Source organism: Pacificoceanicola algae, assembly GCF_049341065.1.
In the GTDB taxonomy this organism is placed as follows: Bacteria; Pseudomonadota; Alphaproteobacteria; order Rhodobacterales; family Rhodobacteraceae; genus Pacificoceanicola.
Genome location: NZ_JBMPIX010000029.1, coordinates 1 through 50,749, shown reverse-complemented (window position 1 = coordinate 50,749; position 50,749 = coordinate 1). Strand labels below are relative to the sequence as shown.

At 61.1% G+C, this 50,749-nt stretch carries 37 protein-coding genes; 19 read left to right on the top strand and 18 right to left on the bottom strand.

The annotated features are described in order from the left end of the window. Positions 1–378: 378 nt before the first annotated feature. From ACOYQJ_RS23460 to ACOYQJ_RS23445, 4 genes are all read right to left on the bottom strand, one after another. Positions 379–1,527 carry a BREX system Lon protease-like protein BrxL gene (locus ACOYQJ_RS23460; RefSeq protein ID WP_422908335.1) on the bottom strand — a complete coding sequence of 383 codons (1,149 nt, stop codon included), beginning with the start codon at positions 1,525–1,527 and terminating at the stop codon, positions 379–381. Positions 1,528–1,547: 20 nt separating this feature from the next. Continuing rightward, on the bottom strand, positions 1,548–2,927 hold the full coding sequence (locus ACOYQJ_RS23455; protein ID WP_422908334.1) for an FUSC family protein: 1,380 nt from the start codon (positions 2,925–2,927) through the stop codon (positions 1,548–1,550). Next, positions 2,924–4,750 carry a site-specific integrase gene (locus ACOYQJ_RS23450; RefSeq protein ID WP_422908333.1) on the bottom strand — a complete coding sequence of 609 codons (1,827 nt, stop codon included), beginning with the start codon at positions 4,748–4,750 and terminating at the stop codon, positions 2,924–2,926. The genes ACOYQJ_RS23455 and ACOYQJ_RS23450 overlap by 4 nt, the downstream gene beginning before the upstream one ends. Positions 4,751–4,858: 108 nt before the next feature. After that, positions 4,859–5,662: a hypothetical protein gene (locus tag ACOYQJ_RS23445; protein ID WP_422908332.1), complete on the bottom strand. Its 804-nt coding sequence runs from the start codon at positions 5,660–5,662 to the stop codon at positions 4,859–4,861. 1,635 nt (positions 5,663–7,297) lie between these two features. On the opposite strand from ACOYQJ_RS23445, the gene ACOYQJ_RS23440 reads away from it, so the two are divergent. The 4 genes from ACOYQJ_RS23440 to ACOYQJ_RS23425 all read left to right on the top strand — a co-directional run bounded on the left by ACOYQJ_RS23440 (position 7,298) and on the right by ACOYQJ_RS23425 (position 14,590). Continuing rightward, on the top strand, positions 7,298–10,078 hold the full coding sequence (locus ACOYQJ_RS23440) for a DUF4011 domain-containing protein (protein ID WP_422908331.1): 2,781 nt from the start codon (positions 7,298–7,300) through the stop codon (positions 10,076–10,078). 111 nt (positions 10,079–10,189) lie between these two features. Then, positions 10,190–12,019 (top strand): DEAD/DEAH box helicase, encoded by a 1,830-nt coding sequence (locus ACOYQJ_RS23435; protein ID WP_422908330.1) that lies wholly within the window; start codon positions 10,190–10,192, stop codon positions 12,017–12,019. Positions 12,020–12,021: 2 nt separating this feature from the next. Next, the gene (locus ACOYQJ_RS23430; protein WP_422908329.1) at positions 12,022–13,308 is read left to right on the top strand and encodes a DUF3320 domain-containing protein; all 1,287 of its coding nucleotides are present in this window, start codon (positions 12,022–12,024) and stop codon (positions 13,306–13,308) included. 13 nt (positions 13,309–13,321) lie between these two features. After that, complete coding sequence (locus ACOYQJ_RS23425) at positions 13,322–14,590, top strand: peptidoglycan-binding domain-containing protein (RefSeq protein ID WP_422908336.1); 1,269 nt, start codon at positions 13,322–13,324, stop codon at positions 14,588–14,590. A 249-nt stretch (positions 14,591–14,839) separates the two neighbouring features. Here the strand turns inward: ACOYQJ_RS23425 and ACOYQJ_RS23420 are convergent, their stop codons facing one another. Beyond that, positions 14,840–15,592 carry a hypothetical protein gene (locus ACOYQJ_RS23420; RefSeq protein WP_422908328.1) on the bottom strand — a complete coding sequence of 251 codons (753 nt, stop codon included), beginning with the start codon at positions 15,590–15,592 and terminating at the stop codon, positions 14,840–14,842. Positions 15,593–15,731: 139 nt separating this feature from the next. Here ACOYQJ_RS23420 and ACOYQJ_RS23415 point away from each other — a divergent pair, with 139 nt between their 5' ends. The 6 genes from ACOYQJ_RS23415 to ACOYQJ_RS23390 all read left to right on the top strand — a co-directional run bounded on the left by ACOYQJ_RS23415 (position 15,732) and on the right by ACOYQJ_RS23390 (position 22,601). Continuing rightward, entirely contained in the window at positions 15,732–16,145 is a 414-nt protein-coding gene (locus ACOYQJ_RS23415; RefSeq protein ID WP_422908327.1) for a MarR family winged helix-turn-helix transcriptional regulator, read from the top strand. Further along, entirely contained in the window at positions 16,142–17,308 is a 1,167-nt protein-coding gene (locus ACOYQJ_RS23410; protein WP_422908326.1) for a YHYH protein, read from the top strand. The genes ACOYQJ_RS23415 and ACOYQJ_RS23410 overlap by 4 nt, the downstream gene beginning before the upstream one ends. 30 nt (positions 17,309–17,338) lie before the next feature. Further along, a complete protein-coding gene (locus tag ACOYQJ_RS23405; protein WP_422908325.1) occupies positions 17,339–18,322 on the top strand; it encodes a YHYH protein in 984 nt (327 codons plus the stop codon). A 17-nt stretch (positions 18,323–18,339) separates the two neighbouring features. Then, positions 18,340–18,981, top strand: a complete 642-nt coding sequence (locus tag ACOYQJ_RS23400; RefSeq protein WP_422908324.1) for a PEBP family protein — start codon at positions 18,340–18,342, stop codon at positions 18,979–18,981. 23 nt (positions 18,982–19,004) lie between these two features. After that, positions 19,005–19,967, top strand: a complete 963-nt coding sequence (locus ACOYQJ_RS23395; RefSeq protein WP_422908323.1) for a YHYH protein — start codon at positions 19,005–19,007, stop codon at positions 19,965–19,967. A 156-nt stretch (positions 19,968–20,123) separates the two neighbouring features. Next, positions 20,124–22,601 (top strand): beta-glucosidase, encoded by a 2,478-nt coding sequence (locus ACOYQJ_RS23390; RefSeq protein ID WP_422908322.1) that lies wholly within the window; start codon positions 20,124–20,126, stop codon positions 22,599–22,601. Between the two features lie 384 nt (positions 22,602–22,985). Here the strand turns inward: ACOYQJ_RS23390 and purU are convergent, their stop codons facing one another. From purU to ACOYQJ_RS23355, 7 genes are all read right to left on the bottom strand, one after another. After that, complete coding sequence (gene purU / locus ACOYQJ_RS23385; RefSeq protein WP_422908321.1) at positions 22,986–23,870, bottom strand: formyltetrahydrofolate deformylase; 885 nt, start codon at positions 23,868–23,870, stop codon at positions 22,986–22,988. Positions 23,871–23,889: 19 nt separating this feature from the next. Continuing rightward, positions 23,890–24,777, bottom strand: coding sequence for a bifunctional 5,10-methylenetetrahydrofolate dehydrogenase/5,10-methenyltetrahydrofolate cyclohydrolase (locus ACOYQJ_RS23380; RefSeq protein ID WP_422908320.1), 888 nt, complete (start codon positions 24,775–24,777; stop codon positions 23,890–23,892). Then, on the bottom strand, positions 24,774–25,700 hold the full coding sequence (locus ACOYQJ_RS23375) for an electron transfer flavoprotein subunit alpha/FixB family protein (protein ID WP_422908319.1): 927 nt from the start codon (positions 25,698–25,700) through the stop codon (positions 24,774–24,776). Before ACOYQJ_RS23375 ends, ACOYQJ_RS23380 begins: the two co-directional genes overlap by 4 nt. Positions 25,701–25,702: 2 nt before the next feature. Then, a complete protein-coding gene (locus tag ACOYQJ_RS23370) occupies positions 25,703–26,464 on the bottom strand; it encodes an electron transfer flavoprotein subunit beta/FixA family protein (RefSeq protein ID WP_422908318.1) in 762 nt (253 codons plus the stop codon). Between the two features lie 71 nt (positions 26,465–26,535). Beyond that, complete coding sequence (locus ACOYQJ_RS23365; protein ID WP_422908317.1) at positions 26,536–27,588, bottom strand: quaternary amine ABC transporter ATP-binding protein; 1,053 nt, start codon at positions 27,586–27,588, stop codon at positions 26,536–26,538. Between the two features lie 7 nt (positions 27,589–27,595). Continuing rightward, the gene (locus ACOYQJ_RS23360) at positions 27,596–28,630 is read right to left on the bottom strand and encodes an ABC transporter permease (protein WP_422908316.1); all 1,035 of its coding nucleotides are present in this window, start codon (positions 28,628–28,630) and stop codon (positions 27,596–27,598) included. 80 nt (positions 28,631–28,710) lie between these two features. Next, on the bottom strand, positions 28,711–29,673 hold the full coding sequence (locus ACOYQJ_RS23355; RefSeq protein WP_422908315.1) for an ABC transporter substrate-binding protein: 963 nt from the start codon (positions 29,671–29,673) through the stop codon (positions 28,711–28,713). A gap of 165 nt (positions 29,674–29,838) precedes the next feature. Between ACOYQJ_RS23355 and ACOYQJ_RS23350 the strand changes: the two genes are divergently transcribed. Continuing rightward, positions 29,839–30,816, top strand: a complete 978-nt coding sequence (locus tag ACOYQJ_RS23350) for a LysR family transcriptional regulator (protein WP_422908314.1) — start codon at positions 29,839–29,841, stop codon at positions 30,814–30,816. A gap of 9 nt (positions 30,817–30,825) precedes the next feature. On the opposite strand, the gene ACOYQJ_RS23345 is transcribed toward ACOYQJ_RS23350, so the two are convergent. Continuing rightward, positions 30,826–32,343, bottom strand: a complete 1,518-nt coding sequence (locus ACOYQJ_RS23345; RefSeq protein ID WP_422908313.1) for a trimethylamine methyltransferase family protein — start codon at positions 32,341–32,343, stop codon at positions 30,826–30,828. A gap of 178 nt (positions 32,344–32,521) precedes the next feature. Between ACOYQJ_RS23345 and ACOYQJ_RS23340 the strand changes: the two genes are divergently transcribed. The 6 genes from ACOYQJ_RS23340 to ACOYQJ_RS23315 all read left to right on the top strand — a co-directional run bounded on the left by ACOYQJ_RS23340 (position 32,522) and on the right by ACOYQJ_RS23315 (position 40,328). Next, positions 32,522–34,957, top strand: a complete 2,436-nt coding sequence (locus ACOYQJ_RS23340; protein ID WP_422908312.1) for a GcvT family protein — start codon at positions 32,522–32,524, stop codon at positions 34,955–34,957. Positions 34,958–35,020: 63 nt separating this feature from the next. Then, positions 35,021–36,034 (top strand): D-cysteate sulfo-lyase, encoded by a 1,014-nt coding sequence (cuyA, locus tag ACOYQJ_RS23335; RefSeq protein ID WP_422908311.1) that lies wholly within the window; start codon positions 35,021–35,023, stop codon positions 36,032–36,034. 14 nt (positions 36,035–36,048) lie between these two features. Beyond that, complete coding sequence (locus tag ACOYQJ_RS23330) at positions 36,049–37,242, top strand: DegT/DnrJ/EryC1/StrS family aminotransferase (RefSeq protein ID WP_422908310.1); 1,194 nt, start codon at positions 36,049–36,051, stop codon at positions 37,240–37,242. Continuing rightward, positions 37,239–37,940: a cysteate racemase gene (cuyB, locus tag ACOYQJ_RS23325; RefSeq protein WP_422908309.1), complete on the top strand. Its 702-nt coding sequence runs from the start codon at positions 37,239–37,241 to the stop codon at positions 37,938–37,940. Before ACOYQJ_RS23330 ends, cuyB begins: the two co-directional genes overlap by 4 nt. Before the next feature lie 4 nt (positions 37,941–37,944). Then, complete coding sequence (hisD, locus tag ACOYQJ_RS23320) at positions 37,945–39,222, top strand: histidinol dehydrogenase (protein ID WP_422908308.1); 1,278 nt, start codon at positions 37,945–37,947, stop codon at positions 39,220–39,222. Positions 39,223–39,341: 119 nt separating this feature from the next. Further along, the gene (locus ACOYQJ_RS23315; RefSeq protein ID WP_422908307.1) at positions 39,342–40,328 is read left to right on the top strand and encodes a YeiH family protein; all 987 of its coding nucleotides are present in this window, start codon (positions 39,342–39,344) and stop codon (positions 40,326–40,328) included. A 300-nt stretch (positions 40,329–40,628) separates the two neighbouring features. On the opposite strand, the gene ACOYQJ_RS23310 is transcribed toward ACOYQJ_RS23315, so the two are convergent. The 3 genes from ACOYQJ_RS23310 to ACOYQJ_RS23300 form a co-directional block, all read right to left on the bottom strand. Further along, positions 40,629–40,829, bottom strand: a complete 201-nt coding sequence (locus ACOYQJ_RS23310; protein WP_422908306.1) for a hypothetical protein — start codon at positions 40,827–40,829, stop codon at positions 40,629–40,631. A 542-nt stretch (positions 40,830–41,371) separates the two neighbouring features. Continuing rightward, positions 41,372–43,654 (bottom strand): hypothetical protein, encoded by a 2,283-nt coding sequence (locus ACOYQJ_RS23305; protein WP_422908305.1) that lies wholly within the window; start codon positions 43,652–43,654, stop codon positions 41,372–41,374. A 319-nt stretch (positions 43,655–43,973) separates the two neighbouring features. Then, complete coding sequence (locus ACOYQJ_RS23300; RefSeq protein ID WP_422908304.1) at positions 43,974–46,142, bottom strand: tyrosine-type recombinase/integrase; 2,169 nt, start codon at positions 46,140–46,142, stop codon at positions 43,974–43,976. A gap of 751 nt (positions 46,143–46,893) precedes the next feature. Between ACOYQJ_RS23300 and ACOYQJ_RS23295 the strand changes: the two genes are divergently transcribed. Then, entirely contained in the window at positions 46,894–47,844 is a 951-nt protein-coding gene (locus ACOYQJ_RS23295) for a Hint domain-containing protein (protein ID WP_422908303.1), read from the top strand. A gap of 323 nt (positions 47,845–48,167) precedes the next feature. On the opposite strand, the gene ACOYQJ_RS23290 is transcribed toward ACOYQJ_RS23295, so the two are convergent. Continuing rightward, complete coding sequence (locus tag ACOYQJ_RS23290; protein WP_422908302.1) at positions 48,168–48,545, bottom strand: HNH endonuclease; 378 nt, start codon at positions 48,543–48,545, stop codon at positions 48,168–48,170. A 76-nt stretch (positions 48,546–48,621) separates the two neighbouring features. Further along, positions 48,622–50,361, bottom strand: a complete 1,740-nt coding sequence (locus ACOYQJ_RS23285; protein WP_422908301.1) for a primase-helicase family protein — start codon at positions 50,359–50,361, stop codon at positions 48,622–48,624. A gap of 206 nt (positions 50,362–50,567) precedes the next feature. Between ACOYQJ_RS23285 and ACOYQJ_RS23280 the strand changes: the two genes are divergently transcribed. Continuing rightward, a partial coding sequence (locus tag ACOYQJ_RS23280) for a hypothetical protein (RefSeq protein ID WP_422908300.1) occupies positions 50,568–50,749 on the top strand: 182 nt, incomplete at its 3' end.

Here is a 50,749-nt window from a genome sequence, read left to right as displayed (position 1 = left end):
AAGATCAACAGGATTGATGAACTGCTCCCCTGGAACTGGGCACCCGCTTAAACCGCGGTATCAATCGGGCGGTTACGAAACATTTGAAGGATCCATCTCTGAAGGCACCGACCGAGGCCGTTGCCATACCCACGACTGCGACAGGCCAGACAGAAGGCCAGATCAACAGGCTGAAGATGTCGAAGCGGCAGATGTATGGTGCTGCCGGTATCGACCTTCTCCTGGCGCGTCTCCAGCATTCGGCATGACGGCGTCACAGAATTTGAGTCGGACCCAATATTCGGTGCCGATTGACAATCCGTGATACGCGTGCCCGAGATCGCGTTCAGTCACTCCCCAAGTTCCGCGAAATACGCATGCAAGTGAGCGATTTGTGCCTCAAAGACGAACGTACGTCACATAAAACCCCTTAACCATACGATGTTCCTGAAGTCGGTCACCAAGACTGAAGCCTTCTCTGCGCAGCGGCGCTTGGAAAATGTCCAGACCACGATCGAGGACCATCTTCCAGCCAGTGTCAGTCACGATGTCGCGGGCGTGTGCCGTTCCGGACGTGTCGAACGCCCAGGTGAACGCAACGCCCGTGCCAACGCAGGCTTCCGAGATGCTGTCGAGTAGCTCACGTTGCTTCTGGACTTCGCCTTCGTTGGGGCAGGTGACGAGATGGATCGCGACCTGATCTTCGGGTTGCTTGCGGCAAACAATCATCTCCACGAATTCCATCATGGTCCGAACCTGATAGGGCTTGCGAACGTAAGGGTCGGTCACGACGATCCTGCTGGCCCCGTCCGTGTAGGGACCGAAAAGCTTTTCGAAACTCAGGCCCTTACGGTTCTCAGCAAATACGATGTGTCCTTCCTCGAGTTGAGGTTTTTGCTGGGGTGCGGCTGTACCCGGCGCTTCGGGCGACGAACTTTCGATGACGTCGAAGTCTTCTGCCTCCGGAATCGTCGTAGAGGGCCCTTCTGCAGCAGCCTGGCGACGATGATAGAACTGCGGGAATTCCTGTTCTTCGACCGTCTGGACCCGAAGCTTTTCGCCGTCTGAGCCCGCGTAGTAAAAGTCGACCTCCGGATAAGTCGCATCAATGCGGAACAGCTGGTCCTTGACCCGCTTGCGGCTTTCCAAGGCCAGTTGCAGCAGTTCTTCGACGTCGTCGGCGCTCTCGCCGCCGGCTGGGAAGATCACCTTCAAAAGGCCCGACATCGTCTTGTAGACGGCATCCCTGTCACGGGTCGAGATCTGCGGACTGACCTGGAAATATTGGTCGGGACGGTTGGAGAAATCCTCTTGGCGGAGGTGGCGCAGAATCTCGGCGAGGTAGTCGACGATGAAGCCGTAGCCTGATGTGAACATCTCGCCGCGGATCACATCGACTTCCCAACCGGGCAGGTAGGCGTGCAGCCGGTCGATGAAGGCGCTGTCATGAAACTGCGGGGGAAGGGCTTCGAACAGGTCGGAATTCTTCAGCATGAAGGGCACATTATGATCTGTGTTTCCGACGAAGCCGTACCGAGCTTGAGCCATGCTGGAGGGGAGCTTCCTCGTCACTCAAGGAACATATCCGTTATGTCGTTCAGCTCCGCCGACGCTGCGGCGAGGGCTGCTGCGGCGGCTTGGTCGCTGGTGTATTTCTTGCGTGCTTGGCGGGAGGTGTGATCGTTCAGGACCATGCCGGCCAGTGTCGCGCCTTCGCTGATCGCGAACACGATGTCATAGACGATTGTCCGACAGATATGCGCGCCGGTTCCAAACTCTACTGACCAGACCTGCGATACGTAGTTTTCAGAAACGTCGCCGCTGTCAGGGTGTTGGAACAGCGGCCATCGCTCGGCCTCCGCCACCGCGCGGAATTCGTCAAGATAGGTCGCGTCGTCGTCCTGCAAAAGCCGGGCGTCGACATAGCTCTGCACACTCGGATGAATCGAACCCGGATATGCTTCTCGCCCGACTTGGTGCCGTGTCTTGCGCAGCTTGAAATCGCGCAAGCGGTAACGCCCGGCAGACCAGACAAGGTCCCGCCCAAAGCGAATGTCATGCCATTCTCGGCGCAAGGGAGTCATGGGCGGTACTGCGAGCGCCATGGCGCGGTTGCGTTGGATCACCCGCTGCGCGGGATTCCTATAATTTGGAACCCCAGCGGCGATCTCTGCAGCCCGCGGGATGATTCGAGAGACGTCCAGTCTGGCGAGAGCCGCGTATTTTTGAGGTTGCACAACATCTGCGCGGTCTCGCAATTTGACCAGAAGCTTGTCGATTTCACTGACCAACCCGGCGGGGTAGGCCTGCGACATGGCCGCGAAGTCGCGTAGGTCCGCGAACGTGGCCGTTATCGTCGCTGGTCGCAGCGGTGCGCCGCGCATGGAGATGCGTGTGGTTTCATACGTGTAGAATGCGCGCAATCCAGGGATGTCGAGCATTAAAGGCATGTCACTTTTGCGTAGAAACCAGCCGAACTGACAGAGTTTCCGGGTCATGCGGTCCAGCAAATCAGGGGCTTTCACCACCTCGCCGTCGAAGATGCGATCGTGGATCCGCGACAATTGCGTCTTCCAAGCCTCTGGCAAGTCGTCTTCAGACAGAGAGATGGAGCGGGTGTAGATCCTGGTTGTTTCTCGGCGAATGCCTCCGAATGATGCGCAGGCCGCCAATTCGCTTTCGGCAGCGTGCAGTGCAGCAAGCGGCGGCGCATCGTTACCATCGGTTTTTTGCAGGGCGGCGGCCGCGTGGCGCAATGCGGTCACGCCTTCGTTCATGCGGGCCCAAGCCCGGCAGTCAGAGATCTCCAACTGCCCGCAACCATGTTTGACGATGAACTCGACAAGGCTGTCGAGGGCGCGCAGCTCTTCAATGGGCATGGAAAGCAGCACTGGGGATGCCGCATCGTGCCGCCAGTGCGGCTTTGAGAGAATGGCATGTCGGGTCATTTTCCGGTCAGAGCCTCCGCGAGCATGTCCTGCACTTCTTCGAGCTTCTGACGCTTGTCGAGCCATGCGTAGTACGTGTCCAGAACACCGACGGAACAACCGAGATACGCTGCGGCGCGTCCGCGGTTTGACCAGGATCGCGCGAGCAGCAGTGTTGCAAACCCGTGCCGGTAATTGTGCGGATTCATCCGAAGGCCGATGGCGTGGCTGCACGATGTCAGCCACCTATAGAACAGCTTGCCGTCCAGCGCATCGGCTGACTTTTCGGCCACAAAAAGATACGGCGACATCGCGCAAACGTTCTGCTCACAGTATTCGGCGTTGCCAAAATTGGAGAGTGGCCGGATCGATTTCAGATACCAGTCCAGCACAGCGAAGCCCTCGTATTTGTCATCTCGGATGCGGATGGCTGGCAGTTCGACGTATTCGCCTTTCATGTCTTTTCGGGACACCCGTAATTCGTACCAGCGTTCCTGACCGTTATTGCGAAAGAACAGGTTCGGGTTCACACCGTGACTTTGCGTGGCAAGCGCGCTGCCCTTTCGAAGTCCCGCGCCGCGGATTTCCATGGCAGCGAAAGCGGCGCAGGTTCCGAACTGTCGGACCCGTCGTGTCTGGCTGAGGGTCAGCTTCTCGTCGGTTGCAAGGATGTCTTTCGCGCGTTCTTGATACAGAACATGCTGCCGCAAAAAAGTCCGGACGTTTTTTTGGTTGGCAATCAAACCCTCGCAGAAGCGCTGCACCTTCGGAGACATGGTTTCGTTGGTGGCACGGCCTTCTTTCAGCGCGGTATTTTTCTTGAGGCTTGCCTCCCAGGCACTTGTGTCCAAGCCGTTTTCTTTGCCGACCTGAGCGATGATGCGTGTGTATGACGCTGCCGTTCTAAGAGAGAATGGCCGAGTTGTATTTCCTGGGTCAGTCCACGCTCTCAGTACGGCAACCCGGGTCTCGCAACGGAAAAGGTTGTCAGGACGGTTCAACGTCTCCAGCTCCACACAGCCCAGATCCTGCGCGGTGCGCGCAAGGGCAATCAGCGCGGCTTCATATGTTGCGGAGGCTTCTTGGCCGAATTTAGGTTGGCTGCTTTCAGAAACATCTTCGTATGTGCTTTTGTCGAACCGGACGTTGTGCACCATTTCAGCGATCATCGCTCGTACGGTATCCGGAAGAGACGAGCGGTCCGCAGGAATGAGGTATGCCGGATCGAACCCCTCGGGCAGAAATTCCGCGACCTGATTCACAACTTGCGCACGGGCCAACGCGCGCAACGCTTTCGCGGCGCGCTCCCGTTCCATTAGCGGCAAGCTTTTAAGGAAATCAGGCACGACATCAGGCGTGAGATCAGCCGGGTTGAGACCTGCAGCGCGTGCCATATCAGAAAATGCGACGATGGCGCCAACGCTTGCCGAGTGTAATGGTCCAACGCCCTTCTTCAGTTCATCGAGCAGACCAAGAAGCGGCGTCCAGCCATCGATGCGGTTGCGCAGCTCCTTCTTTGCGTCCGTCACGCCGGTCGTATGGCAAATCCTGCGGCGCACGACTTCGCGCCATTTTTGGTATGAGCCCCTGGAGGTCCAAAACACGCGGTCATGTCCGGGCAAAGGAGCCGCGCCAAGCTTTTTGACTGGCGGGAAATGGGCGTCGAACCAAGTCAGCAAGTCGCCGCCGAATGTCGACAGTGGCGCGTCGAAGAAATCTGCGATCCGCGCGATGCGATTGCGCTCGGTTTGCTGCGTCGTGTCGTCGAACACGGTTTGCATCGTGACGACGCGGGTTGCCGTTTGGTCAATTGCGGTCGCAACCGCGGCTGAAAAAACGCCCATGGACTATCCTTTCATGTCTGTGCGTTTGAGGGGCGAGTTGGCCGGTTTCCGTGCAGACGAAGCGATTGTGTGCGCCGGAGTCGGGAAAAACGGATACTTAACGGTGCCTTATGTGTCCGAGAGTTTCGCCTCCGGCGGGACCCCGTGCGCGCGATCGCCTCTGCGGGCGTCCGGAGCGGACTGCGTGCGCCCTGCGGCTGTGGGCGCCCCGGCCGAGATCGCAGAAACCGCGCGTGAGAAAAGACCGCCAGCGGTCGGGGCGGGCGCCACGGGCGTGGCACCGGTGGTTTCCATGTCAGGAGAGGTGTTTTGCGGGGGCAGGGCAGGGCGGGTGGCCGATGTCCCTTCAGCCAGCCGCGCCGTCACGTCAGCGACAAGGTATCGGGTGCGTCCACCGGCAATGACATGCGCAGGTGGGCTGGCATTGCTTGCAAGAAGCGCGTCGATCCGCGCCTGCGACACGCCCAGGGCCCGCGCAAGACGGGATGCCGGCCGAGCATGCTCTGCCCGGATCTCCATCTCATGCCAAGCGTTACGCGGACTCGAGAGCATCTGCTCGACTTGGGCGCGCAGCATGAGGTGCCGCTTTGAGCCGAATACGAAAAGGGGCGGATAGGCGTTGGCCATTCGGCGCAACTCTGCGTGCAGCGCATCCACCGACATGCCAACCATCTCGGCGACGTGGGTCGTGCGGACCAGACCGGCGCCAAGCAACACTTCTTCCGCTTGATCGGCAGGCGTCATGCCGAGCATTCCGGAATAAACGCGGATCATCGGATAGCGTTTGCCAAACGGCGGAACACCGAGGCGTGATAGGCAAGGGCCGATGGTATTGCGCGAGAAGGTCGACCAACGCGCCAACTCGTCCTTGGTTGCCGGGTGGAATTTCTTGAAGGGTGTAAATTCTGTCATGGAGCATCTCCTGTTGAAGCGGAGATGGGTCCGGGCTTGTCAGTCTGGAAAACTTTTCAGGTAGGTGCATCGCGGGCAGAGCAATGCCGCAAACACCTCCCAATTTCGCATCATAGTCGCCAGACGGTCATGTTACGGTTCATGGCGACGAAACAGACATGAGCTCACAAAGCAAAGCGGTTCCGCCGGGTTTGCTGTGTCAGCCGGAGACCAATGCCAGACTGAGTCCAAGGATCCCCGTCGCAGCGCGACATTTTCAAAGGGTTCTCTTCTTTCTCTTTTTTCAGAACGGTATTAATTGCCTTTTTCCAGATGGTTATAGGTGGTCGGTCGCTTTCCCTCGGAGCTGGGTCGCTCTGTTTCGGACATTGGTCGCTTTGGTTCGGAGCTCGGTCGCTTTGGTTCGGGCATTGGACCCGCAGAACCAGAAGTTGCAATCGCATGCAGCAGTGTTTCTGTTGCGGCGCAGCAGCTTGGAAATTCGCGCGCGGTCCGTTGCCTTATCTTTAGTGGGAGGGCGAAAAATGCGACGGAGAACAACTTCCCGTCGTTCTCGGTGAAGGACGCCCCTTCCCAAGCACTTGGCGTTTTCGAGTTTCAGGAGTTGCGCTCATAGGATTCTTCATGCCGGCTGCATAACGACCATGAACTGCTTTGTATGGTTCAGGGGGCAGGGTATCGTCTTGGCCTCGACACTTTAGTCGGATCGTCTGCCAAACCAAGACGCATGCAGCCACGCGTGGCAAACTCTTGACTGATATTTTCGGCTTTCTACCGGGTTTTCGTTTCTGCCGGAACTGAGTTGTTCCATTTCATTCCCACGACGGACAGAAACGGAGATGCGGTCGAAGATCGCGTTGTGAGCAAACAGAAAGGAGGTAACTCGCCACACCGCATGTCGTGACGCACATGAAAGCCACCACTCACCACCAAAAGGCAGCGCGCTGCGGCGATTTGATCATTCTCCAGAAGTGGTGACATCTGTATCAGCTGTATCAGGCGAGGCAGAATGTGCTGTTTGGGCAAATCTCTATTGCCTCCGTCACAGGAGACCGTTTTGGCGGTCTTCGGGTTCCCGGCCACCGACGGGAGACTACCACGGGCGCGGTGGCGCTCGCTTCTAATTGCCTCTGCGATGACTTCGACGCCGCAAACAGCTCATGGATATTAAAACATTGCCTGGTTGACCTGTCGGATCGCCACGTTGGCAGTTGGCGCGCTCGTGTCCGAGTCCGCCGCTTCTGCAGAAGCATTCGCCAGCCTTGGTTGGCGTGTAAGACCGTACGATCCCGATAGTCAAATCTGCCTCTGCGTTTTCGCAGTGCAATTGGCCAACATTGCGACGGCAGACCGATGACCGACGCACATTAGCCTTGCCTGTCAAGTTCTTGCTACATCAGACACGGATACTGAAGCAGGCCGTATTTTGGGGCTGGATCGGCCCTGTACTGCCTGTCCCATCATAAATGCTGCGCTGCAGTTCAACTGCAACAGAACAGCCATTCGTCGACCACGCCTCATTTTCGCGTTTGGAAGAGCATAGAAACATGCAGCCATCATTCTTGCTGCTTGCAGGCAGGTTGTATGAAGATACTCTCCAAGTTGGAAAGAAGTTTGTTCGCGAGGGAATTTTTGATGTCGGATATAATTGCGGTCGAGGGATCGGTCGAAGAAGCGGCAACACCCCCGGAGCCAATCCTGAACGCTGAGTTCTCGCGCAAGATCACTTTCGCATCTCATCAGAACGACGTCCCCGTTCTGCTTGAGTTGAGCGTCGAGAACCCGTCTGAGGCACCACTTGAGAACCTGTGCCTGTCGGTCTCTGCCGACCCGGCGATTTTTGGCGCGCGGGATTGGACCATCGACCGTCTGGATGCAGGGGCCAGGCTGCGGATCACGGACCTGCGTCTGCCGCTGGCCGGGGGACTGCTGGACAAGCTCACGGACCGACTACGCGCCGACGTCCGAATTGTCCTTCGGCAGGGCGAGGAGATCCTTGCCGAGACGACCGACACGGTGGAGGCGCTGGCCCGCAATGAATGGGGTGGCGCGCGCTACATGCCGGAGCTTCTGGCAGCCTTCGTCACGCCGAACGACGGGTTCGTGCAGAAGGTGCTGAAGGATGCCTCGAAGATCCTGATCGAGGGCGGGCGCGATGGTTCGATCAACGGCTACCAGTCGAAATCGACGCAGCGGTCATGGGAGTTGATGTCAGCAATTTGGGCAGCCGTCAGTGCGCAGGGGCTGACCTATGCCGTGCCGCCCGCCAGCTTCGAGACGACCGGGCAGAAGGTCCGTCTGCCCTCCGATATCCGCCACACCGGCTTGTCGACCTGCCTTGATACCGCGCTGCTCTTTGCCGCGGCCTTCGAGCAGGCGGGGCTGCACCCCGTCGTGGTGTTCACCAAGGGACATGCCTTTGCAGGTGCTTGGCTGCAACCGGCGTGGTTTCCAACAATGACGGTCGATGATCCGCTGGTGGTTCGAAAGGCCAAGGATCTGCGGGAACTTGTCCTGTTCGAGACGACGATGGCCACGGCAGGGCATCCGCTGCCGTTCACCAAGGCGATCAACGAGGCCAACCGACAGATTGCCGAGGAGCACGACGGGGATTTTGTCTATGCGCTGGACATCCATCAGGCCCGAAAGCGGAGCATTCAGCCGTTGTCGTCGCTGTCCGAGGTGGGAACGGAGGATGCAACCGCCCCGACCGCGGTGCCGCCTCTGGACATCCCGCCCGACGACCTGCCTGCCTTCGAGCAGGCCGACGACCTCGACCTGTCCGAGAAGACGCCGGAGGAACGGCTGGCCACCTGGAAGCGCAGCCTGCTGGATCTGTCGCGCCGCAACCGCCTGCTGAATGTCAAACCCTCATCCACGGCGCTGCCGATCTTCTGCCCGGACCCCGGGCGGCTTGAAGACTTGCTGGCCGGTGGTGCCCGCCTGCGACTGACTCCGCCGCCGGAAAAGGGTCCCAAGGGCAGCGACAGTGACCGTGCCCAATTCACCCTGCGCACCGGAGACGACTGGGCGCGCAACCACGCGCTGGATTCGCTGGAACGCAAGGAAATCATCGCCAATACCGATCCCAAGACGGTGGAGAAGGCCGGGATCGACCTCTATCGCAAAGCGCGGGCGGATATCGAGGAAGGCGGCAGCAACACGCTGTTCCTGGCGCTTGGGATGCTGCGCTGGACGCCTACCGGCACGAGCAACGATAGCCGCGCGCCGATGATCCTTGTCCCCGTGCGTCTGGAACGGGCCAGTGCCCGGTCGAAGCCGGTGCTGGTGCGGCATGATGATGACACGGTGTTCAACCTGACCCTGTTGCAGATGCTGAAGCAGGATTTCGGCATCGACCTGCCGGACTTGGCGGGCGAGCTGCCGCGTGATGACAGCGGGGTTGACGTGGCCCGGATATGGGATCTGGTGCGGCATCGGGTGCGCAACGTGCCCGGGTTCGAAGTGACCGAAGACGTGATCCTCGGGACCTTCTCCTTTGCCAAGTATCTGATGTGGAAGGACCTCGCCGACCGTACCGAGCGCCTGAAGGAGGCGCCGCTGGTGCGCCACCTGATCGACACGCCGCGCGCGCCCTTTGCCACGCCGTCCTCCTTCATCGAGCCGCGCGAGATCGACCGCCGGATCGCGCCGTCGGATGTCTTTGCGCCGCTGAATGCCGACAGCGGCCAACTGGTTGCGGTGCATGCCTCGGGGCAGGAGGGGGATTTCGTGCTGGAGGGGCCGCCGGGGACTGGCAAGTCCGAGACCATCGGCAACATCATCGCGCACAATCTGGCACTGGGGAACCGGGTGCTGTTCGTTTCCGAGAAGATGGCCGCGCTGGACGTTGTCTATCGGCGGCTGAAAGAAGTGGGCCTCGGCGACTTCTGCCTTGAGTTGCACTCGAACAAGGCGAACAAGAAGGCGGTGCTGGACCAGCTCGACAGCGCCTGGTCCAGTCATGACACGCTCGATCAGGCCGAATGGGTCCGGGAGGCGGAGCGGCTTGCAGAGTTGCGGGATCGGTTGAACGGGTTGGTAGACGCCCTGCATTCGCCGGGACCGGCAGGGATCAGCGCGCGCGATGCCATGGGGCGGACCCTGCGCTACGGCGACTTGCACCGCGTCGCGCTCGATTGGCCGGCACGGCAGGGCCCTGTCGGCTTCGCGCCCACGCCGGAGGCATTCGACGGCCTTTGCACTGCGGCCCGCAGGCTTGGCCAGAGGTTCAGCGAAACGGAACCTGAGGATTTCGAGAGCTTTGCCGGGATCGGAACCGAGGAGTGGAACTTCGCGTGGCAGGGGCAGGTGGTCGAGGCCGCGCGGCGGTTGGGGCAGGCGGCGCAAGCGCTGCTTGATGCCCGAGATGCGCTGGCACAGCGACTGGACCTGACCGGGACGGCGTCGCGATAAGAAGCTACGGCGCTCGCTGACCTTTCCCTTTGTTTCCCGCAGTGCCTTGCGACCGACCTCGGATTTGCTCTGACGCCGGAAGGGCGGGGCGCGGTCGAAGGTCTCGCGGCATTGCTTTCGCTGCTCGAACGCTGGCAGGAGGTGCGCAGCGCACTGCCGAAAAGTTATCGCGATGAGGCTATCGCCACGGCCCCGATCGCGGCATGGACCGCCGAGCGCTCCGAAGCTCAGGGGCGTAGCTTCCTAACCCGGGGAGGAGCCCTGAAGAAACTGCGCGCGGCCATAACAAGCCAGATTGGTCAAGGTGGCGAGACCCCGGAGAACGATCTGGAAAAGCTGGCGGAACTGGCATCGCTGCACCGGCAGATGGCTGAAATCGCAGGCCGCTTGCCTGACGGAACGCCATGGAAGGGCCACGGCACCTCAGTTCAGTCCCTGCAAGCTGCGATCACGGGCGGGGAGGCATTGCGCGCCTCGATGTTGCGCCTTGGCGATGCCGGGCATGATATCGTGACCCTGCGCGCGGCGCTGCGGTTGCGCCTGTGTGAGGGGCGCGATCTGCTGGAACCGGGAGGAGCGACGGACCGTGCCAGTGCCGATCTGCGTGCTGGGCTGGACAGTTTCATTGCCGCTGAGGCGGATTGGCATGGTCTGACCGTGCCCGCTGGGCAGACGCCGGAACTCCAGCCGTTGGAGCAGGTCATTGCATCTACGGCGGCAGTTGCCGACCGGGTGCGGCGGCTCAATGCTTGGTGCGGCTGGGTTTCGGCCCGCCGCGATGCCGAGGAGAAGGGTCTCGGGGCGCTCGCCCGCGCGTTGGAAACCGGCACGCTGGAACACGAAGGGACAGTAGAGGTCTTCCGCACCGCCTATTGCCGCTGGGCCGCGCCAGAGTTGATCGACGCCAGTCCGCTTTTGCGCCGGTTTTCGGCAACGACCCATGCCGCCGACATCTCGGATTTTCGTAAGCTTGATGCGGCCTTTGCCGGGTTGACGGCCGCCTATGTGCGGGCGCGCTTGTCGGGCGAGATACCGGATCGCCAGACCACGGCGGATCCCGGGCTTGGCGTGCTGGCGCGGCAATTGCAGCGCGGTGCGCGGGCGGCACCGGTGCGTCAGTTGGTCAAGGAGATGGGCACCTCGCTCACCCGGTTGACGCCCTGCCTGATGATGAGCCCTCTGTCGGTGGCGCAGTTCCTGCCAGCAGAGTCAGAGCTTTTCGACCTGGTGGTCTTCGACGAGGCGAGTCAGATCACCGTGCCCGACGCGATCGGCGCCATCGCGCGCGGGCAGCGCAGCATCATCGTCGGCGACCCGAAACAGATGCCGCCCACCAATTTCTTTTCCAGAGACGCCGGGGATGATGACGGCGACGGCATGATCATGGCCGATCTCGAAAGCATCCTCGACGAGGCATTGGCCGCCCGCGTGCCGCTGCACCGGCTGACCGGGCATTATCGCAGCCGTCACGAAAGCCTGATCGCCTTCTCGAACTATGCTTATTATGAGGGGCAGCTGGTCACCTATCCCTCGGCCGACACGCGTGACACGGCGGTGCGTCTGGAACGGGTTGAGGGTGTCTATGCAAGGGGCAAGGGTTGCAACAACCCGCAGGAAGCACAGTCGGTCGTAGCCGAACTGGTTGCGCATCTGAAGGACCCGGCGCGGCGGCATCTGTCCATCGGGGTCGTGACGCTGAACACGGAACAGCAGCGTCTGGTGGAAAACCTGCTGGACGAGGCGCGGCGGTCCGATCCATCGCTCGAAAAGTATTTTGGTCCCAAGGTGTCCGAGCCGGTCTTCGTCAAGAACCTTGAGACGGTGCAGGGGGACCAGCGCGACGTCATACTGATTTCCATCTGCTACGGCCCGACCGAACCGGGCGCGCAGACAATCTCCATGAACTTCGGTCCCCTGAACCAGAAGGGGGGCGGCGGCTGAACGTGGCGATCACCCGCGCCACAAGCGAGGTGGCCATCTTCTGCAGCTTCGATCCCGCGATGATCGACCTGACGCGCACGCAATCCGAGGCGGTCCGGGATCTCAAGCGCTACCTCGAATTCGCAGCCCAAGGCCCGGCGGCGCTGGGGCGGGCGGTCAGGTCGCATGGTCACAGCGATTACGATTCCGATTTCGAGATGGCCGTCGCTGAACGCCTGCGGGCCAAGGGCTGGACCATCCGGACGCAGATCGGCGTCTCGAAATTCCGTATCGACCTTGGCGTGGTGCATCCCGACAAGCCCGGCGAGTTCTTGGCGGGGATTGAATGCGACGGGGCGGCCTATCACTCCTCGGCCTCGGCCCGTGACAGGGATCGCGTGCGCCACATCATCCTCGAACGATTGGGGTGGCGGCTGTTGAGGGTCTGGTCGACGGATTGGTTCATCGACCCTGAAACGCGGCTGGAGCAGCTGCATCGTGACCTCGAAGCCCTGCTGGAAACGGTCCGCGAAGCGGATAGGCTTGCCGAAGAGGCGGCTGTATCGGCTGTCGAGGAACCCGCAGAACCGGAGCACAGCGATGTGCAGGCGGAGCCTACGGAGCACGAGAACTACGTTTTGGCCGATGATGTCGCGTCCTCGGCCTTGCCCGGGCCGGATCGTGCGCCGGCCGCGCTCGACCATCCCGCCGAAGAATCGGATCGCCGATTGGCAGCGGGCATGGCAGCAGAGGACACCACGATCGCGCCGGAACTGGATTTCGCGGACACGAGACAGCCTGATCCCGACCTCGATCCTGACTCGTTCCACGCCCCAGACTATGCCGAAACACTGAGGCAGCTGGCTGCGAGGTATGTCCGCGAAGAGGCTCCGATCACTTTCAAACGGTTGAGTGATCTGATCGCAAGGGACCACGGGTTCCAGAAGACCGGTAAAAGGATTTCATCAACCATCTGGCATGCCGTCGAGCGGGTCGCCCCGCGAACCCGTTCCGCGGATGAACATTGGATCTTCTGGCCTGAAACGTTGGAGCCGACTGACGTCCTACCGTTCCGCGGCCTCGAAGTCGTCGGGCGTCTGCGGCAATGGAAAGAGGTTCCCTTGCCGGAAAAACTTGGCCTGATCCGCGAAACGCTGGACCGAGGGCCCGAAGATCTGGCGGAAACCGTGGCGCATGTGCTTGGTTACGGGCGTGTCACACAATCTTTCCGGTCGGACATTGCCAAGCTTGCGGCTCAACTGGGGCAGGGGACGGATAACCCTGCCTTGGGCGACCCCTATCCGGAATGAAGGAGTGAACCCCATGAAACGAGCAAATTTCATCGTGGCGGTTGTCGGACTGTTCATGACGGTTCCGGCCTGGGCGCAAGATGCGGATTTCCCGGCCGATATTGCCGAGATCACCCAACGTATTGCCGACGCAGAAAAGGTGGTGGCTCGTTACGATGGCGGGGTTGTGCAGGCGCTGGCACAATACCGTCTCGAAGTCCTGAAGATGAACCGCGCCTTGCTCGAAAATCGTCAGTTGAGCGCTGAGGCGGGTCTTTCGCCGGAACTCGTGGTGCCCTCGGTTGCCTCCGATGCAGCCCGTGCAGCGGAAATCCTGGCCGATATCCAAAAACAGACAGATGTTGTCGCCGCAGCAGAAGCCGAGGCGCGCTCCAGTGGCGGATTGGTTCAGGCCATGGCTCTGACCCGCGCCGAAACCGAGAAGCTGGCGCTCGCCCAGTTGAAACTGGCCTGGTATCAGGCGCAATACGGCATCGCCACGCCGCAACTTGCCGCCTCGCAGCCGCCGGCAGTCCAGGATGACAGTGCCGAGAAAGATCCGCTTGACACGGAGACCACTGCCCCGGCCTGGGCGGATCCAGACTATCCGGATATTGACTACACTTCGGGTCTGTTCAGTGGGCTTGCCAAGGAAGGCTTCGTCATTGCCGGATGGTACGGCATCCGGGAAACGCGGGCCGAGATCGACGACTCGCCCAAGGTGCTGGCCATCAATTTTTCCGACTACGATCCCGAGGCGTTCCAGGACAAGCGCCGTCTGCTGCTGCAATGTAATGAGGGCACGCCGTCTATCGTCTACGATGTCGACAGCTTCATGGCCTACAACTACCTAAGCGACACGGTCCGCGTCACCTACCGGATCGACGACGCGGACGCGGTCAACGCCTCATGGAGCAAGCTCACCTCGAACCAGGGCACGGGTGTCTTCGGGAGTGCGGGAAGCGCTCTGATGGTGGACCTGATGAAGAGCCGCAAACTGTTCCTGCGAACGTATGACAACAACGGCAAGACCTTCGATGCGTCCTTCGACATGAGAGGCACGGCCAAGGCCGTCGAAGCCGTGGCCGCCGCCTGCGGCTTCTCGACTTTGGACCTGTCGAAGGACGACCTGAAAGCCATCCAGGCGCTGCTGAACAATGTGGGGTTCGATGCCGGTAAGCCAGATGGCGCCTGGGGCAGTGGCAGCAAACGCGCCATGCGGGCTTTTCAGGAATCAAAGGGGCTCCGGGTCACTGGCGCTCCCGATAAGGCATCGCTGCGTGCGTTGGGGATTTCTTTCTGAAGCAGATCAATCCCTTGCATGTTAATCACGGCCCAAAGCCGCCTTCCAGCAACCACTCCGGATGCTGCGGTGCGGCCTGTCGAAGCGGCAGTCAGCGCTTGGTGCAGCATTTTTGTCAACGACACGTCGGTGTGCGGACAAAGCACCATTTCGCTGGGACTGCACCAATGTCTTCTTGTCTGGTGGATTGGCCGATACCGACCGCCTTGGCTGCGGGGATTGACCTTTAGGTCTTTCCGTCACATTCAACTATATCGCCCATTTCGGCACCGCCAGCACGAGATGCGTTACGGTCGCATCCAGCGCGTAAAAACCCCAGTGCAGTCCGTACGCCCAGCGGAATCCATGGTGTGTACGTAAATAGAGCCATGGGATCATCACCCCGAAGATCGAGGCAGCGATGGTGAATCTGGCCACATAGAGCGGCGAGAACCCTTCGAGGGCGAGCGTAAGATGGAAGCCGCCAAAGAGAACGGCCATCAAGAGCGAGATCGCCGAGAGCGGCACGCGTGCGCGGTGTGCGCGAAGGACCATGGCCGCGACGAGAACCTGCTGGAACAGGATGTCCGCTGACTTGGGAAGGTAGTACCAAGCGGTGGCGAACATGAATTCCGGCGGATTTGGCGGCGCACGAAAGACCGACACATCCGGCAGTAGCGGAAGGGCCACGGCGACGAAGACACCATAGGCAGCCAGAATTGGCGCAAGTGCGATCGCGTGTCCGAAAAGAACGGGGCGCGATAGCCGACCCCTAAAGACAGGCCGGAATGTCAGCAGAACGACGGCGGACCAGGTGAGATAGTAAATGGCGAAGAGGAGCGGCGCATCGTCATATCCGCTGTCCAGCGCCATTGCGTTGACGAGGGCGTAATATCCCCAGCTCGACACCGACCAGATCACGCCCACCAGCGCGAGAGTCGGCAGCATGGCGCGAACTGCATCGACGAAACGGCCCCGGGTCGCAGTGACCGGGTTTTGTAGAAGACTGATCATCGGCGTCATTTCGTTAGTCCCACTTTCGATTGCCGCACCGAAAGGCGGTTGTCATTCCACTGCAGTTAACATACTAACTGTTCGCATGGCAACCGACTCATTTTCCCTGCACTTCCTTCTTCATGCGGCCGCCCTTGTGGAGGAGCAGTTGCGTGACCGTCTCGCCGAAATCGGCGTCCGGCCCCGGCAGGCCCGCATCATTCAGGCTTTGTCCCGAATGGAACCCGCGTCACAGGTCAGTCTCGCGCGTGAATTTGGGATCACCCCCGCCAGCATGAGCACGATGACGGTCCGGCTGATCGAGGCGGGCTTTATCTCTCGCGAACCGCATCCCGACGAGGCGCGTAGCAATCATCTGCGCCTGACGGCTCGCGGGCGCGGGCTGTTGTCAGACATCCACGCCGCCTGGCACGACATCGACACCCTGATCGCGGAACGGATTGGAACGGAGAATGCAGCGACGCTCGCACGGGTGACCCTGGAACTGCGCGACAGCCTCGGCGGTCGCGTTCCTGGTGCGCCGAACGTTGAGGCCGCACACCCACGAAAGGAACTTTCATGACCCGGAGCACCGGCATACGACCGTTCGCCCTGCTGGTGGCGCTTGTCGTCGCGACCCCGGCCTTCGCGCATCCAGACACTGGCGATTTCGTACAATCCGCCTTCCTCTTGGCGCCTGAGATCGTGGGCTGCACGCTGGAGGACGGCACGCAAACGCAATGCCACAAGATCACGGTCGGCTATTTGCCAGGCGGGCTGAAGATCGGCCTTTTCTGCCCCGCAACGCTGGACGACGCGGGCGGCATCTGGGAATGGACCGGAGAGAATTCCGGGCTCTACCGGATCGACGGCGACTTTCTGAGGATGCTCGACGGGCTGGGCTATCGCTTCTTTGACGATGACGAAAACGTCTATTCCGTCGACAATGCGACCGAGCGACCCACGGTCGATCACGCCTGCATAAACGTGTCGGTCGATGAGAGCGTCGAGATCACGATGCTTCTGCCTGTCGATCCGATGATGGCAGTTACCCCTACCCAGCTTGGCACCGTGGGCAAGGTCGGCGTCGCGCTTGACGGCGTTCCGATCTTTTCGGATGCGCCCTCCATTCAAATGACGGGCCATATGCCCGCACTGGACACTTGCGGAGGCCATGTCGATCCGGGCGGCTGGTATCACTGGCATGCAACCTCGACAGACATGGCCACTGTGTTCGCGACCGAAGATGTCGATGCGGTCTGCGCGCTGGAGCAGAACGCCAGCGCACAGTTCGGCTATGCCTTCGACGGCTTCGCGCTTTATGGCAGCCGTGAGCCCGACGGGTCGGAACCCGCAGGTCTGGATCAATGCAACGGCCACGTCGCCCCGGTGGCGGACGGCGCCGAGGTCTATCATTACCACGCGCGAGAAACCTTCCCGAACCTGCCGCCCTGTCTTGTCGGCGTTCAGGCACAAGGTAACTTTACAACGACCGCGACAGCCGGGATCGGCGCGCAGAGGGCTGGTCAGGACGGCCGTAACGAGCCACCACGCCCCGAAGGTGGCGCCGGCGGCATGCCCCCAGACTTTGAAGATGCCGCAGTCGTACTTGGCGTCGCACCGCAGGCCCTGCTCGACGCGCTTGGAGGACCCGGTCAGCAACCTGACCTTGCGACTGCCGCAGAAAAGCTTGGCGTGACCGAAGAGGCGTTGCGCGACGCATTGCCACCGCCACCCAATCCATAATTTCCACCGTCTTTCAAATCGGAGTCCGACATGAAACCGACGATCCTCATCGCCATTCTTCTCGCAGGGGCCGCTGCCCCGGCGTTCGCCGAGACCGATCCACGCCTTGCCAGGGTCACGGATTTCTTCGCTGCTGCGGAAATCGTTGCCGGTCCCGAAGTCGTGGACTGCACGCTGTCACAAGGCGCACAGACGGAGTGTTTCTCAATCACACTGGCCGCCGATCCACAGACCTACACGCCCGGCCCTTGGTGCCCGAAGCATATTTCCGATGGACCGGAGGCAGGTGGCATCTGGTTCCTCGACGGGAAAACGGTGGATGTTGACGGCGACTTCATCACCCGACTTGCCGAAATCTACGGTGACACCAACTGGCAGCTTTACGACCCAGACACGGGCGATATCCGCTATACCGGCACGCTGGAGGAATGTCAGGCCGCTGCACGGCCCGACGTGGACCCGGCCTATCAGAACTACTGCGTGCAGTGCCTGCCCGAAACGCTGCCCGAAGCGATGGTCATGACGTACGTCATCCCCTTCGAGCCGGTCGCTGCATCGGATGCGGCGCGAACGAATGAGGCCGGCTCGGGTGTGGCCTATAACGGCGTCCGGCTGGACGGACCTGCGCCCGTCGACGCGATCCTCGGGGCCTATACGGTTGCCCCGTTCGATGATTGCGGCGGACATGTGAACCCACATGTGGGCTACCACTACCACGCGGTCACGGATTGCCTCGATGCTGCACCCGGCGCAGCGGAGACAGACGGTCACGGCGCGCAGATCGGCATCGCAATGGACGGTCAGGCGATCCTGCCGCACCTGATGGCGGACGGCTCGGAACCCGCCGGACTCGGTCAATGCAACGGCCATGCGGGCGAGGACGGCAGCTATCATTACCATGTGGGCGAGGCAGGCTCGAACGCGATCCTTGGCTGCCTCACCGCGCAGACCGGCTGCACGCTGGAGGACTCGGGCGGCATTTGTGACGCCTCGAGGCGTCGCCCGCGACCATGAACCCGAAGGGAAGTACCATGAACTATGCCATCCCCGCCCTGACCTTGTTCGCCCTACTGCCCTCGGCGCTGGCGTCTGAACCCTTCGCTGCCGATGTCTGGGCCGACAACTGGTTCGAGATGCGGATCAACGGCGCGCAGGTTGCCGAGGACTCTGTGCCGATCACGACAGAGCGGTCGTTCAACGCCGAAAGCTTCACGTTCGAGGCGGAAAGGCCTTTTGTGATCGGTCTGATTGCGAAGGACTTTAAGGAAAATGACACCGGGCTGGAATACATCGGCACGCGGCGGCAACAAATGGGCGATGGTGGTCTGATATTGCAGATCAAGGACGCGGCGGGCGAATTGGTCGCGGTCAGCAATGCGGATTGGTCTTGCCTTGTCATCCACAAGGCTCCGTTAGACAAATTCTGCGAAAGCGAGGCCAATCCGGTCGCTGGCGTTGGCGCATGCGGGTTTGAGGCATCAGAAGAGCCCGCGGGCTGGGACACGGCGGAATTCGATGCATCGAGCTGGCCTGCCGCTGATGTCTATTCCGCCCGCGAGGTGGGTCCGAAAGACGGATATGACGAGATCACTTGGAACAGGTCGGCCGAATTCATCTGGGGCCCCGACCTTGAGCAAAGCAACACGATGCTGTGCCGTCTGACCGTCAAATGATCCCGTTTGGAAAGACCAACGCCATGACACGCCTGTTTCCAATCGTGCCTCTGCTTTGCGTTATTGCCGCCCCTGCGTTTGCGCATGAAGATCATTGTGAGGCGGTAACGGCCTCTGTTGCTGATGCGGGTTTTGCAGATCGTGTGACTGTCACATGCGATGGCGATGTCGCCCTTGTCACGTCAGACACCTATCCTGATCATGAATTGATGACAGGGATTGTGGGCACGAACGAGCAGATTCCGGTTCCCGCCAAGGACTATTCCGCACCAATCCCGCTGACGCCCAGTCTTGGCACCACCCCTCAAACCCGCGACGCAGCCTTGGGTGTGGCGGTAAACGGCGTGCCGATTTATGACTATACCGGCGGTGGGGAGATGACGGTTGAAGACCTCTACCACACGCAGACCGAGCATGACACGCTGCAAACCGAGCAGCTTGACGTTTGCGGCGGGCATGCCGGGCGTGGCAACGATTACCACTATCACGTCAAACCAGTCTGCATGATCGAGCAGATGAAAAACGCAGGCGATGCTGCAATCATTGGCTGGGCCTATGACGGGTTTCCGATCTACGGCGACAACAACCCCGATGGCACCCACATCGCGCTGGATGTGCTTGATGTCTGTAATGGACAACACGACGCCACTTTCGGCTATCGCTATCATACCTCGACCGAGGCCCCCTATATCATTCAGTGCCTGATGGGCGAGGTGCTTGATATGCGCGATCTGCCGCGCGTCGCACCAATGGATTCACCTGGATTGTTTGGTGGCGGTCAGGCGTCCGGCGTGCCGCCCAAGGGCGGTGTGCAGAACCTTGTGTTTACGCAAGAGGCCGATGGCAGGCGCAGCATGGACTACACCTATGAAGGCGAAGCCTACTACATGCGTTATGCGCCGTCAGACACGCCGGACTGCTACACCTTCGAGACCCGCACCGTGACCGATGGCGGCGACGTCAAGACCGGGGAGTATTGCCGGTGAAAATGTCACCGTCCAAATTCGTCGCGGTGGCGTTGATCGGATTTGCATTTGCTGGCCCGGCTTTCGCGCAGGACGCACTGATGTTTAATAAGTAAAGAAACACGAATACCGCCCGCTTCGACGAGGACGACGCCGTACTTGCAGGGGAACAGATAAATGACCGCTCACAAGGCCAATCAAACCCGGCTTACCGGAAAGACCACCGATGAACTGCTGGATGAACTGACTCTCGAAGAGCAGGTCTCCATACTGGCCGGGGACGGCCTCTGGTCGGTCAACCCGATCGAACGTCTCGGGATCGGGTCGCTGCGCGTCACCGACGGCCCCAGCGGTGCGCGGGGTAGTGGCGGTCTGGTGGGTGGCGTCACGGCCGCGGCCTTTCCCGTCGGCATCGCCATCGGCGCCACCTGGGATCCGGAACTGGCGATGGAAATCGACGCGGCAATCGCCGCGGAAGTGAAATCGAAAGGCGCGCATGTCTCGCTCGCGCCCACCGTCAATATCCATCGCTCCGTCACGAACGGACGCAATTTCGAATGCTACTCGGAAGACCCCGAACTTACGGCCGCCCTCGGCGTCGGCTATATCAAGGGTCTTCAGGACAACGGGGTGTCGGCCACGGTCAAGCATTTCGTCGGAAACGAGAGCGAGATCGAGCGCACGACCATATCGTCCGAGATCGATGAGCGCAGCCTGCGCGAGGTCTATCTGCGCCCCTTCGAAGATGCCGTGAAGAAGGCCGGAGCATGGGCCGTCATGACTTCCTACAACCGGCTGAACGGCACCTATACGTCCGAGCACGACTGGCTGTTGAACGACGTCTTGCGCGGCGACTGGGGGTTCGACGGCGTGGTCATGTCGGACTGGTTCGGCTCCCACAGCACCGCACCCACGATCAATGCCGGCCTTGAGCTCGAAATGCCGGGCCCGACACGCGACCGCGGAGAGAAATTGCTGGCCGCTGTCGAGACCGGCGAGGTCAGTCGGCAAACGGTGCGGGAGAGGGCCGCGAACGTCCTGAAACTCATGGAGCGCGACGGGTCCCTGAACGATCAGCGGCCCTTCGAGGAGCATGCCGATGACCGTCCCGAGCACCGCGCCCTGATCCGAAAGGCGGGCGCTGCAGGCTGCGTGCTGTTGAAAAACGATGGGCTGCTGCCCCTATCGCAGCCCAGCGGCAAGATTGCCGTCATCGGGCCGAACGCGAAGGTCGCCAGGATCATGGGTGGCGGCTCGGCGCAGATCTTTCCGCATTACAGCATTTCTCCATGGGACGGGCTGGCGGCACGGCTGGGCGAAGAGGCGCTGCTCTACGCCGCGGGCTGCACCAATCACCGTTGGGAACCCCTCTTCCACGGCGAAATCACAGCCGAGTTCTTTGACAACAAGCGCTTCGAGGGCACGCCTGTTCATGTCAAACGGATGGAGGCCTCCGAAGGGTTCTGGGTGCCGCCTGTCGCGGAAGGCAAGGTCGACCAACGCCGCTTCTCGGTGCTGATCCGGAGCGATTTCGTCGCCGAGGTCGATGGCATTCATCGCTTCGGGATCCACTCCGCCGGGTTCTCGAAGATCCTTGTCGATGGCGAACTGGTCGCCGATGCCCATAGTGCATGGACCAAGGGGCGGACCTACTTCGAGGAAGGCTGCGACGAGGTCGTCGGTGAAAAGGTTCTCGAGGCTGGCCGATCCTACGAGGTTGTGATTGAGTTCGTCTCCAAGGACATGAAACTGCTGTATGGTGGTGCATTCCGCGCCGGGATCGGCGTGCCGATGGGAGATGCCGGGATTGCCGAGGCCGCCCGGGCCGCCACTGAGGCCGAAACGGCTATCGTCTTCATCGGCCGGTCAGAACAATGGGACACCGAAGGCTCGGATTTGCAGGACATCACCCTGCCGGGCAAGCAGGATGAACTCGTCGCTGCCGTCCTCGCCGCCAATCCGCGCACTATTGTCGTCCTACAAACCGGCGGGCCGGTCGAAATGCCTTGGGTCGACGATGCCCCGGCCATCCTTCAGGCCTGGTATCCCGGTCAGGAGGCTGGCAATGCCATAGCCGACGTGCTGTTCGGTGACACAGACCCCTCCGGCCGCCTGCCGCAGACCTTCTCGCGCCGCTGGCAGGACAACCCGACATGGAGCCAGGACCGCGAAGTCTATCCCGGGCTCGACAGTAAGGTCCGCTATCAGGAGGGCGTCTTTGTCGGCTATCGCCACTATGAGGCTATGGGAATCGCGCCGCTGTTCCCGTTCGGGCACGGGCTGAGCTACACGCAGTTCGACATGGGCGGTCTCGAAGCGTCGGTCGACGAGACCGGCGTGACGGTATCCTTCAGTCTGACCAACATCGGAGACCGCGAAGGCAGTGCAGTCGCACAACTCTATGTCGGACAGCGGCAGCCAAGGCTGAGGCGACCCGTGCGTGAATTGAAAGGGTTTGCGAAGCTCACTTTGAAGCCACGCGAGAGTCGCCAAGTGCAGAAACGCCTGACCCATCGCGACTTTGCGTATTTCGACGTCGCGAAGCGATCCTGGGTTGTCGATCCGGGAAGTTACGTCCTTTCACTTGGATCGTCCGCGGCGAGCATCTCAGTCGAAGTGGAAATCAATCTCATGGCGTATTCCGAGCCCGCTTAGCGGACCAGCAAAACCGCCGACAGGCGCGGCAGCAAATTTGTCCGCACGCAGGAAATCTCAACCGCCGAATAGCGGCACTACCTCGCGAAATAGAGGGTCATCGTACTTGAATGAAAACGCCTAAAATCATCCTCGATGCCAATGGTGCGTTCAACCAAGCGCAAGCTTCCGCGCTTGCAACGAACGTTCGCAGTCGGGAAACCTACAATACCATGAGAAGTCCGCAACCTGCGTTCTCTTCCCTTGGAGGAAGTGGCACTTATGAATCGGGCAGCATATTCGACGATTGAGTGGCAACAGGGCGGACCTTCGATTTACGCATGGATTGCCAGTCTCAGGACGTGAAACGGATTTGTACGTGATAATAGCCCGGCCCATTCAGCTTCAGCCCATGCGTTTTGAGGTGTAGCTGCCAGGCGATGCCGGAAAGACTACGGTCTTGTTGCCGTTGAGGAAAACCCGATGGTGAGCATGCGCGTGGATTGCCCGCGCCAGAACACCCGCCTCTACATCGCGACCGAGAGAGACATAATCCGAGGCGCTTTGGGCTTGGGTGATCCGCACGATGTCTTGTTCGATGATTGGGCCTTCATCGAGATCTGCGGTCACGTAATGCGACGTCGCACCGATCAGCTTCACACCGCGCTCGTAGGCCTGCTTGTAGGGGTTCGCGCCCTTGAATGAAGGCAGGAAGGAGTGGTGGATGTTGATGATCCGGCCACTCATCTTCTGGCACATCGCGTCAGAAAGGATCTGCATGTAACGGGCCAACACGATCAGCTCGGCGCCGGTTTCCTCGACCACCTCCATGATCCGCGCTTCGGCCTGCGGCTTGTTGTCCTTGGTGACCTTTATGCATTGAAAGGGGATATCCTGATTCACCACCACCTTCTGGTAATCCATGTGGTTCGAGATCACCGCGACCACCTCGATCGGTAGCGCGCCGATGCGAACCCGGTAAAGCAGGTCGTTCAGGCAATGGCCGAAGCTGGAGACCATGATGATCACCTTCATCGTGGCAGACTGATCGTGGAACTCGTAAGTCATGCCGAACGGCTTGGCGACCTCGGCGAAGCCTTCGCGCAGGTCCTCGAGCGCGGCGCCGGTTTCGGTGGTCGCATTGATGCGCATGAAGAACTGGCCATTGTCAGCATCGTCGAACTGGGCACTGTCGGTGATGTTGCAGCCTTGTTCCGCGATGTAGGTGGAAATCGCGGCAACGATTCCGCGCTGCGACGGGCAGGTGACGGTCAGGCAAAAATTGGTCATAAGGCTATCCTTGAGAATTTCAGGCGGCGTTCGAATTGGCCGCCTCGGGGTTGGCGGCGCGGGCGGCATCAAGGGTGTTGGACAGAAGGCAGGCGATGGTCATCGGCCCGACCCCGCCGGGCACCGGGGTGATAGCGGCGGCAAGATCGGCCGCGCCCTCGGCGACATCGCCGATGATATTGCTGGAGCCGTCAGGCCGAGTGATGCGGTTAATGCCGACATCGATCACAACAGCGCCGGGTCGGATCCAGTCGGATGTGACGAGCCCGGGCACCCCGGCAGCGACCACCAGGATATCAGCCTGCCGCGCCAACGCCCCGGGATCGGCGGTGAACTTGTGCGCCACGAGTACCGAGCAATCTCGGTGCAGCAAGAGCTGCACCATTGGCCGCCCGACAATCGGCGAGCATCCGATCACGCAAGCGGTGAGGCCGCGCAGGTCGCCGATCTCTTCCTCCAACAGCATCATGCAACCGCGCGGGGTGCAGGGCACCAGCGCTTGCTGACCGGTCGCCAGCCGACCCGCATTGATCGGGTGGAAACCATCCACATCCTTGTCCGGCGAGATCGCCGCCAGCACGCGCGCCCGGTCAATCTGCGGCGGCAGGGGCAATTGCACGAGAATACCATGCACCGTCGGATCGCCGTTTAGCCGTGCGATCAGTGCCAGCAACTCCGCCTCGGATGTGCTGTCCGACAGGGCGTGCAGATCAGAGCGCATTCCGGTTTCCTCGCAGGCGCGCACCTTCGAGCGCACATAGATACCACTGGCCGGATCGGCGCCGATCAGCACGACCGCCAGCCCTGGCATCACGCCCTTATCCGCCCGCATCTGCGCTACTTCCCGGGCGAGTTCCGCCCGCAGGCGCGCCGCGCGGGCGCGCCCGTCGATCAGCCTTGCAGTCATCTCAGCTGCTCCGTCAGTTCCGGCACAGCGTCGAAGAGGTCGGCGACCAGTCCATAGTCGGCGACCTGGAAGATCGGCGCTTCTTCGTCTTTGTTGATCGCGACAATGATCTTGGAGTCCTTCATCCCGGCAAGGTGCTGGATGGCGCCGGAGATGCCGCAGGCGATGTATAGATCTGGGGCCACCACCTTACCGGTCTGGCCGACCTGCAAGTCGTTCGGGGCATAGCCGCTGTCGACCGCCGCGCGCGATGCACCGACCGCCGCGCCGAGCTTGTCGGCAAGCGAGGAGATCAGGGCGAAGCTCTCTTGGGATCCGACACCGCGACCGCCGGAGACGACGATCGAGGCAGAGGTCAGCTCGGGACGGTCGGACTTGGCGACAAGGTCCTCGATCCAGCTGGCCGGGCCCTGGACGACCTTGGTGGTGAGGGTTTCAATGGGTGCGGGTGTGGTAGCGTCACCTGCGGCCTCAAACCCGGCGGTCCGGATGGTGAGTACCTTAACAGGCTCGGTTGATTGAACCTTTTGCAGCGCATTGCCGGCGTAGATCGGCCGTCGGAAGGTTTCGGCGTCGATCACTTCGATCACGTCCGGAATGATCATCACGTCCAAAAGCGCGGCAAGCCGCGGCAGGATATTGCGCGCCTCGGATGTGGCTGGGGCTGCGATATGGCCATATCCACCAGCAAGCGTCTGAAGCAATGCGGCGGCTGGTTCGGCCAACCCATGAGAGAGTGCTGCATCTGCGGCCACCAGCACCTTCGCGACTCCGGCGATCCTTGAGGCGGGTGCTGCCGCGTCAGGCGCACCGAGGATCAATAGCGTCACGTCGCCCAACGGGACCAGGGCAGTGACGGATTTGGCGGTGGCATCGAGCGCCAGCTTGCCTCCGGCGGTTTCGGCGATGAGAAGAACGGACATATTCAGAGCACTCCCGCTTCAGTTTTCAGTTTCTCGATAAGGTCCGCGACAGAGGCAACCTTGACCCCGGCCTTGCGCGTCGGCGGCTCTTCGGTTTCCAGAACCTTCAGGCGCGGTGCGATATCGACGCCCAAATCGGCGGCGGTCTTTTCCTCAAGCGGCTTCTTCTTCGCCTTCATGATGTTGGGCAGAGAGGCATAGCGCGGCTCGTTGAGGCGCAGATCGGCGGTTATGATCGCGGGCAGCGCGACTTCGATGCGCTGCAGCCCGCCGTCAACTTCGCGGGTGACGCGGGCGCATCTGTCGACGATCTCCAATGCAGAGACAAAAGTGGCCTGGCCCCAGCCCAGAAGGGCGGCGAGCATTTGGCCGGTCGCGCCCATATCGTTGTCGATCGCCTGCTTGCCAGCGATCACCAGATCCGGTACCTCAGCATCGATTACAGCCTTGAGCAGTTTGGCCACGGCCAGCGGTTCGATATCGTCGTGCACGTCGTCGGATGCGATGATCAAGATGGCCCGGTCGGCACCCATCGCCAACGCGGTGCGCAGCACCTCTTGCGCCTGCTTCACCCCGATTGAGACGACCACCACCTCGGAGGCGGTACCGGAGTCCTTGAGCCGGATCGCCTGTTCGACGGCAATTTCGTCGAACGGGTTCATCGACATCTTGACGTTGGTCAGTTCGACGCCGGATTTATCCGCCTTGACGCGGGCTTTGACATTGTAGTCGATGACCCGTTTGACGGGAACGATGATTTTCATGGGGTCTCTCTTATGGTTTTCGCTTCGAGGTTCGAACAGGAACGTGGTCCCTTTTCGGGATCTGGTGTGGTTTACGTGTAGTCGGTGGAGTCCTGCGTGCTGCTGTAGGGGATCAGGGCCGCCAGCAGTTCGCTCATCTCGATCTGCCCGGCGACCTGCCCATCCTTCAGGACAGCGATCATCGCATCGGCGCGCCCCTTGGCGGCCCGTATGACCGTCTCGAGCGTGTCGTCCCAATCGACCTTGGCAGCGTATGCGCCATCCTGCGCGGTCTTGACGGCAATGGTGCCCGCACGCAGCACGCGGGCGCGGTTGATATCGCCCACGAATGCCTCGATATACGGGTCGGCCGGGTGCATCACGATGTGTTGCGGCGCGCCCTGCTGCACCACCGCGCCATCTTTGAGAATGACCAGGTGGTCGGCCAGTTTCAGCGCCTCGTCGAGGTCATGGGTGATAAAGATGATGGTCTTGTGCAGTTCCTTTTGCAGTTCCAGCAGCAGGTCCTGCATGTCGGTGCGGATCAGCGGATCCAGCGCCGAGAACGCCTCGTCCAGCAGCATGATGTCGGTGTTGGCCGTCAGGGCGCGGGCGATGCCGACGCGCTGCTGCATCCCGCCTGAAAGTTGACGGGGAAAGCGGTTCTCGAACCCGCTGAGGCCGACCCGCACCAGCCATTTGTGCGCTTCCGCCTCGCGTTCCTCGCGGCCCACGCCGCGCACCTTCAGCGCCATCGCGGCGTTTTCCAGCACGGTCTTGTGCGGCAACAGCGCGAATTTCTGAAATACCATCGACATTTCGCGCTGGCGCATTGCGCGCAAAGCCGGGCCTTCCAGCGTCATCACGTCAAGCCCGTCGAGCAGGATTTCGCCGGCGGTGGGGTCGATCAGCCGGTTGAGATGCCGGATCAGGGTGGATTTGCCCGAACCGGACAGACCCATGATCACCGAAATCTCGCCCGCCTGCATGTCGATGTTGATGTCCTGCAAGCCCAGCACATGCTTGTGCTCGGCGAGTAGTTCCGGCTTTCCCATGCCTTGATCGCGTACCAGCGGCAGGACGCGTTGTGACGCCGAGCCAAAGATCTTGTAAAGTTTGCGAATGCGGATCTTCGGGGCGGTCATGTCAAGGTCACTCCGCTTCATGCGTGGGGTCGATGCGTTGCAGCGCTGCTTTCGAGCAGCGATCCAGCACCACCGCCAGCAACACGATGCCGAAACCTGCGACCAGGCCGACTCCAAGTTCGAGGTTGCGGATGCCCCGCAGCACCAGCACGCCCAGCCCCGGCGCAGAGACCAGCGAGGCGATCACCACCATCGCAAGGCTCATCATGATTGTCTGGTTCACCCCGGCCATGATGTTGGGCAGGGCCAGCGGCAGTTGCACACCGGTCAGCTTCTGCCCGGCGGTCATGCCAAAGGCATCGGCAGCCTCGATCACATCCGGATCGACCAGCCGGATCCCAAGATCGGTCAGCCGGATCACCGGCACGATGGCATAAAGGATGATGGCAATGCCGTAGAGCTTGGGCTCGGTCACTGAGAACAGAAAGATGAGAGGGATCAGGTAGACGAAGCTCGGCAATGTTTGCAGCATGTCGAGCACGGGCAGCATCACCTTCTGCAAACGGTCGGACCGCGACATCAGGATGCCGATCGGCACTCCAAACAAAACGCTGAGCCCTGTGCAGACGAAGATGATCGCAAGCGTCTGCAGGGCAACATCGAGATGGTCGATCAGCCCGAAGAACAGAAAGACAATTGCCACGAAAACGGTGACGCCGATCTTGCGCGTCGCGGCCCATGCGCCCCAGACCAGCAGTGGAATCAGCACCCACCACGGTATGGTCGTAAAGGCGTAAAGCGCCCCTTCCAGCATCCAGGATAATGGCTGGGTGAGCGGGTCGAGCACGAATTTCAGGCTGTCTTTGATCGCCAGGAACCCATGTTCGACACCCAGAGTCATGTCGCGCGATTGCGGGATGGCGTTGCACGCTTCATGCAGCCGGTCGAGCGAGGGGAACGGCAGGACAGGACCGGAATCACCGCCTGTGCCACCGCTATTTTTCGCCAGCAACTGGGCCATGCTCATCGGGCTTTCGGATGCTCCGGCATCGCACCAGTCGCGCAAATCCATCCGGTCGAATATGTCTTCGTAGCTCGCCAACGGTCATTCTCCCACAAGAGAGGCATTCGGCGAACCTGACCGCCCCCGAGCGGGCGGCCAGGCGCGCGGTTGCGGTCGGGTTACTGCAGCAGCGCCGAAAGCTTTTCTCGGGCTGCGTCGTTCAGCCAATCGCCCCAAAGGTCCGGGTTGTTGGACAGGAAATACACCGCGCCTTCTTCGGCGGAGGCAGTGTTGTCTTCCATCCACGCGAGGATGCCGTTCATCTGATCGTTGGTGAAGGAGATGTGCGACATCAGCTCGGCCACCTCGGGCTCGCGTTCCTGAAAGCTGGTGGTGGCGGCGGTCTTGACCGCTGCGCGCGGATAGGCCGAAATGCCCGGCTCAGTGCATTCGGGATCGCTGTTGCAGGCGTGAACGGCGGCGTCATCGGCGCCCATATCGACCAGAACCATCGGGTATTTGCCAAGAATGGCTGTGGGCGACCAGTAGAAACCGAACCAGGGCTCCTTGTCGGCATAGGCCGACGCGATGGCGGTGGCGAGGGTTTCGCCGGAGCCGTGGTTGAACACCTCGATACCGGCGCCTTGGAAATCGATGACCTTGTTCATGTTGTCGTTGACGGTGCGACAGGCCCAGCCGTCGGGGCAATTGTCAAAGCGGCGTCCGACCAGATCGGGATTGGCGAGAATACCTTCGAGTGTCGCCGCCTCGGGGTGCGCATCAACCACGTATTGAGGTACGAACAGGCCCTCGATGCCGCCGTCGGACAACACGTCGGCCAGTTCGACCAGCTTGCCCTCTTCGACCAGCTTGGCATAGGCCGGCGCGGTGTTGACCCAGAGTTCGGTAAGAATATCGGGGGTGCCAGTTTCGGCGACCGCGGTCAGCGCCGTCGGGGTCGAGGAAGGCACGGTCGTGACATCACAGCCATAGCCTTGCTCCATCAGGAACTTCGCAACCGAGGTGACGACATTGGCCGAAGCCCAGTCCATCTGGGTGATGGTCACTTCACCACAGTTCTGCGCGAGGGCGGGCGCGGCAAGTCCGAGCGTGCATGCGGACGCCAAAATAATCCGTTTCATTTTTTCTCCTGTCGGGTTTGATGTGCGTGTGCATCTATAAAAATCGACGCTTCCACGTTTCCGTGCCGGGTCAGAAGATTTCCTATCTGATGAGAATTATTGAGATTTATATTCGCAAAAATTGCGCGTAAGTTGTGCTCACCCCTGCTCCGCCCGAAAGGCCCTATGCCCCGCCCGAACCCCTCCAAGGATCTCAGCCTCAAGTCGCTGGAACTGTTTCAAACCTGCGCCAGGGATGGGTCGTTACAGGCCGCAGCACAGGAGGCCGGGCTGACGGTCAGCACCGTGTCGCACCATCTGCGCGCGCTCGAAGAGCATCTTGGCGTTGAGTTGTTCAACCACGCCCGCAGGCCGATGGTGCTGACGCCCAAGGGCCAGACCTTCTTGCGCAACATAGAAGAGGCGCTGCTCGCGATCCGCAAGGCCAAGGCCGAGGCCTCCGCCGGCAGCGTGACCGAGGCGAGCTATCTGCGAGTCGGCACGATCGAGGATTTCGACAGCGACATCATCCCGGAACTGGCGGTGTTCCTGTCGGCCAGCATGCCGACCTGCGATTTCATGTATCAGACGGATTCGAGCCACGAGATTATCGACATGCTGCGCAACCGGCAGCTTGATATCGGCATCACAACGGCACCTGACGAGCGGCTGAGCGATCTTCGCGACCGTCCCTTGCTGCGCGATCCGTTTGTCGCGGTGTTGCCACGGATTACGGAACAATCGCTGAGCGACATTTTCGAGGGACGCACAAAACTGCCGTTCCTGCGTTTTTCCAGCAATCTGATGATCGCGCGGCAGATCGAATCGCAATTGCGAAGGATCGGGGTCACGTCGCCGCATCGGTTCGAATGCAGCAACAACCAGACGCTGATGGCGATGGCCGCCGCCGGGGCTGGCTGGACGATCACCACGCCACTGCTGTTCTCACGCGCGAAGCAATTTCACGCGCGGCTGCGCATGCACCAGTTTCTGCCGGGCAAGAACTTTGCGCGCACGCTGGCTTTGGTGTCGACGCCGGATTGCTCTCGGTCGGTGATCGAACTGGTCGACGGCAAGATGCGTCGCCTGATCCAGGATCATGTGCTGACACCGTTTCACCGCAGCGAACCCTGGCTGGCCGACAGTTTCAAGCTGATCGACTGAAGCGCCGCGTCAAAGAATGTTGAACCGGACGCGAATTTCCCGGTCCTGCGCGTCCGTCAAATAGGCGGGCCGATGGTCGCGCAGGATTTCGCGCGCCCGCGCCCGCGCCTTGTCCCAGGCATCCTGTGCGCCCTTCTCAGCCCAGGTACGCGGCGCGTCGCGGTCGGCGATCTTGGGGTAGAAGTAGTCCCGCTCCATGGCCGAAAATGTATGCTGCGTGCCCAGAAAGTGCCCCGGTCCCAGCACCGCGTCACAGATAACGTCAAAGCCAAGGTTTTCGTCGGTGACTTCGATCCCCCGCAAGGCGCGATAGGTGTTCGAATGCATTTCATCGTCCAGTACAAAGCCTTCGAAACTCGCCCCCAGCAACGAGGCCGTCATGCCAGAGCTTTCGTAGATCAGGTTTGCGCCCGCAAGCGCCGCCGCCATCGAGGTGAGGCCCTTTTCCATGCCGTATTGCGCGTCGATTGCCTTGGCATCCGTCATCGAACAGGCCACGCCCGACGGCAGTCCCAGCCAGTTCGACACCTGCGCCGAGGCGGCATTCAGCACGGCGGTTTCGCCGCTGCCGCCCGAAAACGAGCCGGTCCGCAGGTCGACCACAAGCGGCCAGTTGGAAAACACCATCGGAAAGCCGGGCTGGATCGCATGCACCATGACAAGGCTGGCGAGGGTTTCGGCCAGCGATTGCGCCAGAAACCCCGCGAGCGTGGCCGGGGCCGTCGCGCCCGCCTGTGCGGCGGTGATGCAGGACATCGGGATATTGTGGCGAATACATTCATAGACCACGTCGACCGCATCTTCGCCGAATCGCATCGGCGAAATCACCGGGCTGATATGCGCCTTGAGGAAGGGCCGTCTGGAAAATTCGCCCGGCCCCCCGGCGACAATATCGAGCAGGTCGACGATTGGCGCGACGTGTGCGGCCAGGGTGAAAGAGGTGGCAACGGGTTTGGTGGTGTTGCGGACCAGCGCATAGGCGGTGTTGATATCCAGATCCAGATTGTCCGGCACATCGGTCGCGACACAGCAGCGGGTGAACCAGCTGACATTGGCCAGCGTATCCTGAAGCCGGGTGAAATCATGCAGATCGGCAAGGGTTGACGGGCGGTACAGGCCGCTGTCCAGATCGAGCGTCTGTACAGCCGCGCCACCCGTGCCGAAATAGACCCGGTTTCCGCCCACCTCTATGGAGCGCGCGGGATCGCGGCCATGCAGCACGAAGGTGCGCGCCGCCTGATCGACAGCCCGCTCCACCAGCGTGGGCGGAAACAGCAGCCGGTCGGCGCCGTTGTCCACAGCACCCGCGGTGATCAGATCGGCCTGAAGGCGCGGCGGCACCTCGCCCATGCCAAGCCGTTCCAGCAGGTCGAGCGCGGTGGCGTAGATGCGGCGGATGTCTTCGTCAGTGAGCGGTTTGTAGCTGCCGCCGATCTGCCCCGGCGGGCAGGGATCGACCACCGGCTTTGCCGCGCGCAGCGCCATGCGCTCGCTGCGTCCTGTGCGTTTCCCGTGTGTGCCCGACATGGCGATCCTTCCCGCGTGTCCCGCATGTGGCGCGTTCTGTCAGCGGGCGGCAAATCCTTCGCGCTTAATCTCACTTAATCAAATGCTGACTTAGATTTTTTGAAACCCGCGGTGTCCAGATTGCGGGGCCGTCAGGTTCCCCCCCTTATCCAGGCAGCATGTATCGGAGGCGCACCCCATGAAATCTCGGACCAAAGTTGTTGTTATCGGTGGCGGCATCGCCGGTTGCTCGACGCTTTACCACCTCACACAGGAAGGCTGGACCGATGTGGTCCTGGTCGAGCGCAACGAGTTAACCTCGGGCACGACATGGCATTCCGCGGCGCAGGTTACGAATTTCGGCGGCACCCAGACGATGGTGGGGCTGAAGACGCATTCGATCAACTTGTACAAGAAACTGTCTGAAGATCCCGAATATCCGATCAACTATCACCATGCTGACGGCGGGATCCGGCTGGCCAACACTGAAGCGCAAATGCAGGGCTATCGCCATTTCACCTCAATGGCGCGCGGTATGGGCGTCGAGTTCGAGGTGATCGACGCCGAAGAATGCGCCCGCCGTCACCCTCTGATCTCGACCACCAATCTGCTGGGCGGGCTCTGGGATCCGCTGGACGGCGACATCGACCCGGCGCAACTGTGCCAGGCGCTGGCCTATCACGCCCGCAAGGCCGGGGCCGAGGTCTACCGCGAAACGCCCGTGATTGCGCTGACCCAGCACAAGGACGACACCTGGACCGTACATACGGAAAAGGGAGATATCGACTGCGATATTGTCGTCAATGCCTGCGGCTACCGCGTGAACGAGGTGGGCGCGATGATGGGCGTGCACCACCCCGTCGCCTCGATGGAGCATCAATATTTCCTGACCGAGGATATCCCGGCGATTGTCGAGGCAGGCCACCGCATGCCGCTGCTGCGCTGTCCAATCTCGGACTACTACAGCCGCCAGGAAAAGAACGGCCTGCTCGTCGGGTTCTATGAACAGGATTGCAAGACTTGGGGCATGGACGGGATTGACCCGAACTTTGTCAACGCGCTGTGCCCGGACGACCTTGATCGTGTCATGGACGTGATGGAAGGCGCCTTTGAACGCATGCCCGCGCTGGCCGAAACCGGCATACGCTCCATCGTCAACGGCCCGATCACCTATACCATCGACGGCGCGCCGCTGGTCGGCCCGATCCCCGGCAAGCGCAACGCTTTCTGCATCATCGGTCTGCGCGCCGGTCTGGGCGAAGGCGGCGGCCACGGCTGGCTGCTGGCGCAACAGATCGTGCATGGCGAGGCGTGCTATGACACATGGGTCATCGACCCGCGCCGCTTTACCGGCCATGCCAACGTGGAACTGACCGCGCTGAAGTCCATCGAGGATTACCAGAACGAGTTCCGGTTCCACTTCCCGCACGAACATCGCCCGGCGGGCCGCCCGGCCAAGACCACGCCCTTGACGCCGATCTTTGCGTCCGAGGGCGCCGAGTTTACCGTCGTGAACGGCTGGGAACGGGTCGACTACATCAAGCCGTCGCCAGACTTTCACCCCACGCTCAGTTTCAACTTTGACGAGGCGTTCGATATCATCGCCGCCGAGGTCAGGAACGTGCAGGACAACGTCGGCCTTTGCGAGGTCAACGGCTTCAACAGGTTCGAGATCACCGGTGCGGACCGACACGCCTTCCTTGACCGGATGTTCTGCGGCGCAGTGACGAAACGCGACGGTCGCGTCGGCCTTGGCTACCTGCTGAACCATCACGGCCACATCAAGGGTGAGGCGACGGTGGCGAACCTGCCCGCGAGCGACCGTGGCCCCGCGCGGGTCTGGTACGGATCCGCCGCGGCCAGCGAATACCACGACATGGATTGGTTGACCGCACACCTGAACGCGGGCGAGGACGTGCAGATCCGCAGCCTGACCAACGACCAGACCATCCTTGTCCTGGCCGGTCCCAAGGCGCGCGATGTGCTGTCGGCTTGCGCGCGCGGCGACTGGTCTCGCGAAGCGTTCCCCTGGCTCAGCGTCCGGGAATGCTTCATCGGCTTCGCTCCGGCTACGGTGCTTGGCGTCAGCTTCTCGGGCGAACTGGCCTACGAGATCCACGTCCCCAACGCCTCGCTCTATGCCGCCTACCTGGCGCTGCGAAAGGCCGGTGAAGCCTTTGGGCTGAAACTCTTCGGGGCCCGCGCCGTCGACTCGATGCGGATGGAAAAGGGATTCATGCACTGGAAGGCTGACCTGATCACCGAGTTCGACCCGTACGAGACCGCGCTCGACCGCTTCGTCAAACCCGAAAAGGGCGATTTCATCGGCAAGGCGGCGTTGCTCAAGCGCATCGAAGACGGCCCGCGCAAGAAGTTGGTGACCCTGAAGGTCGATGCCACAAATGCCCCGGCCCGTGGTGGCGCCTCTCTGATGCGGGATGGCAAGGTCGTCGGCACGATCACGTCCGGCGACTGGGGTCACCGGGTCGGCACGAACCTGGCTTATGCCTTCGTCACGCCCGATCTGTCAGCGCCGGGTACGAAGATCGACCTCGATCACTTCGGCGATACCGTCGGCACCGAGGTGATCGCGCCGTCGCCCTACGATCCCGATTACAGCCGGATGCGGGCATGAGTTCAAGTCCCGGCACCCGCGCCGCGCGCCGCTTTATCGACAACATTCACCAAGGATACTGATATGCACCTGTCCCGTTTTCCCCGCGTCCACCTCGCCCATTTGCCCACACCGCTGGAGCATATGAACCGCCTGTCCAAGGAACTGGGCACGGAAATCTGGATCAAGCGCGACGATTGCACCGGCATGTCGACGGGGGGAAACAAGACTCGCAAGCTCGAATTCCTGATGGCTGAAGCCATCGAACAGGGCGCCGACATGGTCATGACGCAGGGCGCGACCCAGACCAACCATGGTCGCCAGACCGCTGCCTATGCCGCCAAGCTGGGGCTGGCCTGCCACATCCTGCTCGAAGACCGCACCGGGTACCAGGATGGCAACTACAACACCAATGGCAACGTGCTGCTGGATCACCTGCACGGCGCTACGACCGAGAAATTTCCGGGCGGCCACGACATGCCCGCCGAGATGGAACGCGCTGCCGAGAAGAAGCGCGCCGAAGGCCACAAAGTCTATGTCATCCCCGGCGGCGGTTCGAACCCGACCGGCGCGCTGGGGTATGTGAACTGCGCCTTTGAATTGCTGAGCCAGGTCAACACTTCAGGCATGAAGATCGACCGTCTTGTCCACGCGACCGGCTCTTCCGGCACGCAGGCCGGGCTCGTCACCGGCATGTGCGCGATGAATGCGCAGATCCCGATCCTTGGCATCGGCACCCGCGCGCCGCAGCCCAAGCAGGAACAGATGGTCTATGACCTGGCCTGCAAGACTGCCGAAAAGCTGGGCTGTTCCGGCGTGGTGAAGCGCGAAGACGTGATGGCCAACACTGATTACGTCGGCGAAGGCTACGGACTGCCCACCGACAGCGGAATCGAGGCGATCCGCATGTTCGCCGAGTTGGAAGGCATCCTGCTCGACCCCTGCTATTCCGCCAAGGGCGCCGCCGGTCTGATCGACCTGGCCCGGAAGGGCGAATTCAAGGACGAACGCATCGTGTTCCTCCACACCGGCGGCGCGGCGGCGTTGGGCGGTTATGATTTCGCCTTCGACAATTCCGACCGCTGGGTCCACATCTGAAAAGGACGCCTGTCGTGGCACGCAGATTCACCGGCGCCTTCACCCAGCAGGAAGCGATTCCCGGCGACGCCATCGCGGCGGCTGTGGCCGTGCTGCAATCGGGCCGTCTGCATCGCTACAATCTCACCACCGGTGAGGCAGGGGAGGTCGCGCTACTCGAAGCGGAATATCGCGACTGGCAAGGCAGTGACTATTGCCTTGCTGTCACCTCGGGTGGTCAAGCGCTGCAAATCGCCCTGCGCGCCTGCGGCGTCACGCCGGGTGATGCGGTGCTGACAAACGGCTTCACCCTCGCCCCCGTTCCCGGCGCCATTCAGGCGGTCGGGGGCAAGGCCGTCCTGGTCGAGATCGATGAGAACCTGCGGCTTGATCTGGACGATCTCAAAGTAAAGATCGGCAGTTCCGGTGCGCGGGTTCTCATGCTGTCGCATATGCGCGGCCATCTCTGCGACATGGACCGCCTGATGACGATCTGTAGCGCCGCCAATGTCACGGTGATCGAGGATTGCGCCCACACCATGGGCGCACGATGGAACGGCACACGATCGGGCAACTTCGGCAAGATCGGCTGTTTCTCGACTCAGACCTATAAACACATGAATTCCGGCGAAGGTGGGTTTCTGACCACGGATGATGCCGGGATTGCTGCGCGCGCGACCATCCTTTCGGGCAGCTACATGCTCTACGGTCGCCACGGCGCCGGGCCGGATGCTGCGGCTTACGAGGACGCGCGCTACGAGATGCCGAATTGCTCGGCCCGGATGGACGCGTTGCGCGCGGCGATTCTGCGCCCGCAGCTAAAGCACCTGGATAAAAATATCGCCCGTTGGAATGTCCGCTACGCAGTGGTCGAGCGTGCGCTCAAGGCGCACAACCGCATCGCGGCCATCGACCTGCCCGCGCGGGAAACCCATGTCGGCTCGTCAATCCAGTTTCGCCTGCCGGAATTTACCGCCGCGCAATGTCGCGCGCTGATCAGCTGCGCCGCCGACCGCGGCGTCGAATTGAAATGGTTCGGTGCGCCGGAACCCGTGGGCTTTACCTCGGCGCATCCGTCGTGGCGCTATGTCGCCGCGCAGGACCTGCCGCAGACCGACCGCATCCTGGCGACGCTCTTCGACATGCGCCTGCCGCTCAGCTTTTCCGAAGCAGACTGCGCGCTGATTGCCGACCTGATCGGCGAAGCCGTGAACGAGGTGGCGAAATGAGCCGCAATGTCGTGGGCATCCTGGGCGGCATGGGCCCGGAGGCAACGATCTTGCTGCAACAACGGTTGCTGGCGACGGTTCAGGCCACGGATGATGCCGACCACCTGCCACTTCTGATCGACATGAACCCGCAAGTGCCGTCGCGCATCGCGCATCTGATCGACGGCATCGGCATCGACCCGTCACCAGTGCTGGCAGAGATGGCACAGCGGCTGGAGGCAGCCGGGGCCACGGCGCTCGCCATGCCCTGCAACACCGCGCATTACTATGCGCCGCAGATTGAAGCGGCGGTGTCCATCCAGTTTCTGAACACGGTGGACCTGTCCGTCGCCAGCGCCGCAGAAAGTCTTGGCAAAGGCGCCGCCATCGGCATGCTCGCCTCGCCCGCCGTCCGCCTTGCCGGCGTGTTCGACGCAGCCCTTGCCCGCGCGGGCCTCAACGCGCTCTGGCCCGCCGATGCCGACCGGATGCTCGCCGCGATCCGGCTGATCAAGGCCCGGGGCGCCACGCCCGAGGCGCAAGAGGTCCTGTCGCACGCCGCCGCCGAACTGGCCAAGGACGGCGCATCCATGCTGTTCATCGCCTGTTCAGAATTTTCGCTGCTCGCTCCCAGCCTGTCCACCCCCGTCCCGGTCATCGACACGATCGATGTGCTGGCCGACGCGATCCATCACCATTCCCAGATGAAACAGAGTTGACCCCATGGCCATCACATACCTGAAAAAAGCGAAAGCCCGCCCCGCAGTCGAACACAAGGACCTCCGGGATACCGTTGCCTCCATGCTGGCCAATATCGACGAAGGCGGTGAAGAGGCGGTGCGCGACTATGCCCGCAAGCTCGACAACTGGACCGGTGACATTGTTGTTTCCGCTGCTGCCCGCGCCGCCGCCTGTGCCCGCGTGCCAGAGGCGCTCAAGGAGGACATCCGCTTTGCCCATGGCAACATCCGCCGCTTTGCCGAGGCGCAGAAGGCCACGATGGGCGAATGTGAGGTCGAGGTGATGCCAGGGCTGATCGCCGGGCAAAAGCAGATCCCCGTGTCGAGCGCGGGATGCTACGTCCCCGGTGGACGCTACAGCCATATCGCAAGTGCGCTGATGACCGTCACCACCGCCAAGGTCGCGGGCGTGCCGCATATCACCGCCTGTTCGCCCACACGGCCTGACGTCGGCATTCCCGATGCCATCGTCTTTGCGATGGACCTCTGCGGCGCCGACCTGATCCTCAACCTCGGCGGGGTGCAGGGCGTCGCTGCCATGTCCAAGGGGCTGTTCGGCGGCAAGCCTGCGGATATCCTCGTTGGCCCCGGCAACAGCTACGTGGCCGAAGCCAAGCGCATGCTCTTTGGCGAGGTCGGCATCGACATGTTCGCAGGCCCCACGGACTCGCTGGTCGTCGCCGATCACACCGCCGCGCCCGAAACCGTGGCATGGGATCTGGTCAGCCAAGCAGAGCACGGGATAGACAGCCCGGTCTGGCTGGTCGCGACCGACAAGGCGCTGGCCGACGCGGTGATCAATAGTGTGCCCGGCATGATCGACAGCCTGCCGGAACCCAACGCCTCTGCCGCGCGCATGGCATGGGACGAACGGGCCGAGGTCATCCTGTGCGACACCCGCGAAGAGGCCGCCGAGGTGGCCGACCGCTACGCGCCCGAGCATCTTCAGGTACAGGCCGAGGATCTCGATTGGTGGCTGGGCCGCCTCACGGCCTATGGCTCGCTGTTCCTGGGCAAAGAAACGACAGTGGCGTTCGGCGACAAGACCTCTGGCCCCAACCACGTCCTGCCCACCAGCGGTGCCGCGCGCTATACCGGCGGGCTGTCGGTGCACAAGTTCACCAAGACGGTCACCTGGCAGCGCTGCAACGCGGCGGCGTCGCACGAACTGGCGCTGCGCACCGCCCGGATCAGCCGGACCGAAGGGATGGAGGGCCACGCCCGCTCTGCCGAACTGCGCCTAATGCCGCAGCCGGTCTGATCCCGATTACCCAAGCGTTTCCCGCCGACCCGCATACTCGCCCGGGCGGCGCTTTCTAAAGAACCGGGCGGCGGACCAAATTCTGGTCCGTCCCTCCCAACAGCGTCAGGCACAGCCTCATGGTCTCCCTCGTCAAATCCCGGATCTCGCCGTATTTCGGCGGGCTGCTGCTTGCCACCGTCATCGCCGTCGCCGCGACCTTCATGTCCGAACATTACGGCGCGCCGGTCATGCTCTTTGCCCTGCTGATCGGCATCGCCTTTCACTTCCTGGCGGAAGAGGAAACCTGTGGCGCCGGCATCGACTTTGCCGCGCGGGCTCTGCTGCGCCTCGGCGTCGGGCTTCTGGGCCTGCGGCTCGGTCTGGCCGAAGTTACCAGCCTCGGGGTCACCCCCATCATTGCGGTTGTGGCCTTTGTCCTGGCGACGCTGGCCTGCGGCGCGCTGATGTCCTTGATTCTGGGCCGCCGGATGGCGTTCGGATTGCTCGCGGGCGGCTCCGTCGCGATCTGCGGCGCCTCCGCCGCCCTGGCGATCACGTCGGTACTGCCGCCGCACAAGGACCGTGAACAAGACACACTTTTTGTGGTGATCGGCGTCACGGCACTGTCGACCATTGCCATGATCGCTTATCCGATCCTGTTCCAGTCGCTCGGCCTCAGCGATGTCGAAAGCGGCTTCCTTGTCGGCGCCACGATCCACGACGTCGCCCAGGTCGTGGGCGCGGGCTATTCGATCAGCGACGAAGCCGGTGTGATCGCGACTTATGTCAAGATCCTGCGCGTGGCGCTGTTGCCGGTGGTGATGCTGGTCACGATGTTCAGCTTTCGCGGCGCACAGCAACAGCGCGTCGGCGTGCCATGGTTCCTCGTGATGTTCGCGGGCTGCGCCGTGATCGCCAACCTCGACATTCTGCCCACGGCGCTGCTCGCGTTTTTGAACGAGCTGTCGCGCTGGTGCCTGGTCGTTGCGATCTCGGCACTGGGCGTCAAGACCAGCCTCGCCCGGATCGTCAAGGTCAAACCCAGCTACAGCATCATTCTGCTTTTTGAAACGCTCTTTCTGCTGATCATAGCGCTCGCTTTTGTGCGAATTGTCGGCATTTGAGTGGCACAGGAGATCTGGCGATCAAAGACAGCCTTTCCCTTGCTATCTATAATCTCCCAGATGCCATGCTAATCCTCACCCTCGAGAAACCGGTACAGTCCGTTTTAGGGTCGCGCTTGCCTGCGGCGTCGGCATTAACAGTGACCAATGTAGCGTGGCCAACATGGGCTCCGCGTTGCGTTTCGACTATAAAGCAGCCGGGGGTTCAGTGAATTTCGCCTCCAGATTTGAGGCGATGACAAGGGAATTCAACACACCTGTGCTTGTCGGTCATAAAACCCGGCGATTACTGCGCAACCGTCAGTGACAGTCGAACCACGCCATCGCAGTCGCGATCAGGTTGTCGTAGTCGCCAGAGAAAGCCTCTCGCATGAAGTTGTCTCGCTCCACCGCGGCGATACCGGCGTGCTGTGCAGCACGCCGACAGCGCGCGACGATCGCCGGTGCCGAGTCGTCTTCATCTGAAAGCTGAACTTGAACATGGGGATACTTCGGGGTCATGATTGCCTTCCACTGTTGACGTTTCCGGGCACATGCCCTGACGAACAAGTGGGTTCATCTTCGGCGACCGAAAAACTGGAATTCCGTCCGAGGTTAACCTCAGCCTCAACTCAGATCGATTCGAATGCCGGCCCGTCGTCGACGCTTGCCCATCTCGCAGCGAAAGTCCGCTCTCCGCCCTTCGAGACGGCTGAAAAATTGATCTCAGCGACATGTTCAGGTTTTCCAAAGCGCAATGTTCCAGTTTGGAGGACCGCAAGTTCGAGAGATCATGCGGCCCTCGTTCGGGACTTTCTGTCTATTGAAGAGGTAATCCCCCCGTTTTTACGGGGCTGGCGCGGTGCCCGTCCGCGCCCTGCTTGCAACAAGGATGTTGGTCAGAGTTTCCGTTGACGAAGCGTTTTTCTTTAATTTCTTGACGATTGCGCAGATCGCTTCGCATCCAGTTTTCCCGGCACCGCTTCCGGCTCGCCCGGTTCAGCAAACCGAACCATTTTTGATCCGGAATGCTCCCTGTCAGCTCTATTCAATTGTCATTGCCGCTACAGGGTCAGCTGGTGGCCGAGACGCCAATCTCGAATGCGCGCGAGGTGCAAAGCTGCGGTCTGGCGACCGATGAGCGATTGTTCGTTGCGAACGCGGTGAAGGTTTTCGTCTGAGAAAAGCTCAGCGCAGGTCGGGGTATCTGTGCGGTCATAAACGCCGAGGTGTCGAAGACACCGCCATGTGAAATGCGCGGCCTCGTGCACTTGCTTGTCGGCACCGCAGAGCATCGTGTCTATCCCGGAAGGCAAGGGGAATTCGGCATTCTTCTGTCGCTCGCCAACGACGGGCATCGGGCCGAGCCGGGACGTCGGCAGAAGGCCGGCCGTGGCGATGGCAGGCACAGTGTGCAATGCATCAAACAGATTGACGGCGCGCGTCCAAGCGCGGCGTAGATCCGGTCGCAGCGCGCGTTCATGGACCCATGCCCACTCTCGATGGACTTGCCATGGCTCCAGGTCGTCAACGCGTGCGGCTTGCGACAAGCGGGCGACCGGGTTGCTCTCTCTTGAAACTCCGGTCCGGGCCAGCAGCGTATCTAATTTTCGCCAGCCCTCGGACATCTCGTTCGCCAACTGCTCGGCCAGGCGCGTGATGCCTGTGCGATAGATCTCCATCTGCTTTGGGTGCGTTTCCATGGCGCTGTTCAGAAGGTCGATCCACGGGATCTCGTTCAGATCCGCGTCAAACAGCGCGGGGTCCGGCGCGCAAGTGTAGAGCTTTCGCGCGGCGACGATCTGCGCTTTGACGCTGTGCTCCGAATACCCGCGAACATTCAAGAAATCACGCAGGGCGCGTTCAAGGCGCTCGGGCAGGTCCCGGTCGTTGTGTTTGCGACCGTCCGGCAGCGGCCCGATCGGCGGTCCCGGCAACCGATCGGTCAGATGGTCGCGCAGCAGATCCAGCGACTGCATGCCTAACCGAAAACGCGTGGTCTGGAGACGCTGACGCGCCTTGTGGAGGAGGGCCGGGACCGTTGCGGCGGTGAGTTGGCCCGGGGCGAGGGGCGGGGTGTGTTCCTTTGCCAGCGCCCTGACGAGGGCCAAACCCCGCATGTCGACACCGACAATTGAGCGCTCGCGGGCTTCCGCCAACAGCAGATCCCAAGGGCAGGGGGCCAACAGGTGCTTTTGGAAAGCGGTGAGCATCGCTCGGTCCACGTCGTGTTTGTCGCGTGAGACATCCCATGCTGCCGCGTCAAAGCGGGCGACAAGGTCGTCAGGAGGCGCGACGCCCGTCATGCCCTTGTCCGTCAGCGTCCGAGCGAGCGTCTTTTTCAGGCGCCGCACCCGCTGACGCCCCACGCGATGGACCCGAGCGAATTCAGTGACCGCGTTTTGAAGGCCCTCCGGCAATACGGCGGGTTTTGCGGGGTTGGGTTTTGATGGTTTCGAAGCTTTGGTTTTGCGTTCGCAGGTCACGTCGGTGGGCTTGAAACCCTCGGGCAAGCCGGAGGGATTGGCTTCTGTGATCAATGCGCAAAGGGCGTGCAGATACGTATTCGCCGACGATCTGGAGATCCGCTTCGAGACCGCAGAATGATAGGCGCGCGCGTCGGCTTCGGTCAGTGCAAGCCTTTCCGCAGGTGTGGTCTCGTTCAAAACCCCTTCATCGACAGCAAGTTCGAAGGCACGGCGCGCGCGGATGGCGTGATTGGGCTTGAGGCGGGCAACGCAAGCCGCAACGTCGGCGGGCAGCGCGACATGGACTTCGTCGCCTTTGCGGAGGCGTTGCATGTCTCCGATCGCTTCCGGAGCAAGGGCTCCCGAGGCGACGACCCGCCCATCCGCCCTGACGGCGTCGAGAATGCGGAAAACGCGGCGCAGCTGTTGCCGTTCGGCACCGTGCAATTCTTGATCGACTTCCAAGGCCAGCGTTCGTGTGATCTCGCAGGGCATACGAGACGGGAAATGTGCCTCCAGCAGCCGACGATTGACGCCGGGCGCACCCAACCCCTTCGCCACCGCATTCAGCAGCGGATACGGATCCTCCCAAAGACCTGCTGTTTGGCATAGCCGGACCAAGGCTGACCGGCACCGCTTGTACATCGCGGCGTCGCCGAAGACGTCAAGCAAAGCTTCGTCGGGCTGTTCAGGAAACACGGCAGTCAGGCATGCTTCGGACTTCAAGAGCGCCGGATCCTGCATGCGCTGCGGCCCGAGCGCCGCGGCGGCGAGGTCCAGCACCGCAGTCGCGGCGACAGGCGCGCCAGTGATGATGGTTCCCGCCTGAATGCCGTGACGAAGTTCGGCGAGCGTGGTTGGGGGGACAAAATCTGACACTTCTGAATCTCCGTGTTGGTCACTGAACGGAAAATCTCGGTATGGATCTTGCCGGGCGGAAAAAGCCGAGGCCCTCAGGCCATGACCACCAGCACCAATCTTGGCCACTTCGACCTCGGGAGAAGGAGATTTCTTGGGAAATCAACCACCGGCGTACGAAAGGCCACGACATGGCCAAGTGGCTTTGGAATACGAAATGCATCATGCAAGGGCTTCATCCGCCAAGTCTCGCCCCATGATCGGCCGTATGATTCACGGCGGCGTTGGTTCAAGCCCCGCGAAACGAGAATGCAGTTACATCACGAGACCGCCGGGCCGGTCAGCACGATTGCCGACAACGCCGGTGCGCTGCGAGGTCGGACACGCCCGCCGTGACCTTTTCCTGGAATGGGCGGCGCACCATGGAGATGTCGTATGTGACGGCGTTCACGCAGTCCCGGAGGCTCGATGTCGCAAAGCCGTCCGGGGTGTAGTGCTTGATGCCGACGTCGTTCTCGGCGTGTCCCAGCAGGTTCCTGCGCTCGCTGTCCCGGCAGCCTGTGGCGACCAGAGCTTGGTTGAAGGTCGTCCGGAAGGCATGAAAATCGAGACCCGGTCGGTAGACCTTCGCCGACTTGCGATACTTCGTGAAATTCTTCGAAAACGTTTCTGTGAAGGTTTTCTTGGCCTTGCTGCGTTCGAGCCAGGGAAACAGGCGGGGTTCGCCGTCGCGCTTGCGCAGAGCGACCAGTTCGAGCAGCCCCAGTTCAATCAGGTTCTTGTGGACCGGTACGGTGCGCCGCCCGGCAGAACTCTTGAGGCTTTGACCAACCCCTTGTTGCAGGACGAAGCAGGGGATCCCGTCCACGTCACGGATGTCGCCTGTGGCCAGCTGCAGGATTTCCTCGCTGCGCAATCCGCTGTGGACCGAGATCAGCGGCGCCCAGAACATCGGATCGCCGGGCTCGTCCAGAGGCTGCTGGAACACACGGCTCCGCAGCAGTGCCGGCAGGTCGTCGAACCAGGCATCGCGCTTGTTGTCTTCCTGATGCAACTCGCGCTGGTCGTATTCGCGCTTGTCCCAGATGTGGTCTTCCATGATGTTTTGGGCCAAGTGGCCCTTGGCGACCGCGAACCGGCAGATCCGCTGAGCGTCCTGCATGTGGCGATAGATTGTGGCCACCCGCATACGCGGCGTCTTTTCGATCAGGATCTGGAACTCGATCTTGCCGGGGCTTGCCCCCTGTTTCTCGAGCCGTGCGCGTGTCAGGGCTTCGTTCCGGTCGTCATGGGCGTCCGTCTCGGCCACGATCTGGCGCAGGCTGCGTTTTTCGGAGGGCTTGTCCGCATAGGACCGCGGCAGGCGCGTCACGAGTGTCCAGAATTCGGTCAGCATCTCCTCTGTCACCAGTGCCAAATCAGAGACCGGAAGCCCCTTTTCGAGCAGGCGGAGCGTCGACTTGACGTTCGCCGAGGAGTTCTTTTCCCAGCTCTTGCCGTCCTTTTCCGACGGTGTTTCCGTGCGTTTGAACGTCCGGTAGCCCTGACAGCGCAGAGCGATGTAGTCCTCGGCGATCTTGCGAAGCGGGGCCTCGGCGGCCTTGACCTTGCGGTCTGCGGGTTTTTGCTGACGCGGCTCTTTTTGAGGCGCTGGAGCGGTGGAGGGTGGTACCGGCACCGGAGTGACGGGCGCTGCATGGGGCACGTCAGGCGCCGAGGCCGCGACCTGCGCTGTCACCGGGCGGCACGTCACCTGCGGAACGGACGTCGTCGGCGCAGTTGGCCCAGATGGCACGGTCGCCGCAGTCGGCGCGAGGCCGAGAGCCGCAAGGCCGGCCGCCGTATCGACAGCGGGCTGCACAGTCAGAGCAGCAGCCGGTGCTTGCGTGACCGCAACGCGGGCGTCCATCGCTGCCTGGGCGGCAGACAGATAGCGCTTCGTCCCTCCGGGCGTACCGCGGTCCCGGCGCATGTTTTCTTCACCGGCTTCGATCATGGCCTCAAGCGCGCGCATGGCAAGGCGCGCATAGTCCGGGTCTGCTTCGTCCAGTGCCACGCCGAGGCGGTCGGCGGTCATGCGCAACGGCGCATTTGCGATCTCCCGATCGCGCAGCAGGATGGCCTGGCGCAGCGTGCCAAGCGCCGCTTCCGCGCAGGCCTGTTCGTATTCGGCGGCTTCAAGGCTGCGGGCAGGGGCGACCTCACGGGCAAGATCGGCCGCTTCGATCTGAAAGCGGCACAGGCTGACCAGCAGCATCTCCATCTCGGCGTTTGAAATCGACATCGTCTTCTCCGCACATGCGGCGAAGGCCAGGTCGGTGAGATCGGTCAATCTCCGGGCCATGGCCTCCGCGTCGCGCGGGACATCGGTCCGTAGCGGGAAGAGCAAAAATTTTTTTCTGAAAAAAAATTTTGGGCATCCAGCCGGAGCGACCAGAGGCCAGCGACGTCGCCAGTAGAAAAGCTGACCGCGGCGTTCGAGATATCTGTACTTGGGCTTGCGAGGCATGGCCGGCGACTCCTGTGCAAAGCGGAGTGCCAAGTGTTGTGCCAAATCGCCAAACTGCGACTCCTGACGGAGTTTTCAGTTCAATTCCAATGCCTTGGAAGATTTGGCTCCGGCGGTAGGGTCTACCTCACCAGCTATATCATTGGTTTCATGATGATAAATTGCGTGTTCCGGTTCAGAAAGGGTCCGAAAAGGGTCCATCCGGATTGAAAATCCGCCTGGAACGGGTGCTTCCCTCAGGGTGGGCAGCCGCGTTTCGCGGAGCCAAACCCCTAGACAATGAGACGCCGAGACAGTGAGACAGCGACGAACCTTTATTGATGGGGCCAATGTTTGGCCGACGCGATGAGAAAGACAGGGGGCCGTATCGGGGTTCGGCCAAGGGCGGCTAAGCGGGACAAAGCACCAGTTCGCTGAGGCTGCGCCAATGACCGCAAACCTGACCCGCCCGTCGCGCGATACCTATGGTCTCGCTCAGCGCTTTAATGCCAGAGGGTACAGCCCCTGAACTTAGGCGAGAGCAGCCGCTTAAGCGATGTACGGTGATTTCACGCTTTGACCGACCCTGCGTTTCGCTCTGCACCCAAAACCGGATGCGAATAACCAGCTCCGCTCCGCAGAACATCGGACGGGGCCAATCATGAAAAGCCCCGATGCCGACGAAACTGCGCTGCCTGATACTGGCACGTCATTAACCGGAGCGAAAACTTTCTGCGCTAATCTGCTGAGGTACACAGCGAAAGATGCATAAATGCCCGGCTATATTTCGGAAATTGATGTTTACGGGGGACCACCAAACGAATTTATTGAGTTAGCGATACCTACAGGCACCGACACCTCAAGCTATACTGTCGTGCTCTATCAGGCTGATGGTACAATCCGCCAAACGCTCAACCTGGGCATTGCAGAGAGTGTTCAGAATGGTCAAGACGTCTATATTCTCGATAATCTCGACGGGCTGTTAGACATCAACAATGGGGATGCAATCGCCTTTGTTGATGATACCGGCACGGTTCTGCAATTTTTGTCGTTCAACAATAATCCTGTAACTGCCACCGTGGGCCCTGCCAACGGCCAGACCAGCACCAACATGGCCACCGGCTCTTTGAACTCGTCGTTTCAAAGCGACGATGGAGGGGCCACCTATTACCGGCAGGATTCCCCGAACAAAGGCACTGTCCCCTGCTACGCCCCCGGCACGATGATCGACACGCCCGATGGCCCTCGCGCGGTCGAAACCCTGCGCCCCGGTGATCTGGTGTCCACCGTGGATCATGGCCCGCAACCGATCCGATGGGTGCGCAGTGGCGATCACCCGCTCGAAGACGCCGAGGTTGATGATAAGCCCGTGCTTATTCAGGCGGGGGCCTTGGGCCCTAACCGCCCCGCCCAAGACCTGATCGTGTCACCACAGCACCGCATCATCGTTGGCGGTGGCGGGCAGTTGATGGCGCATTTCGACACGGTTGCCTTTGCGCCGGCGAAAGCCCTGACCAGTTTGCCCGGTATTCGGTACATGAAGGGCAAAACCAAGATCACCTATGTTCACTTCGCCTGCGACCGGCACGAAGTCGTCACTGCCAACGGCTGCCTGTCAGAATCGCTGCTGCTGGGGCCGGAAGTTATGAAAGGGCTGTCGCCCGCAGAGCGCCGCGAGGTGACCAGAATTTTCAGGCCAGTTCCAGAGCGGGTGATGCATTGAACGGTCCTGCAGCTCACATGTGTCTGGCGGTTGGCGAAGTGCGTCGTCAGCTTGCAGCCCGTGCGCTGTCGAAAAGCTCCATTGCTGCAAAAGAAATCCGCAAATGGGACGTGGACGCCGCGCTGGAGCGATATGAAGCTGAGCGCCTGTGCGAACATAGATTGTTGCACTCCTAAGCACTCACTTGCGAATGACACCCGGCTTTTTTGGTAGGGCACACTGAACCGGACATTCGCCGCGTCACAGAAAATCAGTAAAATGGGCTCGAAGTGGACATCCGGGGCTTATGGTCAATCCAACCGCCTAAAGGGCGAACCACTAAGTTATAGATGGGTCCAATGATCAGCCGCCCGAACTCGCTGATCGCGGAGGTTTTGGGCCTGTGTTCCCACGCGGAGATGGTCGGGCCTGATGCACAGGCGGTTGTTGCACAGGTGGCGGATGACACTCCGTTTGAGGGGGAGATCGCCCGAAAGCCCCCACGCAACCAATTGGTAGACTTTCTGCCGACGTCCGCGCCAATGGATACGAGCCGGGGTTGCTTCAGCTTTGGCCGTATCAGCCTTGAGGACAAGGCAGCCAGTGGGCGCCAGTCGGGCCTTGGTGAGACACCGCTTGATGCGCTGCGCCAGGTCTTCGGCATGGTTTTGGTAAGTGTCAGCCCACCAGTCCCGTGACGCTCTGGGCTCCAGATCCTGCATAAGCTCGCCTTCAAAACTGGCGCAGGCCTGCAGACAGGCGTCATAGGCTTGACCGGCCAGTTGGGCGGTTTTGTTCTCAGCGGGGGGCGTCTTCAACACGGAGGAACCCTTTCTGATTCCCTTTTGCCAGCTGGGTGTCGTTCAACCAAGTCTGATAGCTGGCGTTCGCTGTACTGTCCAGGAACGGGCCTATCTCACCGGTGTCCATGTGGTCTCTGGCATCGGGGGGGTGGTCAGACATAGGCCTGCGATCAAGCTTTCTTGTCAGCAATGCTGTCCAGGTCACTTCCATAAAGTAGGGCAGCGGGAACCACAAAAAGCCATTCTCGACAGCACCTTCCAGCGTTCCCGCCAAATCGTTGGACAGTATCCGGCCATCTTCAACCAGTAGGCCCTTCTTCGCCCAGACACGTTGCTGTTTCCCGCGCCACCGCAACCTTGTGCTTTCCCATCCCAAGCGGATCAGAGCATTCCGCAGAGAGTTGTCATTCCTGAAATTCATGTGTTTGGCCAAGGCCTTGAAATCCGCGCTGGGGATGACAGACACATTGAATTCGGCCAGAAGCGCTTCTAGAGTTTCGTCACTTTCGTTGCCGGACTGCGCCTGAAGTTCGCGCATGATCGGGGTCGCGTTAGCCTCAAACCGCATGCTTTTCGGATCAAATTCCGGCGATAGCTTCCTGCATGATAGGGCGGCATACAAACCGGCCAATTGTTCTGGGTCTTGAACCTGTTCCATGACCTTGCCGACAAGCGCCGTGAACGCGTCGCTCCGAGGCCCTTGGGCATGACCGTCATGGCTCATTTCAATGATGTAGTAGCGACGTTCTCCAGCTTCTATCCAGAGCGGTTTGTGGTTGGTCGTAAACAGGTAACAGGCCTTCAGCGGGATGGTTTTTGTCGGCTGATACTTGACGTTCACCGTCGTTCTGTCGCTGGTGATGAGATCCTTGAGCTTGTTGCCATTGTCGGACCGGCTGCTGATGTGGACTTCCTCGACTATGATCAGTTTCTTGTCCAAAATGCGATCATTGAAGGTGGCAACGAGCTTGTCCGCACCATCGATCTTGGCGGTGTTTGCCGCCCCGAACAGAGCCTCAAGCACCACACCGATAGTGGATTTCCCCGTCCCTTTGTTCTCCGAAAACAGCAGGATGGCCCAGTTCGGCTTGTTTGCCTCATTCTGAAGCGACCAAGCAATCCAGTCCAGCAGCATGGTTTGCTGAGATTTGTCCGGTATGGCGAAGTCAAGGAAGGTCTTGAAGGCCCCGTAGCTTGGGGGCACCTGATGCTGACGGTAGTCTGGCAAAGACCAGCTGTTCAGGTCCCACATGTAGTTCCGGAAAAGGCGGCGTGACGGGTTTCCGGGGGCAGGGTAGATTTTGCCGGACCACACCCCGAAGGCCAGCCGAGGATCCATCGGTTCGCTCTCAATGCAAGCCTGGACAATACTGCCCGCCTTGGCCATCACGAGTTCCTGAAAGGGGGTATCCGCGTAGTACTCAAGCATCATCGGCTTCACCACTTTGGCAACGTCGTTTATCCCCAAGCGTGTTTCAGGGTCATCCACCCTCAAAAACTTGTTGTCGCAGGAAAGGATCCAGCTGGCGACTTCCATGCGGACTTCCTCAACGCGCCCTTTTTCAGTGGACTGTTCTGGGACCGCTTCAACTCGGACTTGGGGGAGCCAGGCTACACCCGAGTGCAGGTCTTTTTGCAGCCGCTCCAACTTGATTTCCTGCCAAGCCGTCATGTCCGGGTACAAGTCTTGATCCTCCGCCGCTTCGTGGTCCTGATGATCGATAGCAGTGTCCATGGCAGGCCTTTCTCTGGGCTGGGGTCGGTGGAGAAGGGCCATACCTAGCGATGGAAAGGCCGGTGTCCAGACCCAGTTTTGCGCAAGTTCTCAAACTACCGCTTCCGGCACCCAAAGGGGGAGCGGTGGTCAGCCGATAGCTGCCTAGCAACTGTTTCCTTCAATCAGCTTGCGTCGTCCATTTCTGACGCGTTTTGCAGAAAGCGTTGGCAACTGTGGCAAGTTTTCTTGCGACCCTGCCTAAATTCTATGAAGCATCAACTTCCAAGAAAGGATGCTCTTTGAAAAGACCTTTCAAAGCAGCGGGCATTCTAGGCCGTGTTGACAAAAGGGATTTCCACCGGGCGCTGATCGTGATTCAAGCTGGTATCTGCAATGGAGAACAACT

What these genes read in the sequence shown, in the direction of transcription:
- ACOYQJ_RS23405 (WP_422908325.1), top strand. Translation starts at nt 17,339, where the DNA reads ATGAAACCGACGATCCTCATCGCCATTCTTCTCGCAGGGGCCGCTGCC.
- cuyA (WP_422908311.1), top strand. Translation starts at nt 35,021, where the DNA reads ATGCACCTGTCCCGTTTTCCCCGCGTCCACCTCGCCCATTTGCCCACA.
- ACOYQJ_RS23290 (WP_422908302.1), bottom strand. Translation starts at nt 48,545, where the DNA reads ATGCAGGATCTGGAGCCCAGAGCGTCACGGGACTGGTGGGCTGACACT.
- ACOYQJ_RS23370 (WP_422908318.1), bottom strand. Translation starts at nt 26,464, where the DNA reads ATGAAAATCATCGTTCCCGTCAAACGGGTCATCGACTACAATGTCAAA.
- ACOYQJ_RS23375 (WP_422908319.1), bottom strand. Translation starts at nt 25,700, where the DNA reads ATGTCCGTTCTTCTCATCGCCGAAACCGCCGGAGGCAAGCTGGCGCTC.
- ACOYQJ_RS23390 (WP_422908322.1), top strand. Translation starts at nt 20,124, where the DNA reads ATGACCGCTCACAAGGCCAATCAAACCCGGCTTACCGGAAAGACCACC.
- ACOYQJ_RS23380 (WP_422908320.1), bottom strand. Translation starts at nt 24,777, where the DNA reads ATGACTGCAAGGCTGATCGACGGGCGCGCCCGCGCGGCGCGCCTGCGG.
- hisD (WP_422908308.1), top strand. Translation starts at nt 37,945, where the DNA reads ATGGCCATCACATACCTGAAAAAAGCGAAAGCCCGCCCCGCAGTCGAA.
- ACOYQJ_RS23300 (WP_422908304.1), bottom strand. Translation starts at nt 46,142, where the DNA reads ATGCCTCGCAAGCCCAAGTACAGATATCTCGAACGCCGCGGTCAGCTT.
- ACOYQJ_RS23425 (WP_422908336.1), top strand. Translation starts at nt 13,322, where the DNA reads ATGAAACGAGCAAATTTCATCGTGGCGGTTGTCGGACTGTTCATGACG.
- ACOYQJ_RS23395 (WP_422908323.1), top strand. Translation starts at nt 19,005, where the DNA reads ATGACACGCCTGTTTCCAATCGTGCCTCTGCTTTGCGTTATTGCCGCC.
- ACOYQJ_RS23445 (WP_422908332.1), bottom strand. Translation starts at nt 5,662, where the DNA reads ATGACAGAATTTACACCCTTCAAGAAATTCCACCCGGCAACCAAGGAC.
- ACOYQJ_RS23345 (WP_422908313.1), bottom strand. Translation starts at nt 32,343, where the DNA reads ATGTCGGGCACACACGGGAAACGCACAGGACGCAGCGAGCGCATGGCG.
- ACOYQJ_RS23365 (WP_422908317.1), bottom strand. Translation starts at nt 27,588, where the DNA reads ATGACCGCCCCGAAGATCCGCATTCGCAAACTTTACAAGATCTTTGGC.
- ACOYQJ_RS23440 (WP_422908331.1), top strand. Translation starts at nt 7,298, where the DNA reads ATGTCGGATATAATTGCGGTCGAGGGATCGGTCGAAGAAGCGGCAACA.
- ACOYQJ_RS23285 (WP_422908301.1), bottom strand. Translation starts at nt 50,361, where the DNA reads ATGGACACTGCTATCGATCATCAGGACCACGAAGCGGCGGAGGATCAA.
- ACOYQJ_RS23420 (WP_422908328.1), bottom strand. Translation starts at nt 15,592, where the DNA reads ATGACGCCGATGATCAGTCTTCTACAAAACCCGGTCACTGCGACCCGG.
- ACOYQJ_RS23410 (WP_422908326.1), top strand. Translation starts at nt 16,142, where the DNA reads ATGACCCGGAGCACCGGCATACGACCGTTCGCCCTGCTGGTGGCGCTT.
- ACOYQJ_RS23455 (WP_422908334.1), bottom strand. Translation starts at nt 2,927, where the DNA reads ATGACCCGACATGCCATTCTCTCAAAGCCGCACTGGCGGCACGATGCG.
- ACOYQJ_RS23315 (WP_422908307.1), top strand. Translation starts at nt 39,342, where the DNA reads ATGGTCTCCCTCGTCAAATCCCGGATCTCGCCGTATTTCGGCGGGCTG.
- ACOYQJ_RS23350 (WP_422908314.1), top strand. Translation starts at nt 29,839, where the DNA reads ATGCCCCGCCCGAACCCCTCCAAGGATCTCAGCCTCAAGTCGCTGGAA.
- ACOYQJ_RS23400 (WP_422908324.1), top strand. Translation starts at nt 18,340, where the DNA reads ATGAACTATGCCATCCCCGCCCTGACCTTGTTCGCCCTACTGCCCTCG.
- ACOYQJ_RS23340 (WP_422908312.1), top strand. Translation starts at nt 32,522, where the DNA reads ATGAAATCTCGGACCAAAGTTGTTGTTATCGGTGGCGGCATCGCCGGT.
- ACOYQJ_RS23450 (WP_422908333.1), bottom strand. Translation starts at nt 4,750, where the DNA reads ATGGGCGTTTTTTCAGCCGCGGTTGCGACCGCAATTGACCAAACGGCA.
- purU (WP_422908321.1), bottom strand. Translation starts at nt 23,870, where the DNA reads ATGACCAATTTTTGCCTGACCGTCACCTGCCCGTCGCAGCGCGGAATC.
- cuyB (WP_422908309.1), top strand. Translation starts at nt 37,239, where the DNA reads ATGAGCCGCAATGTCGTGGGCATCCTGGGCGGCATGGGCCCGGAGGCA.
- ACOYQJ_RS23460 (WP_422908335.1), bottom strand. Translation starts at nt 1,527, where the DNA reads ATGGCTCAAGCTCGGTACGGCTTCGTCGGAAACACAGATCATAATGTG.
- ACOYQJ_RS23310 (WP_422908306.1), bottom strand. Translation starts at nt 40,829, where the DNA reads ATGACCCCGAAGTATCCCCATGTTCAAGTTCAGCTTTCAGATGAAGAC.
- ACOYQJ_RS23355 (WP_422908315.1), bottom strand. Translation starts at nt 29,673, where the DNA reads ATGAAACGGATTATTTTGGCGTCCGCATGCACGCTCGGACTTGCCGCG.
- ACOYQJ_RS23295 (WP_422908303.1), top strand. Translation starts at nt 46,894, where the DNA reads ATGCCCGGCTATATTTCGGAAATTGATGTTTACGGGGGACCACCAAAC.